This window comes from Kitasatospora cystarginea, assembly GCF_039533515.1.
GTDB classification, from domain to species: domain Bacteria; phylum Actinomycetota; class Actinomycetes; order Streptomycetales; family Streptomycetaceae; genus Kitasatospora; species Kitasatospora cystarginea.
In genome coordinates this window covers 1-56,694 of record NZ_BAAATR010000021.1, presented here as the reverse complement: position 1 = coordinate 56,694, position 56,694 = coordinate 1, and the positions used below count along the sequence as shown (strand labels likewise).

50 protein-coding genes, 1 tRNA gene and 1 riboswitch (1 of these 52 only partly in view) are annotated in these 56,694 nt (G+C 71.4%); of the genes, 23 read left to right on the top strand and 28 right to left on the bottom strand.

What is annotated here, in order from left to right:
- The 3 genes from ABD369_RS22640 to ABD369_RS22630 all read left to right on the top strand — a co-directional run.
- Positions 1–969: the end of a UPF0182 family membrane protein gene (locus tag ABD369_RS22640; protein ID WP_344638400.1), read on the top strand. The gene continues 1,995 nt to the left of window position 1, outside the view; the window shows 969 of its 2,964 coding nt (coding positions 1,996–2,964); its start codon lies beyond the left edge, outside the window; its stop codon occupies positions 967–969.
- A gap of 67 nt (positions 970–1,036) precedes the next feature.
- Positions 1,037–1,110 (top strand) — tRNA-Met (locus tag ABD369_RS22635).
- Between the two features lie 335 nt (positions 1,111–1,445).
- The gene (locus ABD369_RS22630) at positions 1,446–3,443 is read left to right on the top strand and encodes a tetratricopeptide repeat protein (RefSeq protein ID WP_344638327.1); all 1,998 of its coding nucleotides are present in this window, start codon (positions 1,446–1,448) and stop codon (positions 3,441–3,443) included.
- 137 nt (positions 3,444–3,580) lie between these two features.
- On the opposite strand, the gene ABD369_RS22625 is transcribed toward ABD369_RS22630, so the two are convergent.
- Positions 3,581–3,997 carry a Fur family transcriptional regulator gene (locus ABD369_RS22625; protein ID WP_344638326.1) on the bottom strand — a complete coding sequence of 139 codons (417 nt, stop codon included), beginning with the start codon at positions 3,995–3,997 and terminating at the stop codon, positions 3,581–3,583.
- A 106-nt stretch (positions 3,998–4,103) separates the two neighbouring features.
- On the opposite strand from ABD369_RS22625, the gene ABD369_RS22620 reads away from it, so the two are divergent.
- Positions 4,104–5,582 carry a catalase gene (locus ABD369_RS22620; protein ID WP_344638325.1) on the top strand — a complete coding sequence of 493 codons (1,479 nt, stop codon included), beginning with the start codon at positions 4,104–4,106 and terminating at the stop codon, positions 5,580–5,582.
- Positions 5,583–5,661: 79 nt separating this feature from the next.
- Here the strand turns inward: ABD369_RS22620 and hisN are convergent, their stop codons facing one another.
- The 5 genes from hisN to ABD369_RS22595 form a co-directional block, all read right to left on the bottom strand.
- A complete protein-coding gene (hisN, locus tag ABD369_RS22615) occupies positions 5,662–6,459 on the bottom strand; it encodes a histidinol-phosphatase (RefSeq protein WP_344638324.1) in 798 nt (265 codons plus the stop codon).
- 58 nt (positions 6,460–6,517) lie between these two features.
- A complete protein-coding gene (locus ABD369_RS22610) occupies positions 6,518–6,841 on the bottom strand; it encodes a DMT family transporter (protein ID WP_344638323.1) in 324 nt (107 codons plus the stop codon).
- A gap of 145 nt (positions 6,842–6,986) precedes the next feature.
- A complete protein-coding gene (gene rsgA / locus ABD369_RS22605) occupies positions 6,987–8,042 on the bottom strand; it encodes a ribosome small subunit-dependent GTPase A (RefSeq protein WP_344638322.1) in 1,056 nt (351 codons plus the stop codon).
- A 14-nt stretch (positions 8,043–8,056) separates the two neighbouring features.
- Positions 8,057–9,376, bottom strand: a complete 1,320-nt coding sequence (gene aroA / locus ABD369_RS22600; protein WP_344638321.1) for a 3-phosphoshikimate 1-carboxyvinyltransferase — start codon at positions 9,374–9,376, stop codon at positions 8,057–8,059.
- A 157-nt stretch (positions 9,377–9,533) separates the two neighbouring features.
- A complete protein-coding gene (locus ABD369_RS22595; protein ID WP_344638320.1) occupies positions 9,534–10,238 on the bottom strand; it encodes a M50 family metallopeptidase in 705 nt (234 codons plus the stop codon).
- Positions 10,239–10,380: 142 nt separating this feature from the next.
- On the opposite strand from ABD369_RS22595, the gene ABD369_RS22590 reads away from it, so the two are divergent.
- The 8 genes from ABD369_RS22590 (at position 10,381) to def (ending at position 18,515) form a co-directional block, all read left to right on the top strand.
- A complete protein-coding gene (locus tag ABD369_RS22590) occupies positions 10,381–11,136 on the top strand; it encodes an SOS response-associated peptidase (RefSeq protein ID WP_344638319.1) in 756 nt (251 codons plus the stop codon).
- Between the two features lie 54 nt (positions 11,137–11,190).
- Positions 11,191–11,826 carry an alpha/beta hydrolase family protein gene (locus tag ABD369_RS22585; RefSeq protein WP_344638318.1) on the top strand — a complete coding sequence of 212 codons (636 nt, stop codon included), beginning with the start codon at positions 11,191–11,193 and terminating at the stop codon, positions 11,824–11,826.
- Positions 11,827–12,231: 405 nt separating this feature from the next.
- The gene (locus ABD369_RS22580) at positions 12,232–12,882 is read left to right on the top strand and encodes a sigma-70 family RNA polymerase sigma factor (RefSeq protein ID WP_425557734.1); all 651 of its coding nucleotides are present in this window, start codon (positions 12,232–12,234) and stop codon (positions 12,880–12,882) included.
- Complete coding sequence (rsrA, locus tag ABD369_RS22575; protein WP_344638317.1) at positions 12,879–13,238, top strand: mycothiol system anti-sigma-R factor; 360 nt, start codon at positions 12,879–12,881, stop codon at positions 13,236–13,238. Before ABD369_RS22580 ends, rsrA begins: the two co-directional genes overlap by 4 nt.
- Before the next feature lie 322 nt (positions 13,239–13,560).
- Positions 13,561–15,000: an HD-GYP domain-containing protein gene (locus tag ABD369_RS22570; RefSeq protein ID WP_344638316.1), complete on the top strand. Its 1,440-nt coding sequence runs from the start codon at positions 13,561–13,563 to the stop codon at positions 14,998–15,000.
- A gap of 190 nt (positions 15,001–15,190) precedes the next feature.
- Complete coding sequence (locus ABD369_RS22565) at positions 15,191–16,474, top strand: HD-GYP domain-containing protein (protein WP_344638315.1); 1,284 nt, start codon at positions 15,191–15,193, stop codon at positions 16,472–16,474.
- Positions 16,475–16,803: 329 nt separating this feature from the next.
- The gene (locus ABD369_RS22560; protein ID WP_344638314.1) at positions 16,804–17,784 is read left to right on the top strand and encodes a tetratricopeptide repeat protein; all 981 of its coding nucleotides are present in this window, start codon (positions 16,804–16,806) and stop codon (positions 17,782–17,784) included.
- 101 nt (positions 17,785–17,885) lie between these two features.
- Positions 17,886–18,515, top strand: a complete 630-nt coding sequence (gene def / locus ABD369_RS22555) for a peptide deformylase (protein WP_344638313.1) — start codon at positions 17,886–17,888, stop codon at positions 18,513–18,515.
- 72 nt (positions 18,516–18,587) lie between these two features.
- Here the strand turns inward: def and ABD369_RS22550 are convergent, their stop codons facing one another.
- The 3 genes from ABD369_RS22550 to ABD369_RS22540 form a co-directional block, all read right to left on the bottom strand.
- Positions 18,588–19,583 (bottom strand): ribonucleotide-diphosphate reductase subunit beta, encoded by a 996-nt coding sequence (locus ABD369_RS22550; RefSeq protein WP_344638398.1) that lies wholly within the window; start codon positions 19,581–19,583, stop codon positions 18,588–18,590.
- A gap of 71 nt (positions 19,584–19,654) precedes the next feature.
- Entirely contained in the window at positions 19,655–22,060 is a 2,406-nt protein-coding gene (locus ABD369_RS22545) for a ribonucleoside-diphosphate reductase subunit alpha (protein WP_344638312.1), read from the bottom strand.
- A gap of 157 nt (positions 22,061–22,217) precedes the next feature.
- A riboswitch (cobalamin riboswitch) is annotated at positions 22,218–22,375 on the bottom strand.
- A gap of 53 nt (positions 22,376–22,428) precedes the next feature.
- Positions 22,429–22,923 (bottom strand): GNAT family N-acetyltransferase, encoded by a 495-nt coding sequence (locus ABD369_RS22540; protein ID WP_344638311.1) that lies wholly within the window; start codon positions 22,921–22,923, stop codon positions 22,429–22,431.
- Between the two features lie 643 nt (positions 22,924–23,566).
- Here ABD369_RS22540 and ABD369_RS22535 point away from each other — a divergent pair.
- Entirely contained in the window at positions 23,567–24,538 is a 972-nt protein-coding gene (locus ABD369_RS22535; protein ID WP_344638310.1) for a helix-turn-helix domain-containing protein, read from the top strand.
- A gap of 93 nt (positions 24,539–24,631) precedes the next feature.
- On the opposite strand, the gene ABD369_RS22530 is transcribed toward ABD369_RS22535, so the two are convergent.
- The 4 genes from ABD369_RS22530 to ABD369_RS22515 all read right to left on the bottom strand — a co-directional run bounded on the left by ABD369_RS22530 (position 24,632) and on the right by ABD369_RS22515 (position 28,569).
- Positions 24,632–25,375 (bottom strand): histidine phosphatase family protein, encoded by a 744-nt coding sequence (locus ABD369_RS22530; protein ID WP_344638309.1) that lies wholly within the window; start codon positions 25,373–25,375, stop codon positions 24,632–24,634.
- Positions 25,376–25,610: 235 nt separating this feature from the next.
- Positions 25,611–27,242: a monocarboxylate uptake permease MctP gene (mctP, locus tag ABD369_RS22525; RefSeq protein ID WP_344638308.1), complete on the bottom strand. Its 1,632-nt coding sequence runs from the start codon at positions 27,240–27,242 to the stop codon at positions 25,611–25,613.
- Positions 27,239–27,526: a DUF3311 domain-containing protein gene (locus ABD369_RS22520; RefSeq protein ID WP_344638307.1), complete on the bottom strand. Its 288-nt coding sequence runs from the start codon at positions 27,524–27,526 to the stop codon at positions 27,239–27,241. The genes mctP and ABD369_RS22520 overlap by 4 nt, the downstream gene beginning before the upstream one ends.
- A 251-nt stretch (positions 27,527–27,777) precedes the next feature.
- Entirely contained in the window at positions 27,778–28,569 is a 792-nt protein-coding gene (locus ABD369_RS22515) for a GntR family transcriptional regulator (RefSeq protein ID WP_344638306.1), read from the bottom strand.
- A 334-nt stretch (positions 28,570–28,903) separates the two neighbouring features.
- On the opposite strand from ABD369_RS22515, the gene ABD369_RS22510 reads away from it, so the two are divergent.
- The 6 genes from ABD369_RS22510 to ABD369_RS22485 all read left to right on the top strand — a co-directional run bounded on the left by ABD369_RS22510 (position 28,904) and on the right by ABD369_RS22485 (position 37,038).
- The gene (locus tag ABD369_RS22510; RefSeq protein ID WP_344638305.1) at positions 28,904–30,187 is read left to right on the top strand and encodes an extracellular solute-binding protein; all 1,284 of its coding nucleotides are present in this window, start codon (positions 28,904–28,906) and stop codon (positions 30,185–30,187) included.
- 104 nt (positions 30,188–30,291) lie between these two features.
- Positions 30,292–31,281 carry a carbohydrate ABC transporter permease gene (locus tag ABD369_RS22505; protein WP_344638304.1) on the top strand — a complete coding sequence of 330 codons (990 nt, stop codon included), beginning with the start codon at positions 30,292–30,294 and terminating at the stop codon, positions 31,279–31,281.
- A 74-nt stretch (positions 31,282–31,355) separates the two neighbouring features.
- The gene (locus ABD369_RS22500; RefSeq protein WP_344638397.1) at positions 31,356–32,120 is read left to right on the top strand and encodes a carbohydrate ABC transporter permease; all 765 of its coding nucleotides are present in this window, start codon (positions 31,356–31,358) and stop codon (positions 32,118–32,120) included.
- 7 nt (positions 32,121–32,127) lie between these two features.
- On the top strand, positions 32,128–33,645 hold the full coding sequence (locus ABD369_RS22495) for a glycoside hydrolase family 3 protein (protein WP_344638303.1): 1,518 nt from the start codon (positions 32,128–32,130) through the stop codon (positions 33,643–33,645).
- Between the two features lie 319 nt (positions 33,646–33,964).
- Complete coding sequence (locus ABD369_RS22490; protein ID WP_344638302.1) at positions 33,965–35,023, top strand: SIS domain-containing protein; 1,059 nt, start codon at positions 33,965–33,967, stop codon at positions 35,021–35,023.
- A gap of 497 nt (positions 35,024–35,520) precedes the next feature.
- On the top strand, positions 35,521–37,038 hold the full coding sequence (locus tag ABD369_RS22485) for a histidine kinase N-terminal domain-containing protein (RefSeq protein ID WP_344638301.1): 1,518 nt from the start codon (positions 35,521–35,523) through the stop codon (positions 37,036–37,038).
- Between the two features lie 380 nt (positions 37,039–37,418).
- Here the strand turns inward: ABD369_RS22485 and ABD369_RS22480 are convergent, their stop codons facing one another.
- Positions 37,419–37,670, bottom strand: a complete 252-nt coding sequence (locus ABD369_RS22480) for a WhiB family transcriptional regulator (protein ID WP_014138019.1) — start codon at positions 37,668–37,670, stop codon at positions 37,419–37,421.
- 361 nt (positions 37,671–38,031) lie between these two features.
- The gene (locus ABD369_RS22475; protein WP_344638300.1) at positions 38,032–39,003 is read right to left on the bottom strand and encodes a diacylglycerol/lipid kinase family protein; all 972 of its coding nucleotides are present in this window, start codon (positions 39,001–39,003) and stop codon (positions 38,032–38,034) included.
- A gap of 51 nt (positions 39,004–39,054) precedes the next feature.
- Here ABD369_RS22475 and ABD369_RS22470 point away from each other — a divergent pair, with 51 nt between their 5' ends.
- On the top strand, positions 39,055–39,483 hold the full coding sequence (locus ABD369_RS22470; RefSeq protein ID WP_344638299.1) for a hypothetical protein: 429 nt from the start codon (positions 39,055–39,057) through the stop codon (positions 39,481–39,483).
- Positions 39,484–39,537: 54 nt separating this feature from the next.
- Here ABD369_RS22470 and ABD369_RS22465 read toward each other — a convergent pair whose 3' ends face one another.
- From ABD369_RS22465 to sodN, 4 genes are all read right to left on the bottom strand, one after another.
- Positions 39,538–40,650: an RNA polymerase sigma factor SigF gene (locus ABD369_RS22465; protein WP_344638298.1), complete on the bottom strand. Its 1,113-nt coding sequence runs from the start codon at positions 40,648–40,650 to the stop codon at positions 39,538–39,540.
- 147 nt (positions 40,651–40,797) lie between these two features.
- A complete protein-coding gene (locus tag ABD369_RS22460; RefSeq protein ID WP_344638297.1) occupies positions 40,798–41,211 on the bottom strand; it encodes an ATP-binding protein in 414 nt (137 codons plus the stop codon).
- A 231-nt stretch (positions 41,212–41,442) separates the two neighbouring features.
- The gene (locus ABD369_RS22455; protein ID WP_344638296.1) at positions 41,443–41,916 is read right to left on the bottom strand and encodes a GNAT family N-acetyltransferase; all 474 of its coding nucleotides are present in this window, start codon (positions 41,914–41,916) and stop codon (positions 41,443–41,445) included.
- A 129-nt stretch (positions 41,917–42,045) separates the two neighbouring features.
- Positions 42,046–42,444 carry a superoxide dismutase, Ni gene (sodN, locus tag ABD369_RS22450; protein ID WP_344638295.1) on the bottom strand — a complete coding sequence of 133 codons (399 nt, stop codon included), beginning with the start codon at positions 42,442–42,444 and terminating at the stop codon, positions 42,046–42,048.
- Between the two features lie 193 nt (positions 42,445–42,637).
- Here sodN and sodX point away from each other — a divergent pair, with 193 nt between their 5' ends.
- On the top strand, positions 42,638–43,081 hold the full coding sequence (sodX, locus tag ABD369_RS22445) for a nickel-type superoxide dismutase maturation protease (protein ID WP_344638294.1): 444 nt from the start codon (positions 42,638–42,640) through the stop codon (positions 43,079–43,081).
- Here sodX and ABD369_RS22440 read toward each other — a convergent pair.
- The 5 genes from ABD369_RS22440 to ABD369_RS22420 all read right to left on the bottom strand — a co-directional run bounded on the left by ABD369_RS22440 (position 43,065) and on the right by ABD369_RS22420 (position 47,781).
- Positions 43,065–43,661: a CGNR zinc finger domain-containing protein gene (locus ABD369_RS22440; protein WP_344638293.1), complete on the bottom strand. Its 597-nt coding sequence runs from the start codon at positions 43,659–43,661 to the stop codon at positions 43,065–43,067. The genes sodX and ABD369_RS22440 overlap by 17 nt on opposite strands.
- A gap of 115 nt (positions 43,662–43,776) precedes the next feature.
- Entirely contained in the window at positions 43,777–44,568 is a 792-nt protein-coding gene (locus ABD369_RS22435; RefSeq protein WP_344638292.1) for an amino acid ABC transporter ATP-binding protein, read from the bottom strand.
- Positions 44,565–45,551, bottom strand: a complete 987-nt coding sequence (locus ABD369_RS22430) for an amino acid ABC transporter permease (protein ID WP_344638291.1) — start codon at positions 45,549–45,551, stop codon at positions 44,565–44,567. The genes ABD369_RS22435 and ABD369_RS22430 overlap by 4 nt, the downstream gene beginning before the upstream one ends.
- Positions 45,552–45,583: 32 nt before the next feature.
- Positions 45,584–46,513: an ABC transporter substrate-binding protein gene (locus ABD369_RS22425; protein ID WP_344638290.1), complete on the bottom strand. Its 930-nt coding sequence runs from the start codon at positions 46,511–46,513 to the stop codon at positions 45,584–45,586.
- Between the two features lie 356 nt (positions 46,514–46,869).
- A complete protein-coding gene (locus ABD369_RS22420; RefSeq protein WP_344638289.1) occupies positions 46,870–47,781 on the bottom strand; it encodes an ABC transporter substrate-binding protein in 912 nt (303 codons plus the stop codon).
- A 682-nt stretch (positions 47,782–48,463) separates the two neighbouring features.
- Here ABD369_RS22420 and ABD369_RS22415 point away from each other — a divergent pair.
- Both ABD369_RS22415 and ABD369_RS22410 read left to right on the top strand, forming a co-directional pair.
- Entirely contained in the window at positions 48,464–49,684 is a 1,221-nt protein-coding gene (locus tag ABD369_RS22415) for an NAD(P)-dependent malic enzyme (RefSeq protein ID WP_425557727.1), read from the top strand.
- A 125-nt stretch (positions 49,685–49,809) separates the two neighbouring features.
- Positions 49,810–50,772, top strand: a complete 963-nt coding sequence (locus ABD369_RS22410) for a zinc-binding dehydrogenase (RefSeq protein ID WP_344638288.1) — start codon at positions 49,810–49,812, stop codon at positions 50,770–50,772.
- Between the two features lie 62 nt (positions 50,773–50,834).
- On the opposite strand, the gene ABD369_RS22405 is transcribed toward ABD369_RS22410, so the two are convergent.
- From ABD369_RS22405 to ABD369_RS22390, 4 genes are all read right to left on the bottom strand, one after another.
- On the bottom strand, positions 50,835–51,857 hold the full coding sequence (locus ABD369_RS22405; protein WP_344638287.1) for a PadR family transcriptional regulator: 1,023 nt from the start codon (positions 51,855–51,857) through the stop codon (positions 50,835–50,837).
- A 1-nt stretch (position 51,858) separates the two neighbouring features.
- Complete coding sequence (locus ABD369_RS22400; protein WP_344638286.1) at positions 51,859–52,749, bottom strand: DUF4097 family beta strand repeat-containing protein; 891 nt, start codon at positions 52,747–52,749, stop codon at positions 51,859–51,861.
- A 204-nt stretch (positions 52,750–52,953) separates the two neighbouring features.
- Positions 52,954–53,133 carry a DUF6104 family protein gene (locus ABD369_RS22395; RefSeq protein WP_344638285.1) on the bottom strand — a complete coding sequence of 60 codons (180 nt, stop codon included), beginning with the start codon at positions 53,131–53,133 and terminating at the stop codon, positions 52,954–52,956.
- 107 nt (positions 53,134–53,240) lie between these two features.
- Positions 53,241–56,694: multifunctional oxoglutarate decarboxylase/oxoglutarate dehydrogenase thiamine pyrophosphate-binding subunit/dihydrolipoyllysine-residue succinyltransferase subunit (locus ABD369_RS22390; protein ID WP_344638284.1), on the bottom strand; the 3,454-nt coding region annotated here is incomplete at its 5' end.

Genomic DNA, 56,694 nt, shown 5'->3' with positions numbered 1-56,694 from the left:
CGGTCCGACATCCCGAGTGCGCTGCTGCCGCACCTGCGCTACCCGCAGGACATGTTCAAGGTGCAGCGCGACATGCTCGGCATGTACCACATGACCGACGCCACCGCGTTCTTCAACGGCACCGACATCTGGCAGGTGCCGGCCGACCCGACCACCAACACCGGCGAGGTCCAGCCGCCGTACTACCTGACGGTGCGGATGCCCGACCAGCAGAGTGCGAGCTTCTCGCTCACCAGCAGCTTCGTGCCCGGCGGCCGGGACAACCTGGCCGCCTTCATGGCCGTCGACGCGGATCCCGGGCCGGACTACGGGAAGATCAGGATCCTCAAGGTGCCGACCGGCGCCGGGGCGCTCGGGCCGAAGCTGACCCAGGCGAGGTTCAACTCCGACCAGGCGGTCGCCAACAAGCTCACCCTGCTGAAGACCGGCAGCGACTCCGACATCGAGTACGGCAACCTGCTGACGCTTCCGGTCGGCGGCGACTTCCTCAACATCGAGCCGGTCTACCTGGTGGGCCGGAGCGCCAAGGTTCCGGTGCTGCAGAAGGTGCTGGCGGTGTACGGCAACGGCACCAGCAACGTCGCGTTGGAGAACAGCCTGGCCGAGGCCCTGGCGAAGGTGCTGGGCAGCGCGGCGGGCGGCACGCCGGCCACCCCGACCGCGCCCACCAGCCCGACGACTCCGGGCACCACCCCGACCGCCCCGCCGAGCAACGGCACCGGGGCCAATCCGGAGCTGGACAAGGCGCTGCAGGACGCTCAGAAGGCGTTCAGCGACGGCCAGGACGCGCTGAAGAACGGCGACTGGACCAGGTACGGCCAGGACCAGAAGGCCCTTCAGGACGCGCTCAACGCGGCCGCCGCCGCCCAGCAGGGGCGCGCCGGGGCCACCCCGGCCCCGGCGACGCCCGCCCCGGCGCCGCCGGCGTCCACGCCGACGCCGTCGACCTCGCCCACCGCCAGTCCCTGAGCTGCAGCCTTCCCGCGGCAAGCGATTTCTGGGCTGTCCCGCCACCGTGCTATGGTTTAACCACCGACGCGGGGTGGAGCAGCTCGGTAGCTCGCTGGGCTCATAACCCAGAGGTCGCAGGTTCAAATCCTGTCCCCGCTACTCAGTAGCAAGCAGGCCCGGCAGATTCGTCTGCCGGGCCTGCTGCATGTTCGCCCGGCGCGTCGAGCCGCTCCGGTACTATGCGTGACCGGGGTTTGTGGGGCTCAAGTGTCGGGAAATCGACAAAGCGCCGAAGCAATCTCGCCGGGCTTCGGCCCCGCTCCGCCAAAACGGCCGGAGCAGGTGTACGCGGGTTGCGGGTGATGCGACGATGGACCACATGGGGGAAGTGGGGGGACGGTTGACGAACCGTCCGGTCCGGTGCACCCCCGGGGGTCCCCCCGGCCGAAGGCTGGGGGAGGATGCCGCAGCACTCTGGGGGAGCGGGAGTGGGCATGAAGCTGATCGGCAGGAACGATTCGGGAGCGCGGCCCACCCCGGCCAAGGGTGCCGCCCCGGCACCCGGCGCCGGAGCGGGCATGCCGCCCGCTGACGCCGACACCGAGGCGTGGGCGATCGGCCCCGAGGACACCCAGCGGGCCCTGCCCACCCAGCGCACCAGCAGCCTGACCGGCGGCCCGGAACAGGCCACCGGCTCGGGGCCGGAGCGGCTGGTGCACGTCTCCGCCCGGCAGCTCCTCGACGCCATCGGTCCCTACCCCGCCGCATCCGACGCCGAGCCGGACGACACGGAGGAGACCAGCTTCGAGTCCGCGCTGGCCGCCCGCGAGCAGGCCGCACTGGAGTCCAGGCACCGCCAGGCCGCCGACGACGGCGACGCCAACGCGGCCAGTCAGCTCGGCGCGCTGCTGCTGCGCCGGGGCGACCTGGAGGACGCCGAGCCGTACCTGCGCAGTGCCGCGGCCGCCGGGCTGCGTGCCGCCGCCAACAACCTCGGCGTGCTGCTGCACCAGCGCGGCCACCGTGCCGAGGCCGCCCAGTGGTGGCGGCAGGCCGCGGTCGCCGGCAGCGCGCCGGCCGCGCACGCGCTCGGCCTGCAACTGCGCGACCAGGGCGAGGAGGAGGCGGCCGAGTACTGGCTGCACTTCGCCGCCGAGCAGGGACACCCGCTCGGCGCTTACGCGCTGGGCGACCTGATGGAGCATCGGCGGGACGTCCGGGCCGAGCGCTGGTTCCGCGTCGCCGCCGACGCTGGCCACCGCGAGGCCGCGTACCGGCTGGCCCGGATGCGCGAGGCGGCCGGGGACAAGGAGACCGCCGAGACCTGGTACCGCACCGCCGCCGCCCGCAGCCACGCCCGCGCCGCGCTGCGGCTGGGCGTGCTGCTGGAGGAGCGGGCCCACCAGGACCCGTCCTGCGCCGACGAGGCCGCCCGCTGGTACCGGCAGGGCGCGCAGAACGGCGAGGCCAGGGCGGCCTGTGCGCTGGGCTTCCTGCTGCGCGACGCCGGGGACACGAGCGCCGCCGCCGAGTGGTGGCAGCAGGCCGCCGAGGCGGGCGACGGCATGGCCGCCAACGCGCTCGGCGCGCTGCACGCGAGCCGGGGCGAGGCCGCCGAGGCCGAGCGCTGGTACCGGGTCGCGATGGACGCGGGCGACCACAACGGCGCCTTCAACCTCGGGCTGCTCTGCACGAGTGGCGGCCGCGAGGCGCAGGCCGAGCAGTGGTACCGGCGGGCCGCGTACGCCGGACACCGGGAGGCGTGCAACGCGCTGGCCGTGGTGCTGCTCCAGCGCGGCGACGAGTCCGGAGCCGAGCCCTGGTTCTCCAAGGCCGCCGAGGCGGGCAGTGTGGACGGCGCCTTCAACCTGGGCGTCCTGCACGCCGGGCGCGGGGAGCAGCAGCAGGCGCAGGAGTGGTACGCGCGCGCTGCCGCGGAGGGGCACGGCGAGGCCGCGCTGCAGCTGGCGGTGGCCCAGGAGCAGCGGGGCAACCTGGCCGCCGCGCTGGAGCGCTACCGGCAGGCGGCGACGGGCGGCTCGGCCGAGGGCGCCTTCCGGCTGGCGTCGCTGCTGGACCGGCGCGGCGACGCGGACGCGGAGGCCGAGCACTGGTACGCGGTGGCCGCCGACGCCGGGCACCGGCGGGCGCAGGTGCGGATGGGCGTACGGGCCGCGGAGCGCGGCGCGCTGGAGATCGCCGAGAGCTGGTACCGACGGGCTGCGGAGGCGGGCAGCCGGAGTGCGGCCTTCAACCTGGGGCTGCTGCTGGCCCGGCAGGACAGCGAGGCCGAGGCGATGATCTGGTACACCCGGGCCGCCGACGCCGGGCACGGGCGGGCGGCGCTGCGGCTGGCGCTGCTCGCGCTGCGACGGGGCGAGCCGCTGCAGGCGGAGAGCTACTGCCGCCGGGCGACGGAGTACGGGCCGGCGGAGGTCGCGGAGCGGGCGGCCAGGCTGCTCGGCGCGCTGCACTCGGAGCTCAGCGCTTGAGTGGCTTAGCGGCACGGGAGGGCCGACGGGGGCGCGGACAGGCGTGCGCACCGTGGGGTGACTGCGTCCGGTCGTGGCGCCTTCGGCGACGCGGTGCGGTAGGGGGGTGCTCCGCCGTGCGCACGCGGTGGGAGGAACTAGCGTCTCGCGCAGTCCGGGCAGAGGCCCCGGTAGGTGACCTCGGCGCCCGAGATGAGGAAGCCGAAGCGCTCGGCGTCGGGCAGGGCGGCGATCGGATCGCCCTGGGGGTGGACGTCGCGGATCGCACCGCAGCCGGAGCAGATCAGGTGCTGGTGGGGGTGGTGCGCGTTGGGGTCGTACCGCTTGGCGCGCCCGTCGGTGCTGACCTCGAGCACTTCGCCGAGGATCACCAGCTCGCCGAGGGTGTTGTAGACGGTGGCGCGGCTGATCTCGGGGAGCCGTTCCGCCGCACGCGCGTGCACCTCGTCAGCGGTCAGGTGCACATGGTCACCATCGAGGACCTCGGCCACGACGCGCCGCTGCGAGGTCAGGCGCCACCCACGTCCGCGAAGTCGTTCCAGCAGGTCACTCATGGACACAGGGTAAGCCACGTTCCGGAGTTGGTTCCAGTGTTGACTTAGACAGAGTCCAAGCTAGGATCGAGTCCTGTCACGACCGGATGACTTCGGAGGCACTGACATGACGACCCAGGACGAGCTGCGGCCCACCCTCACCACGGAGGCCGGTGCCCCCGTCGCGGACAACCAGAACACGGAGACCGCCGGCATAGGCGGCCCGGCGCTGATCCAGGACCAGCTGCTGTTCGAGAAGCTCGCGCACTTCAACCGGGAGCGCATTCCGGAGCGTGTGGTGCACGCCCGCGGCGCCGCCGCCTACGGCACCTTCACCGTGACCGCCGACGTCACCGCCTACACCCGGGCCAGGTTCCTGTCCGAGGTCGGCAAGCAGACCGAGACCTTCCTGCGCTTCTCCACCGTGGCCGGCAACCTCGGCTCAGCCGACGCGGTCCGCGACCCACGCGGTTTCGCGCTGAAGTTCTACACCGAGGACGGCAACTACGACCTCGTCGGCAACAACACCCCGGTGTTCTTCATCAAGGACGCCATCAAGTTCCCCGACTTCATCCACACCCAGAAGCGCGATCCGTACACCGGCTCGCAGGAGGCGGACAACGTCTGGGACTTCTGGGGTCTGTCGCCCGAGTCGACCCACCAGGTGACCTGGCTCTTCGGTGACCGCGGCATCCCGGCCTCCTACCGCCACATGAACGGCTACGGCTCGCACACCTACCAGTGGCAGAACGAGGCCGGCGAGTACTTCTGGGTGAAGTACCACTTCAAGACCGACCAGGGCATCAGGAACCTCGCCCAGGACGAGGCAAACGAGCTCGCCGGCGAGGACCCGGACAGTCACCAGCGCGACCTGCGCGAGGCGATCGAGCGCGGCGAGTTCCCGACCTGGACGGTCCAGGTGCAGATCATGCCGGCCGCCGACGCCGCCGCCTACCGCTTCAACCCGTTCGACCTGACCAAGGTCTGGCCGCACGCGGACTACCCGCCGATCGAGATCGGCAAGCTGGAGCTCAACCGCAACCCGGAGAACATCTTCGCCGAGGTCGAGCAGTCGATCTTCTCCCCGGCGCACTTCGTGCCCGGCATCGGGCCGTCCCCCGACAAGATGCTCCAGGGTCGCCTGTTCGCCTACGCGGACGCCCACCGCTACCGCGTCGGCATCAACGCCGACCACCTGCCGGTGAACCGCCCGCACGCCACCGAGGCGCGCACCAACAGCCGCGACGGCTACCTCTACGACGGCCGCCACGGCCGCCAGAAGAACTACGAGCCGAACAGCTTCGGCGGCCCGGTCGAGACCGGCCGGCCGCTCTGGTCCGCCATCCCGGTCACCGGTGCCACCGGCAACCACGTGGCTCCCTCGCACGCCGAGGACAACGACTTCGTCCAGGCCGGCAACCTCTACCGGCTGTTCTCCGAGGACGAGAAGCAGCGCCTGATCGCCAACCTGGCCGGCTTCATCGCCAAGGTCTCGGCCGACCGCGACGACATCGTCGAGCGGGCGATCGACAACTTCCGCAAGGCCGATGCCGACTACGGCCGGCGCCTGGAGGACGCGGTGCGCGAGCTGCGCAAGCAGAAGTAACCGGCCACCACCCAGGCCGCGGGCCCTGGAACCGGTTTCGTACCGGTTCCAGGGCCCGCGTCCATCCGTGCGCCGTGCCTCAGACACTCAGTCGGCGCAGCGTCTCCTCGTGCAGCAGTCCGTTGGAGGCCACCGCGTCGGCGCCGTTCGGGCCGTCCACCCCGTCCAGGCCGGTGAACCGGCCGCCCGCCTCCTGGACGATCACGCACGGTGCCGCCATGTCCCACAGGCTCAGCTCCGGTTCGGCCGCCAGGTCCACCGCACCCTCGGCGACCATCATGTACGACCAGAAGTCACCGAACGCGCGGGTCCGCCAGCAGGAGCGGGAGAGGCCGAGGAAGGCGTCCAGCCGGCCGCGGTCCTCCCAGCCGGTGAGGGAGGAGTAGGAGAGCGAGGAGTCCTCGATCCGGGACACCTTGGAGACCTGGATCCGGGTCGCCTTCGCCAGGCTGCGTCCGGAGTAGGCGCCCAGGCCCTTCGCCGCCCACCAGCGGCGGCCCAGCGCCGGGGCGGAGACCAGGCCGACCACCGGCTGCTGCTCGCCGTCCGGGTCCTCCTCGAGCAGTGCGATCAGGGTGGCCCAGACCGGCACGCCGCGGACGTAGTTCTTGGTGCCGTCGATCGGGTCGACCACCCAGCGGCGCGGGCCCGAGCCCTGCAGGCCGAACTCCTCGCCGAGCACCGCGTCGCGCGGCCGGGCCCGCTGCAGGACACCGCGGATCAGGTCCTCGGCGGCCTTGTCGGCGTCGCTCACCGGGGTGAGGTCGGGCTTGGTCTCGATCTTGAGGTCCAGCGCCTTGAAGCGCTCCATGGTGACGGAGTCGGCCGAGTCGGCGAGGACGTGGGCAAGGCGGAGGTCATCGTGGTAGTCGGCCATGCTCGAACACTACCGAGGCCGTGGCGGTGGCGCCGGAGCGGCTCGCTGAGCGGAGCGGTCAGTGCCCGGTGCCGCTGAGCTGGAGGCCGACCACGCCCGCGATGACCATGGTGATCGAGAGCAGCCTGAGCCCGGTGGTGGCCTCGTTCAGCCAGATCATGCCGTAGACCGCGGTGCCGGCCGCGCCGATGCCGGTCCAGACCGCGTAGGCGCTGCCCACCGGGAGGGACTTGAGGGAGAGGGTCAGCAGGCCGAAGCTGCCGAGGGCGAAGCAGGCGAAGCCGATGGTGGGCCAGAGCTTGGTGAAGCCGTCGCTCAGCTTGAGGTTGACCGCGAACCCGGTCTCCAGCAGACCGGCGATGATCACCAAGGCCCATGCCATCGAGCTGACTCCCTGCCGCGTCGAGGACTGACCTCCCTATGATCGCCACGCCTGGGCCGTCCGACACCTCCGAAGCCGCACCGGGGGGCGCGGGGAAGGCCCCCGCGCCCCCGGTCCGCCCTGATCCGGGCCGGCCGGACGGGCCCTAGTCTCCCTCGCGGGTCTCCCGGGTGGCGAGCAGGCGGCGCAGGGAGTAGAGCCGGGCGGGCTCGGCGTGGCCGTCGGCGACCCAGGCGTCGAGGGCGCAGTCGGGTTCGTCGTGGCTGCAGGCCCGCGGGCACTCGACGGTACCGGGCTCCAGGTCGGGGAAGGCGTGGATCACCCGGGACGGATCGATGTGCGAGAGGCCGAAGGAGCGGAAGCCCGGAGTGTCGATAACCCATCCGGGGTCGAGCGCCTTCTTGGAGCCCGGCTTGGCACCGGGCGGCGGGGGCAGCCGCAGGGCGAGCGCGGAGACGGTGGTGTGCCGGCCGCGCCCGGTCACCGCGTTGACCTGGCCGGTGGTCCGCTGGCGCTCCGGGACCAGTGCGTTGACCAGGGTGGTCTTGCCGACGCCGGAATGTCCGATGAACACGGTGGACCGCCCGCGCAGGTGCTCCCGGACGGCCTCCGCGCCGGTGCTGGCCAGTTCATCCCGCCGGGTGACCACGTAGCGGATGCCCAGCGGTGCGTACGACTCCAGCAGCGGTTCGGGCGAGGCCAGGTCGGACTTGGTGAGGACCAGCAGCGGTTCCATGCCGGAGTCGTACGCGGCCACCAGGCAGCGGTCGATCAGCCGGGGCCGGGGCTCGGGGTCGGCCAGGGCGGTGACGATGGCCAGCTGCTCGGCGTTGGCGACGACGATCCGCTCGAACGGGTCGTCGTCGTCCGCCGTGCGCCGCAGGACCGAGGTGCGCTCCTCGACCCGGACGATCCGGGCCAGGGTGTCCGGCTCACCCGAGAGGTCGCCGACCACGCTGACGGTGTCGCCGACGACCACACCCTTGCGGCCCAGTTCGCGGGCCTTCATGGCGACGACCTCGCGCTCGTGCTTGGTCCCGGCGTCCACCAGGCAGGTGAGCCGACCCCGGTCCACGGTGAGGATCATCGCCTCGGCGGCGTCCTCGTGCTTGGGCCGGATCCGGGTCCGCGGCCGGGATCCCCGGCGGGCCGGGCGGTTGCGGATGTCGTCCTCGTCGGCGTCCTTGCCGTAGCGGCGCATAGTGCAGTACTCCCTCAGCCCTGGCCCAGGAGATCGGCCCACATCTGCGGGAAGTCGGGCAGGGTCTTGGCGGTGGTGGCCACGTTCTCGACCTGGACGCCCTCGACCGCGAGGCCGAGCACCGCGGCGGCGGTGGCCAGCCGGTGGTCCTCGTAGGTGTGGAAGACGCCGCCGTGCAGCGGGCGCGGACGGATCCGCAGGCCGTCCTCGGTCTCGGTGACGTCGCCGCCGAGGTCGTTGATCTCCTTGGCCAGCGCGGCCAGGCGGTCGGTCTCGTGCATCCGCAGGTGGGCGATGCCGTAAAGGTGGGACTCGGAGTCGGCCAGCGCGGCCACCGCCGCGATCACCGGGGTGAGCTCGCCGACGTCGTGGAGGTCCGCCTCGATGCCGCGGATCCGGCCGGTGCCGGAGAACTCCAGGCCGTCGTCGGTGAAGCGGCAGCTGCCGCCCATCTCGGTGTAGATCCCGCGCAGCTGGTCGCCCGGCTGGTAGGTGTGCCTGGGCCAGTCGCGGACCGTCACCCGGCCGCCGGTGACCAGCGCGGCGGCGAAGAACGGCGCGGCGTTGGAGAGGTCCGGCTCGACCACCAGGTCGCGGCCGATCAGCGCGCCCGGGGTGACCCGCCAGACGTCCTTCTCGCCGCCGTCCTCGGGCGCGTCCACCTGGGCACCGGCCTTGCGGACCATGTCCACGGTCATCCGGATGTGCGGCAGCGAGGGGACGCTGCCGCCGATGTTCCGGATCTCCACGCCGTTGTTGTAGCGGGCGCCGGAGAGCAGCAGGGCGCTGATGAACTGGGAGGAGGACGAGGCGTCGAGCTCGACCGGGCCGCCGTCCAGCGCACCGGAGCCGTGCACGGTGAGCGGGAAGCCGCCGCGTCCGCCGTCGTCGATCCGGGCACCGAGCGCGCGCAGGGCGTTGATCACGCCGTGCTGCGGCCGCTCGTAGCAGCGCGGGTCGCCGTCGAAGTGCACCGGGCCGTCGGCGAGCACCGCGAGCGGCGGCAGGAAGCGCATCACGGTGCCGGCGTTGCCGACGTCCACCTGGGCCGGGCCGCGGAGCTGGCCGGCCGGGATGACCCGCCAGGCCTCACCGCCGCCGAATCCGCCGCTGGCGGTGTTGACCGTCTCCTCGACGGTGACGCCGAGTGCCCGCAGGCCGTCGGCCATCAGCTGGGAGTCACGGCTGCGCAGTGGACGGCGCACCCAGCCTGGGCTGTCCGCGAGGGCGGCCAGCACCAGGGCGCGGTTGGTCGCCGACTTGGAGCCGGGGATGGTGACGGTCGCGTCGACGGCGCCGGTCGCAAGGGGGGCGGGCCACAGGGCTTCGGTCATGTGGACAAGTCTAGGGGCCCGGGAATTCAGGGCTTCGTTCCTATTCGAATGGCGGACGCGCGTTCTGCGAAGACACGCCGGAGGCGGGGTGAGCCCGCCGGCGCCCTCGGTCGTGCGTGCGCGGCCGGTCCGGGCGGGGTCCGCGCCCCCGGTCGGGTCAGCTGGACATCAGCCAGGTGCCGCCGGCGAGGAGGCAGGACAGGGCGATCACCAGGAAGAGGGTGACCCAGAGGATGCCGGCGACGCCGGTGAGCCGGGCGAGCTGGTCGGCGTCGGAGTCCGGGGCCTCGCCGCGGCGGCGCTTGGCCTGGAGCTCGACCACCGGGCGGACCCCGGCGAACAGCAGGAACCAGACGCCCAGATAGGCGAAGACCGCCTGCAGCTCGCCGCCGCCGTACCAGGAGATCAGTACGAAGGCCGCGCCGGTGAGCACCACGGAGAGCAGGCCGAAGGCGTTCCGCACCATGATCAGGACGGCCGCCAGCAGCACGATCCCGATCCACAGCAACTGGGCGATGTGCTGCCCGGCGAGCAGCGCGGCGCCGCCGAGCCCGAGCAGCGGCGGTGCGCTGTACCCGGCGGCCGCGGTGAGGATCATGCCGGGGCCGGTGGGCGGCCCGGAGGAGATGGTCAGGCCGGAGGTGTCCGAGTGCAGCCGGATCCCGGCCAGCCGGCGCCGGGTGAGCACCGCGGCCAGGCCGTGCCCGCCCTCGTGCGCGATGGTCACCACGTTGCGGCTGAACCGCCAGAGGGGTCGCAGCAGTACGGCGAGCAGCGCCGCCGCCGCCGTGGCCGGGGCCACCCAGCTCGGCGGCCCGGGCTGCGAGCCGACCACCAGGTGCCATACGTACGCGCTGTCCATGCCCTGCCCTCCGTGGTCGGTCCCGGCCCGGCCGCTCTGAGTCCGAGTGGCAGCCTCCCACGGTAGGACGGCCGGGCGGTACTTCCCGGTTCTCCTCGCGGGACGGGGTACGGCGGAGCGGGGCGCATGGCAAGCTGGCCGCATGTGCGGACGCTTCGCCTCCACCACCAAGCCAGAGGACCTGGTCGAGACCTTCGAAGTCCGGCAGTGGGACCCGGCCGAGACCATCGTGCCGAGCTGGAACGTGGCGCCGACCGACTCGGTGTACGCGGTGCTGGACCGCGCTCCCAAGGGGGAGCGCGAGGCGGTGCGCCAGCTGCGGGTGCTGCGCTGGGGCCTGGTGCCGTCCTGGTCGAGGTCGGCCGAGACGGCGGTGAAGATGATCAACGCCCGCTCCGACACCGTGCACGAGAAGCCCGCCTACCGCCAGGCCTTCGCCTCCCGGCGCTGTCTGCTGCCGGTCGACGGCTACTACGAGTGGCAGACCATGCCCGGCGAGCGGGGCAAGCCCCGCAAGCAGCCGTTCTTCGTCAGCCGGGTGGACGGCCAGGTGCTGGCCCTGGCCGGGCTGTACGAGTTCTGGCGGGACCGCGGAGTGCCGGCCGACGATCCGGCGGCCTGGCGGGTGACCTGCACCATCGTGACGACGGATGCCGAACCGGCGCTGGCCCCGATCCACGAACGGATGCCGCTCTTCCTGGACCCGTCCGCCTTCGACGCCTGGCTGGACCCGGCCCTGGACAACGCCGAGGAGTTGCGGCCGCTGCTCGTTCCGCCCGCCCCCGGCGCGCTGCAGGCCGTCCCGGTCTCCCCGGCGGTCGGAAGCATCCGCAACAACGGGCCCGAACTGCTCGAGCCGCTCGACGAGAACGGCAACGACGGCACGATGCTCTTCTGAGCCCGCCCCATCTGACACAGTCGAGGCCGATCCGCCGAAGATCCAGGAGCCGCCGTGCAGACCCTCGTGACCACGCCCGTCGGTGAGGCCAGGATCACCCGGTACCCGGCCGCCGGCCGCCCCAGGGCGCTGCTCGCGCTCGGACACGGCGCGGGTGGCGGGGTCGAGGCGATCGACCTGCAGGCGCTGGCCGCCGGACTGCCGGCGCGCGGCATCACGGTCGCGCTGGTCGAGCAGCCCTGGCGGGTCGCGGGCAGGAAGGTCGCCCCCGCGCCGGGGACACTGGACGCGGGCTGGCTTCCGGTGATGGCCCAACTCGCCGGTGAGGGACTGCCGTTGGTGGCCGGCGGTCGCAGTGCCGGGGCCCGGGTGGCCTGCCGGACGGCCGCCGGTGCCGGTGCCGCCGCGGTGCTGGCGCTGGCTTTCCCGCTCCATCCGCCGGGCAAGCCGGAGAAGAGTCGGGCCGAGGAGCTGCTGGGCTCCGGCCGTCCGACCCTGGTGCTGCAGGGGGAGAAGGACACCTTCGGGACGCCGGAGGAGTTCCCGGAGCTGCCCGAGGGGCACCGCCTGGTCGCCGTCCCGTACGGGAGCCACGGCTTCGCCGTGCCCAAGCGGGCGCCGTACGGTCAGGACGAGGCGCTGGAGCTGATCACCGGGGCGGTCGGCGACTGGATCCTCGAGGTCTGCTGAGCGGACTTCGGGAGGAAGTGCGCCGGTAGGACCGACCGGCGCACGACGCTGCGGGCCCCATTTCCGGTCGGCCCAAGTCCGAGGGGGCGGGCGGGAATGCCGGGCGGGGCGCTCTGGTTAACACCACCGTCAGCAGGTGAGCCGCGTGGAAAGGCAGCACACATGGGTTCGATCGCGTGCCACGAGCGGCCGAACGAACGGGCGGCGATGGACGCCGCACTGCCGGTCTGGTCCGAGTGGCTGGCCACGAGCGAGAAGCCGGTGAGCCCGATATCCTCGCTGTCGGGTGGGCCCGCGGTGGGTCGTGCCCGCAAAGCCGAGGAGGTGGGTCCGGTCGTCGGGACCGAGGACGAGGCCGAGTCGGGCGAGGTGCTGCCGGTGAGCGAGGCTCTCACGGGCGACGAGCTGGCCGACGCGATCGGCGAGGACACCTTCCGGGCGTCGGAGAACGAGACCGAGGCGGCCCGGCGGGAGCGCTTCGAGCGCGACGCCCTGGGCTACCTCGACCCGATGTACTCCGCCGCGCTGCGGATGACCCGCAACCCTGCCGACGCCGAGGATCTGCTGCAGGAGGCGTTCGCCAAGGCGTACGCGTCGTTCCACCAGTTCCGTGAGGGCACCAACCTCAAGGCGTGGCTGTACCGGATCCTCACCAACACGTTCATCAACTCGTACCGCAAGAAGCAGCGCGAGCCCCAGCGCACCGCCGCCGAGGAGATCGAGGACTGGCAGCTGGCCCGGGCCGAGTCCCACATGTCGACCGGTCTGCGCTCGGCCGAGGCCCAGGCGCTCGACCATCTTCCGGACAGCGATGTGAAGGACGCCCTCCAGGCCATTCCGGAGGAGTTCCGCATCGCGGTCTACCTCGCGGACGTCGAGGGGTTTGCGTACAAGGAGATCGCGGACATCATGGGTACACCCATCGGTACGGTGATGTCCCGACTGCACCGGGGCCGCCGCCAGTTGCGCGGCATGCTGGAGGACTACGCCCGTGAGCGCGGGCTCGTTCCGGCAGGTAGCGGAGCAGGGCAGGAAGCGAAGGGCGCGGGCTCATGAGCTGCGGCGATCCGCACGACACCGAGTGTGGCGAGGTCCTCGACCACCTCTATGAATTCCTCGACAACGAGATGGCCGAGGGTGATTGCGCCAAGCTGAGGGTGCACTTCGAGGAGTGCTCGCCCTGCCTGGAGAAGTACGGCCTCGAACAGGCCATCAAGGCGCTGATCAAGCGCTCCTGCGGCTGTGACGACACGCCTGCCGACCTGCGCGGCAAGGTTCTGGCCCGGATCGACAGCATCCGCGCCGGGCAGCGCTCCGGTGAGTCGACGCCCACCGTCGAGGTCTCGGCCGAGGAGAGGGCGGGCCACGGCGCGCAGAGCAACGCGCAGAGCTCCCTCGCGACGTCCGAGTAGGCCTCACACCCGGCCGCCCGGTGCGGTCGTACCGTCCCGGTGTGGTCGCGCCATGACCATCGGGCGGTCGAATCACTCGTTCGGGTGAGCTGACAGTGCGTCGACCCGGGCAATGCGTTTTCGCGCCTCCGCACGCCCCGATAGGGCCCTATCCTCCTCTGACGGACCCTCAAGCCGGTGCGGTCCGGCGGGGAACTGCGGCCATGGCGGGGAGGCGGAGATCGCTGGTGAGGACCGAGACGCCGCCGTGGCGGGCGGGGCGGCGCCCGGACTTCGGGAGGCCCGGCGTCCGTGCCGGCGCGCCGTCGGCTGCCTGGCGGCGGTGCCGGTCGCTGCGGCCGGCTGTCTGCTGACCCTGGCACTGCCCGCCGACGGCCCACTGGGCTGGCTGGGCAGCCCGGTCGACTGGTCGGGGGTGGCGCTGCTGGCCTTCCTGCACTGCTGCTGGGACGGTCTGGCTCAGGGCCTGCCCACCCCCTGCCACCGGTTCTGGAGCCTTCTGCTGCGCCGGTCCGACCGTCCGGTGCGGGCGAGCCACGCCGGCAGCCCGGCGTTCTTCCCGGTGCTGTTCGCAGGGGTCCTGATGCTGCCTCCGGCCGCCGCGGCCCTGGTCGCCCTCCCCGCCGCACTGGTGGGGTGCACCGACCGGCGCCGTGCGCTGCGGCGGCTCTGGAACGGCGCGCAGCTCGCCGTCTCGGCCCAGGCCGCCGGGGTGGTCTTCCACCTGACGGACGGCCCACGGCTGTTGCTCGGCTCCGAGGTTCCGGCGGCACTGCTTCCCTCGCTGGCCGCGGTGGCGGCGTTCTGCCTGGTCAACGGCGCCTTGGTGACAGTGATGCGACGGCTCGTCGGACCGCGGCCACCCGGCCGGCCCCGGCCGGGGGCAGCGCTGCGCGGTCCGCTCGCGGTGGTGCTGCCGGCGCTGGTGCACGGGGCCGGCGGTCTGATGGTGGCGCTCCTCTGGCGGGGCCCGTACGGCGCCTTCGCGGCGGTGCTCGCGCTGCTGCCGTTCACCATCTCCGCCTGGGTCTTCGCCCAGGGGCACCGGGAGCGGGTGGCCCAGCAGACCGCCGTCCAGGCGTTGGTGCAGGCCGTGGAGATCAAGGACGCGTACACCAGGGGGCACAGCGAACGGGTCGGCCGGGCGGCCGTGCTGATCGCCGGCCAACTCGGCATGGTGGAGGAGCGGTTGCGCACCCTGCACTTCGCCGGCACGCTGCACGACGTCGGAAAGCTGGGCGTGGCGACCGAACTGCTCCGCAGAAACGGTCCGCTGAGCGAGGAGGAGCGGCGGGCGGTCGAGGTGCACCCGGTCTTCGGGCACGAGCTGATCCGGGACATCGCCTTCCTCGGAGAGGAGGGCCGGGCCGGGATCCTGCACCACCACGAGCGGTTGGACGGGCGAGGCTACCCGGACGGACTGACCGGGGACCGGATCCCCGAGTTCGCCCGGATCATCTCGGTCGCGGACGCCTTCGACTCGATGACCTCCACCCGGTCCTACCGACGCGGCCGGCCGGTCGCCGAGGCGGTCGCCGAGCTGGAGCGGTGTGCGGGCAGCCAGTTCGACCCGGCGATGGTGCGGGCGCTGATCGCGGCGGTCGCGGAGCACGGCTGGGAGCCCGTCCTGCCGCCGCCGGGCGGCTGGGCCGGAGAGGTGCCGGACATCCCGCTGGGTGTGCCGGAGCCCGCCAGGGCGCTCGCCCCGCAGGGGCGCGCGGCGCGTGCGGGTCGCTCGGAGCGCGCGGGTGGCGCGAGGTGAGGCGGGCGCGCGCGGGCGGCGGTGACCGGAGGGCGGCTGCCCGGGCCGGAGAAGGCCGCGCGGCGGTGCGGCGCACCGCGGTACGGCGCCCGGGAGTGCGGTGCGCAGCGGTACGTCGGCCGGCGGCACCGCGCGCAGCAGTACGGGAGGCCGCGGTGCGGTCCGCGGCCGGTCCGGGAGGGTGGTCGGTGTGGTGAGCACCGAGGCGGTCTGGGTACGGGCGGTCCGGCTGACCGCCGCCGCGCTGCTGGCGGCCGGGCTCGGCGAGCTGGTGTGCGACGGACCCGCCGATCCGGTCACCGCGGCCGCCTTCGCCGCCGTGATCGCGATCGGCGAGCGGGTGCGGATCACCCTGCCGGGAGACCGCGAGCAGACGCCGATCGGCACCGCCGCCGCGCTGGCGTACGCGCTGCTCGGCCCGCTGCGCGGGCTGCCGACCTCGCACGGGGTGCTGCAGGTGATCGCGGTCGCCGGTCTCGGGATGGTCAGCGGCGCCGTACCGCCGTTCCGGACGCCGGACCCGGCGAGGGTGGACGCGGTCGCCCGCCGCCTGCTCACGGTCGCCTTCGCGGCCGCCCTGTTCCAGCCGCTGTACGAGAGCGGCGCCCTCGACCGGGCCGACTGCACCGGTCCGGCGTACGGGTTGTTCGTCAGCGGGATCGCCCTGCTCGCCGCGCTCTGCGACGCCGTGCTGGCCGCCGGGCTGCACCGGGCCAGGACCGGCCTGCGGTTCGCCGCCGCGCTGGGGGACGAGCTGCGCTCGCTGCTCGGCATCGGCTCGGCGATCGTCGCCACCGGCATGCTGATCAGCCTGCTGGCGGCCGAGATGGGGCTGTGGGCGCTGCCGCTGTTCTGTACCCCGCTGCTGCTCGCCCAGGCGTCCTTCCGGCGGGCGGCGGCGGTCCGGGCGACCACCGGGCAGACCATCGAGACCCTCGCCCGTGCCACCGAGGTGGCCGGCTACACCCCGCCGGGCCACGCCCGCCGGGTCGCCGACACCGCCTGCGCGCTCGGCCGGGTGCTCGGCCTCGGCACCCGGGACCTGGCCCTGCTGGAGTACGCCGCGCTGATGCACGACATCGGGCAGCTCTCGCTGGTCGAGCCGGTGCCCTGCGGCGCCACCGCCCGGCTGCCGCAGGACGAGCAGCAGCGGATCGCCCGGCTGGGCAGCGAGGTGATCCGGCAGACCGGGGTCCCGCGGCAGGTCGCCCAGCAGGTTGCCCGGCTGGCCGATCCATGCCGCCGCCCCGACGGGTCGGAGGATCCGACCCTGCCGCTGGCCGCCCGGATCATCCGGGTCGCCAACGCGCACGACGAACTGGTCACCCTCGCCCGGCAGCGGGGCCTGCCGGCGCCGGCCGGGCGGCTGGAGGCGCTGGAACTGTTGCGCCTGGAGTGCGGTGACCGGTACGACCCGAGGGTGCTGGCGGTGCTGTCCGGGCTGGGCCGCGGGGACGGCCGGCCGAGGGCGTGACACCGGGGCCGGGGGCGCGTGAGCCCGGCGGTGACGGGGCGGTGAACCCGCTGTGCCGGACCCGCGATTATGACGTAGCGGGGTGGCGAAGCTGACTGAATGGACCTGCGGGGAGCGCAGTCGAAGCCTGCCGTGGTTGGATGCGGTCGTAGCGTGGAACACCGGATCCGGGACCGCCCGGTTCCCGGGGGCGTTCCGGCTGCGGCCACCGGTCCGGTCCACCGGTGCGGTGGCGGATATCGGACTCCGTGCAGGCTCCGTCCGGTGGCGGCCCGGCTCCTCGGGCGGGCACCGGCGGTACTGACGGATGACAACGGCAGGGACGGAACGTGAGGATCTTCCACCGCGCACGGCACCGGCCGTCGGCCACTTGGCGGCAGACGACCGACCGGGCCTTCACCCTGATCGGTGACGGCCGCTACGAGGACGCGGGGGCGCTGCTGGTGATGGCGGCAGACCTGGAGCCGTGGCTCTCCGACTCCTGGTTCAACCTCGCACTGCTGCACAAGTTCCGCCGGGACTGGGACCAGGCGCGCAGCGCCGGTCTGCGCGCCGTGGCCCTGCTCGACCGCGAGCAGGGTGCCCCCGACTGGTGGAACCTCGGCATCACCGCGACCGCCCTGCAGGACTGGCCGCTCGCCCGGCGCGCCTGGCAGGCGTACGGCCTGCGGCTGCCCGCCGGCGACGCGCTGGACAGCCCGGTGTCACTGGACCTCGGCACCACACCCGTCCGGCTCTCCCCGGAGGGCGAGTCCGAGGTGGTCTGGGGCAGACGCCTGGACCCGGCCCGGATCGAGGTGCTCTCCATCCCGCTGCCGTCCTCCGGCCGCCGCTGGGGCGAGGTGGTGCTGCACGACGGCGCGCCGCACGGCGAGCGGGTGGCCGCCGGAGTGGCGTACCCCGTGTTCGACGAGATCGAGCTCTGGGCGCCCTCGCCGGTGCCGACCTTCGTGGTGCTGCTTCAGGCGGCCACCGCCGGTGACCGGGACGCGCTGGAGCGGCTGGTCGCCGACGCCGGCTACGCCGCCGAGGACTGGACCTCCTCGGTGCGGCTGCTCTGCCGGGCCTGTTCGGAGAGCCGGATGGCCGCCGACGACGGCCACACCCATCACCACGACCCGCACGACGACGGCGACTTCGACCACCCCGGCCACCTCAGCCACCTCAGTGGCAGCGGCGGGATGTCCTGGCTGGCCGAGCGCGAGTGCGGGATCGCCGCGCCCGCCGGGCTGGTCCGCCGGCTGCTCGACCGCTGGGTCGCCGCCTCGCCGGGCACCAGGGCCTACCGCGATCTCGAAGAGGTCTGCTGAGCCAAGGACGGTGCCGGGCAAGGACGGTAAGGCCCCGGGTGGGTTTCGGGGCCGTACTCTTGAGCGGTAAACCCAAGTGATCCACGGAAGCGGAAGCGACGATGGCGGACCAGCACAACCACGAGCACGACCATGAGCACGAGGAGCCCGAGGTCACCAAGGTGATCGGCGAGGTGCCCGACCTCTCCAACGCCGAGGCCCGTCCGATCACCGTGGTCGGCAACCCCGTCCTGCACCGCGAGTGCCAGGACGTCACCGCCTTCGACGCCGAACTGTCCACGCTGATCGACGACATGTTCGCCTCGATGTACGCGGCCGAGGGCGTCGGCCTGGCGGCCAACCAGATCGGCGTCGACCTCAAGGTCTTCGTGTACGACTGCCCGGACGACGAGGGCGTCCGCCACATCGGCCACGTCATCAACCCGGTGCTGGAGGAGTTCCCGGCCGACCGCCGCCGGGTCCTGGACGACGGCCACGAGGGCTGCCTCTCGGTCCCCACCGCCTACGCCGAACTCCCGCGTCCCGCCTACGCCGCGGTGCGGGGCCAGGACAAGGACGGCAACCCGGTCCGGGTCGAGGGCACCGGCTTCTTCGCCCGCTGCCTGCAGCACGAGACCGACCACCTGTACGGCTTCCTGTACATCGACAAGCTCTCCAAGCGCGACCGCAAGGACGCCCTGAAGCAGATGGCCGAGGGCACACCCAAGTACGCGACGGTGCCGAACAACTGACGGCAGCGCGAAGGCCGGTACGGGGACTCCCGTACCGCCCTTCGCGCTTGGCGCCCTGGAGGGCGCCGACTCCTAGAAGTCGTCGTCGAAGGAGACCGTGCCCTCGACCGCGACCTGGTAGGCGGAGACCCGGCGCTCGAAGAAGTTGGTCAGCTCCTGGACGTTCTGCAGCTCCATGAACCCGAAGGGGTTGGTGGAGCCGTAGCGGATCGGCAGGCCGAGGCGGGCCAGGCGCTGGTCGGCGACGGCCTCCAGGTACTGGCGCATCGACTCGGTGTTCATGCCGGGCAGGCCGTCACCGCACAGGTCCTGGGCGAACTGGAGCTCGGCCTCCACGGCCTCCTCAAGCATCTCGGTGACCTGCTTGGCCATCTCGTCGTCGAAGAGGTCGGGCTCCTCCTCACGGACGGTGTCGACCACCGAGAAGGCGAAGTCCATGTGCATGGACTCGTCGCGGAACACCCAGTTGGTGCCGGTGGCCAGGCCGTGCAGCAGGCCGCGGCTGCGGAACCAGTACACGTAGGCGAAGGCGCCGTAGAAGAACAGGCCCTCGACGCAGGCGGCGAAGCAGATCAGGTTGAGCAGGAAGGCGCGGCGGTCCTCCTTGCTCTGCAGCGAGTCGATGTGGTCGACCGCGTTCATGTACTTGAAGCAGAACTGCGCCTTCTGGTGGATGGAGGGGATGTTCTCCACCGCCGCGAAGGCGGCCGCGCGGTCGTCCGGGTCGGGCAGGTAGGTGTCGAGCAGCGTCAGGTAGAACTGGACGTGCACGGCCTCCTCGAACAGCTGCCGGGACAGGTAGAGCCGGGCCTCGGGGGAGTTGATGTGCTTGTAGAGGCTCAGCACCACGTTGTTGGCGACGATCGAGTCGCCGGTCGCGAAGAAGGCGACCAGGCGGCCGATCAGGTGCCGCTCGCCCTCGCTCAGCTTGGCGAGGTCGGCGACGTCGGAGTGCAGGTCCACCTCCTCGACGGTCCAGGTGTTCTTGATGGCGTCCCGGTACCGGTCGTAGAACGACGGGTAGCGCATCGGGCGCAGGGTCAGCTCGAAGCCGGGGTCGAGCAGCATCTTGCGGTCCACGTGGTTGTCGGCGCTCTGCGCCGTCGACGAGGGGCGGTGGTCGGGCGACGGGTGGGAGGTCACTGGCAAGCCTCGCAGGACTCGGGGTTCTCCAGGGAGCAGGCGATGGCGGCGGCCTGCTCCTCAGCGGTCATGGTGGGGGAGGGCACGCTCACGGCGGTGGAGCGGGTCGCGGCCTGGGCGATCCGGGTGGCCGGGCGGGAGCGCAGGTAGTAGGTGGTCTTCAGGCCGACCTTCCAGGCGTACGCGTACATCGAGCTGAGCTTGCCGATGGTGGGCGCGGCCATGAAGAGGTTCAGCGACTGGCTCTGGTCCAGGTAGGGCATCCGGGCGGCGGCCAGGTCGATCAGCGCACGCTGCGGCAGCTCCCACGCGGTGCGGTAGAGCGAACGGACCTCGGCGGGCAGCCAGTTGAACTCCTGGACCGAGCCGTTGGAGTCGCGCAGCGCGTCCCGGGTCTGCTGGTCCCAGACGCCCAGCTCCTTCAGCTCCCGCACCAGGTACGGGTTGACCTGGAGGAACTCACCGGACAGGGTCTCGCGCTTGAACAGGTTCGAGACCTGCGGCTCGATGCACTCGTACACACCGGCGATGGACGCGATGGTCGCGGTCGGCGCGATGGCGAGCAGCAGGGAGTTGCGCAGACCGGTCTCGGCGATCTTGGCACGCAGGGCGTCCCAGCGCTCGGTCCACTGCGGGGTCACGTCGAAGTGGTCGATGTGCAGCTGGCCGCGGGCGGCGCGGGTCTCCTCGTACGCCTCGTGGCGGCCGAACTTCTCGGCCAGCTCGCTGGAGCGCTCGTAGGCGGTGAGCATGATGCGCTCGGCGATCAGCGTGGAGAGGTGCTTGGCCTCGGTGGAGTCGAAGTCCAGGCGGAGCTTGAAGAAGACGTCCTGCAGGCCCATCACGCCCAGACCCACCGGCCGCCAGCGGGAGTTGGACGCGCCGGCCTCGGTGGTCGGGTAGAAGTTGATGTCGATGACCCGGTCGAGGAAGGTCACGGCGGTGCGCACGGTGGCGTCCAGCCGCTCCCAGTCCATCGCGCTCACGAGGTCGTCGGCACTGGCGCCGTCGGCCACGTGGGCACCGAGGTTGACCGAGCCGAGGTTGCAGACCGCGGTCTCGGAGTCGTCGGTGACCTCCAGGATCTCGGTGCAGAGGTTGGAGGAGTGCACGGTGCGGCCGGGCAGCGCGGTCTGGTTGGCGGCGCGGTTGGAGGCGTCCTTGAAGGTCATCCAGCCGTTGCCGGTCTGCGCCAGGGTGCGCATCATCCGGGCGTACAGGGTCTGCGCCGGGATGGTGCGGACGGCCTTGCCCTCGGCCTCGGCCTTGCAGTAGGCGGCGTCGAACTCGTCGCCCCACAGGTCGACCAGCTCGGGGACGTCGGCCGGGGAGAACAGCGACCAGTCCTCGTTGGCGTTGACCCGGCGCATGAACTCGTCCGGGATCCAGTGCGCCAGGTTGAGGTTGTGGGTCCGGCGGGCCTCCTCGCCGGTGTTGTCGCGGAGCTCCAGGAACTCCTCGATGTCAGCGTGCCAGGTCTCCAGGTAGACGCAGGCCGCGCCCTTGCGACGGCCGCCCTGGTTGACCGCGGCGACCGAGGAGTCCAGGGTGCGCAGGAACGGGACGATGCCGTTGGACTTGCCGTTGGTGCCCCGGATCAGGCTGCCGCGCGAGCGGATCCGGGAGTAGGACAGGCCGATGCCGCCGGCGTGCTTGGACAGCCGGGCGATCTGCGCGTAGCGGTTGTAGATCGAGTCCAGGTTGTCCAGCGGCGAGTCCAGCAGGTAGCAGCTGGACATCTGCGGGTGCTTGGTGCCGGAGTTGAAGAGCGTCGGGGAGGAGGTCAGGTACTCCAGGCGGCTCATCAGCCGGTAGAGCTCGGCCACCTCGGCCACCGACTGCTCGCTGTCGCCCACCGCGAGGCCCGCCGCCACGCGGAGCAGGAAGTGCTGCGGGGTCTCGATCACCATGCGGGTGATCGGGTGGCGCAGCAGGTAGCGGGACTGCACGGTGCGCAGGCCGAAGTACTCGAAGCGGTCGTCGCCCGACAGGTCGATCAGGGCGTCGAAGGCCTCGGCGTGCTTGGCGACCAGGGCGGCGGTGGCGTCGCCGATCAGCCCCTCGGCGTGGCCGACGGCGATCGAGGCGGAGAACGACACGGCACCCTGGCTCATCGCCTCGTCGGCGATCTCCATGGCGAGCAGGCGGGCGGCCAGCTTCGAGTACTGGGGGTCCTCGGCGATCATCGACGCGGCGGCCTCCACAGCCAGCCCGCGCAGCTCGGCGAAGTCCGAGCCGGCGTGGCGGCCGCGCAGCGCGGCGGCGGCGACGTGGCCGGGGTCCACCTGGGGGAGGTCCACGCTGCGGTCGGTGAGGAGCCGAAGCAGTGCCGCACCGGGGTCGGTCTGGGTGGTGGCGGCGGAACCCTGGGAAGGCAGGGCAACTGAGGCAGCGATGGTCAAGGCGCTTCTCTCCTGGCGGCGGCGTCGGATGAGGATCGTCCGGACCGACATGAGCGCAGGGAGGTGCAGCACGACCGGAGACCGGCGCGCTCTCTACCCCCTGGCCCACCCGCGAGGCCCGGACGTACTGCGGTGCTGCAAGGCATCTGCGGGGAAGCCGTGTGGCACACCGTCGGCAGGTAGCCGGACTTGCGGGGGCCTGGAGAGCCGCCCGCTCACCGCTGCGGGGCAGTCCCGGATTCACACCGGGTTCCCCTGCTTCGACAGCGAGAGCGAGCATACATGTTGTGGCGGTCCGACGATGCGGCACCACATGTAGTGCCGTGTGTCGCAGGCGGACCAACCGCATGGTTGTGCGGGAGGGGTGTTCAGAAGGTGATCGAGTACACCATCAGGTCGATCCCGGGAGCGGCCGTCCAGTCCCGGTCGGGGGTTCGGACGAAGCCCAGGCGCTCGTAGATCCGGTGCGCCGCCTTCATCGCCGGGCGGGTCGAGAAGGCCATCCCGGCCAGCCGGAGCTCCCGACAGCGGGCCATCGCGGCGCGGACCAGGGCCTCTCCGGCGCCGCGTCCGCGGGCCGCCGCGCCGACCGCCAGCATCCGGAGCTCGCCCTCGTGCGGCTCGGCGATGTCGGCCCACTCGGTGCCGCCGACCGCGAGGGTCACACAGCCGAGGACCTGCCGGGTGTGCGGGTCGAGCGCGACGAGGAGTTCGGCCTCCTCGTTGCGGCGCCCGGCGTCCCGGAGGAGCTGGACGTAGCCGCTGTCCGGCGAGGTGTGACCGTCGCCCACGAACGCCTCGACCGTGACTTCACCTGCGGCTTCGAGGTCCTCTTCGAGGGCGCGGCGGATGAGGATGCCCATCCGGACAGTGTGCCCGACGGGAGGGTGCACACGGCAGTCAGGGTGGCGGGCGGGCGGGTGCCGGCGAGGGGTGTGGCGCCGGACGGAGGGCTCGCCGGGCGGGCGCCGGTGGGGAGCAGGGACGCGCTGGCGGGGAAGGCGGAGGCGGCTGGCACGGTGCCGTACGGGCGGTCGGGAAGAACCGGGGCCGAAGGGTGGTTGGGGTCGTCGTGACCGTCATCAGGACCGCCGTAGCCGCCGCCCGGGTCGGGCCCGCCGCCGCGGCCGGTCAGCTCACGGCCGATCAGGAAGCCCAGCAGTCCGAAGCCGCTGATGGCGCCGATCAGGCCGAGCGAGGTCGCGAGGGTCTCGGGAGTCATGTCCTCCACCCTCGTCCGCGCGGGCCGCTGTCACGAGTGGCGGAAACGACCGATTGCGTCGAAATCCTGCCAGCCTCTCGCGGGGTGGGGCGTGCCGATGCCGCGGTGGCCGGCGGCCCGGCCGGCCACGGGGGCGGAAGTCACCGGACGGCGGGCAGGGGAGGGGCGACGGACGAGGGAGGGGCGCGGGGATGCGGAGCGGTGCGCACGGCCCGGCGGTCGACGGCCGCCGCCGTGGGGCCGGGGGCCCGGAGGCGGACGAGGGCGTACGGCATCCTGGGCGGATGCTGAAGAACGTCGCCGCGGTGGTGCTGGAGCCGGTCCACCCGTTCGAACTCGGCGTCGCCTCCGAGGTGTTCGGGCTCGACCGTAGCGACGACGGGCTGCCGGTGTACGACTTCGCCCTCGCTGCCGACCGTCCCGGGCGGCATGCCACCCATGCCGGCTTCGGCCTGGACGTCCCGTACGGGCCGGAGCGGCTGGCCGAGGCGGACCTGATCGTGGTCACCGCGGTCGGACGGCGCGCCGAGTATCCGGAGGCGCTCGTCGAAGCACTGCGCGCGGCAGTCGAGCGCGGGGCGCGCGCGTTGTCCATCTGCAGCGGCAGTTTTCTGCTGGGCGCCGCCGGGCTGCTGGACGGGCGCCGCTCCACCACGCACTGGAAGCACGTCGACGAGATGGCCCGGCGCTTCCCGCGCACCACTGTCGAACCCGACGTGCTCTACGTGGACGACGATCCGGTGATCACCTCCGCCGGGACGGCCGCCGGGATCGACGCCTGCCTGCACCTGGTCCGCAAGCTGCAGGGCGCGGAGGTGGCCCGGGGGATCGCCCGGCGGATGGTGGTCGCCCCGCACCGTGACGGCGGGCAGGCGCAGTTCGTCGACCGGCCGATGCCGGTGTGTGACGCGGACTCGCTCGGCGGGCTGCTGGACTGGCTGCGCCAGCACCTGCACCGTGACCTGACGGTTGATCAACTGGCCGCCCGTGCCCACATGTCGCCCCGCACCTTCGCCCGCCGCTTCCAGCAGGAGACCGGCACCACCCCGCACCGCTGGATCACCAACCAGCGCCTGCTGCTGGCCCAGCGCCTGCTGGAGGGCACCAGTCAGCCCGTGGACGCGGTCGCCGCCCGCTGCGGCTTCGGCAACGCGGCCACCCTCCGGCACCACTTCGGCCGCTGGCTCGGGACGACGCCGCAGGCGTATCGCCGCGCCTTCGCGGGGAGTTGGCCGGATGCGCGGAGCCGGGGTTGACCGGCGGACGGCACCCGGGTGCGGCGAGGCGCGTGAGCGACCCGGCGGCCCGGTGCGGCGTCGGGTGCGCAACTGCCCGGCGGCCCTGGGCGGTCAGGTCAGGTGGGCGACCGAGTTCCAGTGCTCGGGGTTGAGCCGGCCGGCCTGGGAGCGCCACAGGCTGGTCGAGCAGTTGCTCACCGCCCGCAGGTCCAGCAACTCGGGCTCGGTGAGCCGGTCCAGGACGTAGCGCAGCATCAGCACCGTGCAGTCGTGCGCCACCACCAGCACCGCCCGCCCGTCCTCCTCCTCGCAGAGGTCGCGCAGGAAGCTGCGCACCCGCAGGGCCACGTCCAGGAACGATTCGCCACCGGGTGGCCGGTAGTAGAGCTCGCCCATCTTGCGGCGGCGGGCGGCCTCGACGGGGTGCTCCTTCTCGATCGCGGCGGCGGTCAGCATCTCCAGGACGCCGAGTTCTCTGTCCCGCAGCCGCTCGTCGTACCTGACCGCGAGGGAGTCCGGCACCGCGCCGAGGCCACGGGCCCGGTCTAGCGCGATCCGGGCGGTCTCGGCGGTGCGTACGTAGGGGGAGCACCAGACGGCGCGGGGACGGTCGGCGACGGGCAGGCCGGCCCACCAGCGCCCGAGGTCGCGTGCCTGGCGCCGGCCGTGCGGGGAGAGCGGTATGTCGGCGTCCCGGCTGGTGATCGGGACGGTCAGCGCGCCGGTCTCGGCGGCGATCCTGAACTCGACGTTGGCGGTGCTCTCGCCGTGCCGGGTGGCGATCAGGACGGAGGGCAGCGGCCGCAGGGATGCTGCGAGGCGGTGTCCGTTGATGACGCTGGTGAGTTCTGCCATGGCCGGTTCTCCCCGTTGGTGTCCGTGACTCGGTGAGCAGGCGCGAGCCACGCGCACTCCATGGTCGCGCCTAAGACCGACCGGCAATAGGGCCCGCGGCGCCCACGCCCCCCCATCGCCGGCCGGTCCAAGGACGGTTCGCGCCGCGAAAAGATCGCACCGCCACCCCAGTGTTGACGGAGGTGACGGCGCGATCACAGGGCGCACGATTCGGCGCCGAGTGCGCCTGCCCGGATCAGTGCGCCGCTGCGGGCACCGGGGCGTCCTCCAGAGCCCTGTCCCCGGCCTCGGCGCCGTAGTCCGCCGGGCTGGTCTCGTCGGCGCCCTCGGGGGCCTTGACGGCCCGCAGAACGAGGGTGAGCGCGACGGCGACGATCAGGTTGAGCACGAAGGCGGTGAACCCGATGTAGCCGATCTCGCCGATCCCCGGGATCGCCGCGGAGTTGCCGCCGAAGTGCTTGGTGGCCGGCGAGGCGATGCCGTACGCCTTCCAGGTGCCGTACACCATGCCGGCCGCCCAGCCCGCGAGCAGCGCCCAGCGGTGGAACCAACGGGTGAACAGTCCGCCGACGATCGAGACGAAGGTCTGCAGGATCCACAGGCCGCCGAGCAGCTGGAGGTTGATCGCGAGCTGCTTGTCCATGCCCAGCACGAAGACCAGCGCGCCCACCTTCACCAGCAGTGAGGCGATCTTGGCGATCCTGGTCTCCTGCTCGGGCGTGGCGTCCGGCCGGAGGAAGTCCTTGTAGATGTTGCGGGTGAACAGGTTGGCCGCCGCGATCGACATGATCGCCGCCGGCACCAGCGCACCGATGCCGATCGCGGCGAAGGCCACGCCGGTGAACCAGCTCGGGAACAGGTTGTCGAACAGCTGCGGCACGGCCAGCTGGGCGTTGTAGCCCTTGACGCCCTTGCCCACCCCGGCCGCGATGGCCATGAAGCCGAGCAGTGCCAGCAGGCCGAGCATCAGCGAGTAGGCCGGCAGGATCGCCATGTTGCGGCGCACGGTGTTGCGCGACTTGGCGGCCAGCACACCGGTGACGGTGTGCGGGTACATGAAGAGCGCGAGGGACGAGCCGAGCGCCAGGGTCGCGTACGCCCACTGGGCGTCCGGGCCGCTCACCATCGAGCCGACCGGCTTGTGGGTGGCCGGGTTGACCGCGTCGAACTTGGCGGCGGCCGCGTCGAAGATGTGGCCGTACCCGCCGAGGCGCATCGGGATGTAGATCACCGCGACGATGATCACGATGTACACCAGGGCGTCCTTGACGAAGGCGATCAGCGCCGGCGCCCGTAGGCCCGAGGAGTAGGTGTACGCGGCCAGGACCGCGAAGGCCAGGAACAGCGGCAGGTCCTTCATGAACCAGTTGCCGCTGGTGCCGCCCCCGATCCCGAGGGTGTCCAACACGGCCTGGATGCCGACCAGTTGCAGCGCGATGTACGGCATGGTGGCCAGGATTCCGGTCAGCGCGACGGCCGCCGACAGCGCCCTGGAGCCGTACCGCCCGCGCACGAAGTCCGCCGGGGTCACATAGCCGTGCACCCGGGCCACCGACCACAGCCGGGGCAGGAAGAGGAAGACCAGCGGGTACGCGATGATCGTGTACGGCACCGCGAAGAAGCCCGCCGCGCCCGCGCCGTAGACCGCGGCGGGAACGGCGATGAAGGTGTACGCGGTGTACAGGTCGCCGCCGAGCAGGAACCAGGTGATCCAGGTCCCGAAGGACCGGCCGCCCAGCCCCCACTCGTCCAGGTGCAGCGCGTTGTCGGCCTTCCGCCAGCGGGCGGCCAGGAAGCCCAGCACCGTCACCAGCGCGAAGAAGAGCACGAACACCACGAGCGCCGGGACGTTCACTCCGCTCCTCATCGCGGCTCACCGCCCCGGGCGGCCCTGCGCCGCTGCTCGTCGCGGTTCAGCAGCAGGTAGGCGGTCCCGGTGAACAGCGCGGAGACCGGGATCCAGGCGATCTGGTACCAGTAGAAGAACGGCATTCCGCCGAGCGCGGGTGTCAGCTTCGCGTACGACGAGACCCAGAGCAGTGCGACGACCGGTACGGCCAGACTGATTCCGGCGAGCACCCGTTCCGGGGTGACCTGGGGGAGCGCGCCTTCGGGCGCGCCGGCATCGGATTCGGGTACTTCGGACGACATGTGCGGCTCCCGCTGATGAGGGCTCACCTCGTCGGCGCCGCAACGCACGTGGCCGTGCGACCGCCGAGCGGCACCGCCGGTGATCGGCAGTCAGTACGGCAGCGAAATGTAGCCCCAGCAGTGACCTGTGTCACTACCCCGGACCGAAGATCCCGGATGGCGGACGCAGGAGGGGAGCCTTCGGGGCGCGGGAACGGGTACGGGGGCGCCCCAGAGGTCCGCCCCCGTACCGTGCCGCCTCGCCCGGAGGACTACTCCGGGCGCTTGAGGCGGGTGGTGAACTTGTACCGGTCGCCCCGGTAGATGGAGCGGACCCACTCGACCGGAGCGCCGTCGGCGTCGAAGGAGTGCCGGGAGAGCTGGAGCATCGGCAGACCGAGGTCGGAGCCGAGCAGCCCGGCCTCGCGCGGGGTGGCCAGCGTGGTCTCGATGGTTTCTTCGGCCTCGGCCACCGTGACCCCGTACACCTCGCGCAGCGCGGCGTACAGGGAGTCGTGCTTGGCCAGGTTGCGCCGCAGCGCGGGGAAGCGCTTGGCGGAGAGGTGGGCGACCTCGATCGCCATCGGGTCGCCGTTGGCCAGCCGCAGGCGCTCGATCCGCAGCACCCGGCTGCCGGGCTTGATGTCCAGCAGCGGGGCCAGGTGCTCGTCCGCGCCGATGTAGCCGATCTCGATCAGCCGGGAGGTCGGCTCCAGGCCCTGGGCCCGCATGTCCTCGGTGTAGGAGGTGAGCTGCAGTGCCTGGGCGACCTTCGGCTTGGCGACGAAGGTGCCCTTGCCCTGGATGCGCTCCAGGCGGCCTTCGACCACCAGTTCCTGGAGGGCCTGGCGCACGGTGGTGCGGGAGGTGTCGAACTGGGCGGCGAGCGCCCGCTCGGGCGGGACCGGGGTGCCGGCCGGCTGGGTCTCGGTCAGCTGCAGCAGATGGCGCTTGAGACCGTAGTACTTCGGGACGCGGGCGGTCGGGTCGGCCGCTACTTGCGTCGGCAGGCTCTTCGCCTGGGCGTCGTTCACCTGGGCAGTGCTGCCCCCGTCGCTGGTCATCGGCCGTATCTCCTGCTACTTGCGGGGTCGTCCCTGACTCCGCTGCCTCGTTAACGGCACACATCGTTGCACGTATGTCCGGCTGACGGGGAGCTCATCGTGCGATGAACGATGGGCGGTGTCGGCTTGGTAACGGGTGGTCCCGATCGCTCCGGCCACCGTTGACACACCCATTGGTCTAGGCCAAGCTCCAGGCAGCTGGTCTACACCATTGCAGACCGCTCAGAGAACTCCCCACCCCTTCCCATGGGTTGCGACACCAGTACCGCCGTTGTGCTCCGGTATGTCGTCCCCCCGTGGGGGCATCCCGGGCATCCCTCAGGAGGATGGCGTAATGAAGCGTCAGCTCATCGCGGCGGTAGGCGTCGCAGCCATGGTCATCGGCCTCGCGGCCTGTGGTTCGGGCGCCGAGAAGGGCGGCGGCGACAGCGCCGCCCCCAGCAGCCTCACCGTCTGGCTGACCGTGGACGCCCAGCAGAACTGGCCGGACCTGGTGAAGTCCGCCGACGACCAGCTGGCCGCCAAGTACCCGGGCATCAAGATCAATCACGAGTACTACTCGTGGAAGGACAAGAGCCCGAAGCTGGACTCGGTGCTCGCCACCGACCAGGTGCCGGACGTGGTCGAGATGGGCAACACCGAGATGCTGCCCTACATGATCAAGGGGGCGCTGGCCGAGCTGGACACCTCGAAGTTCGAGAACAGCGGTGACTGGCTGGACGGCCTCAAGGCCTCCGCCACCTACAACGGCAAGACCTACGGCGTCCCCTACTACTCGGCCGCCCGCGTCGCCACCTGGCGCAAGGACGTCGCCGCCGACGCCGGGGTGGCCGACACCCCGAAGACCTACCCCGAGCTGACCGCCGACCTGGACAGGATCCAGGCCAAGCAGGGCGACAAGTTCTCGGCCTGGTACCAGCCCTCGCGCGACTGGTACACCGCGATGTCCTTCGTCTACGACGCCGGCGGCGCGATCGCCAAGCAGGACGGCGGCAGGTGGAAGGCCACCCTGGAGAGCCCGGAGGCGATCAAGGGCCTGACCGCCTGGAAGGACGCCCTCGGCAAGTACATGCACGGCGACCTGACCAAGGACGACGCCGACCGCTACATCGTCTACGGCCTGGGCCAGTCCGCCATGATCTACGGCGCCGGCTGGGAGGGCGGTTCCGCCGCCGACCCGAAGTTCGACAAGACCGGCGGCAAGCTCAAGGACAACCTGGCCTCCTTCGTGATGCCCGGCCCGTCCGGCAAGTCGCTGAGCAGCTTCATCGGCGGCTCCGACCTGGCCGTCCCGGTCAAGTCCAAGGCCAGGACCGCCGCCTCGGAGTGGATCGACTTCCTCACCGACGCCAAGGCGCAGGAGGCCCTGATCAAGGCCGGCAACCTGCCGAACAACAAGACGCAGCTGGCCCCGCTGAAGACCGACCCCAAGGTCGGCCCCTCGGCCCAGTCGGCCGAGAACAACTGGTTCGTGCCGACCGCGCCGGGCTGGCTGCAGGTGGAGAAGGCGAACATCCTGCAGAACGCCCTGCAGGACATCGCCCAGGGCAAGAAGACCGTCGAGGCGGCGGTGAAGGACATGGACGGCCAGATCGACGCCGTGATCAACAACGCCTGACAGCCGATCCCCGGCCCGCCGGCCCCACCGAGGGGTCGGCGGGCCCCGGCCGTGAGAGCCACTCGAGAAATCCGCAAGCGCCGGGCGCAGCTGAGGAGCACGTGATGAGTGCCGAGACATCCACCGTGAAGGTGCCGCCGCAACGGCCCTCATCAACCAGTACCGAATCCGGAGCGGCCCGCCCGGCGGAGCGGGGCGGCCGCTTCCGGGGCCAGGCCGCGCCCTGGCTGCTGCTCGCCCCGACCCTGGCCGTGCTGGCCGTGGTCCTCGGTTACCCCCTGGTGCGGCTGGCCGCCCTGTCCTTCCAGAAGTTCGGCCAGTCCCAGCTCTGGGGCTTCCAACCCACCGAGTGGGTCGGCTTCCGGAACTTCACCACCGTGCTCGGCGACGGTGCCTTCTGGGACGTCGTCCTGCGCACCGTCCTGTTCGCCGCGGGCGCGGTGGTGTTCACGATGGTGCTCGGCATGGCGCTGGCGATGCTGCTGATGCGGGTCTCCGGCTGGGTGAAGACGCTGATCAACATCGCGCTGGTGGCGAGCTGGGCGATGCCGATCGTGGTCGCGGTCACCGTCTTCAAGTGGATGTTCGACACCGACTACGGTGTCGCCAACTGGCTGCTGAGCCGGATCCCCGGCCTGGACCTCGACCACCACAACTGGTTCGTCGACTCCACCCAGGGCTTCGTCATCATCATGGCGCTGGTGGTCTGGGGCGCCGTGCCGTTCGTCGCGATCACCCTGCACGCCGGGCTCACCCAGGTGCCCAAGGAACTGGAGGAGGCCGCGCGGATGGACGGCGCCGGAGCCGTCAAGGTCTTCCGCTACGTCACCCTGCCGGTGCTCAGGCCGATCATCGTCATGCTGGCCACCCTGTCGGTCATCTGGGACATGGGCGTCTTCCCCCAGGTCTTCCTGATGCGCGGGGGCCACCCCGAGCCCGAGTACCAGCTGCTCACCACGTACTCGTACGACAGGGCCTTCGTGGTCAACGACTACTCCATGGGTTCGGCCATCGCCCTGCTCACCGTGCTGTTGCTGCTCGGCGTGATCGCCGTGTACATGCGGCAGATGCTGAAGATCGGAGAGGTCGAGTGACGACCGAAGCCAAGCGGCCGCGCCCCAGGGGCCGTGCGCCGTACAACCTGATCGGCCTGCTGGTCGCCGCGGTGATGGGCTTCCCGGTGTACTGGATGGTCAACACCGCGCTGAAGCCGGCCAGGGACTCCATCTCACCGGCCCCGAAGTTCCTGCCCTTCCCGCTGTCGTTGGAGAACTTCCACCGGGCGCTGCAGATCTCCGACTTCTGGGGACCGGTCACCCGCAGCCTGATCATCGCGGGCTCCACCGTGGGCATCGGCCTGGTGGTCGGCCTGTTGGCGGCACTGGCGATCTCGCGGTTCGCCTTCCGCGGCCGCAAGGTGGTCATCGTGGGCATCCTGACGGTGCAGATGGTGCCGCTGGTCGCGATGATCATCCCGGTCTTCCTGCTGCTCAACGACCTCGGCCAGTACAACAAGCTGACCGGGATCATCCTGACCTACCTGACCTTCGTGCTCCCCTTCACGGTCTGGACCCTGCGCGGTTTCATCGTGAACATCCCCAAGGAGCTGGAGGAGTCCGCGATGGTGGACGGCTGCACCCGCACGGGCGCCTTCCTCAGGGTGGTCTTCCCGCTGCTCGCCCCCGGCCTGGTCGCCACCGCCGTCTACGGCTTCATCCAGGCGTGGAACGAGTACCTGTACGCGCTTCAGCTGCTCAGCCAGCAGAACACCACCGCCACCGTCTGGCTCGGCAACTTCACCACCACCCGCGGCACCGAGTACGCGCCGATGATGGCCGGTTCGACCATGATGGCCATCCCAGTGGTGATCTTCTTCCTGCTGGTCCAGCGCCGTATCGCCTCCGGCCTCACGGCCGGCGCCGTGAAGGGGTGACACAAGGATGAGCGTTCTCGTCCCCGCCGCCGCGGACAGCGACCAGCTGCACCGCGACGCCCTGACGGTCCTGCAGCCAGGCTTCGTCGGCACCGCCCCGCCCGACTGGCTGCGCCGCCACCTGGCGGCCGGCCTCGGCTCGGTCGCCCTGTTCGGGCGGAACGTCACCGATCCCGGGCAGCTGGCCGCGCTGACCGCTGCGCTGCGCTCGGAGAACCCGGACGTGCTGGTCGCCATCGACGAGGAGGGCGGCGACGTCACCCGGCTGGAGGCCGGTTCCGGCTCCTCCTGGCCGGGCAACCTGGCCCTCGGCGCGATCGACGATCCCGCACTCACCCGGGACGTCGCCCGCGAACTGGGCCGGGCGCTGGCCGCCTGCGGCATCAACTACAACTGGGCGCCGTCGGCCGACGTCAACTCCAACCCGCGCAACCCGGTGATCGGGGTGCGCTCCTTCGGCGCCGATCCGAAGCTGTGTGCCCGGCACACCGCCGCCTGGGTGGAGGGCCTGCAGTCGGTCGGCGTGGCCGCCTGCGCCAAGCACTTCCCCGGCCACGGCGACACCGCCGTCGACTCCCACCTCGGCCTGCCCGTGGTGGACGTGGACGTGGACCTGCTGAGCTCGCGCGACCTGGTCCCGTTCAGGGCCGCGATCGAGGCCGGTGCCAAGGCCGTGATGACCGCGCACATCATGATCCCGGCGCTGGACCCGAAGCTGCCCGCCACCCTCAGCCGGGCCGTGCTCGGTGACCTGCTGCGCGGCTCGCTGGGCTACCAGGGCCTGATCGTCACCGACGGCATCGAGATGGGCGCCATCGCCGACACCTACGGCACCGCCGAGGGCACCGTCCTCGCGCTGACCGCCGGGGCCGACGCGATCTGCGTCGGCGGCGGTCTGGCCGACGAGGAGACGGTGCTGCACCTGCGCGACGCCATCGTGGCGGCGGTCCGCACCGGCCGCCTGGCCGAGGAGCGCCTGGCGGACGCGGCCGAGCGGGTCAGGCACCTGGGCGGCTGGGCCCGGACCGAGGCCCAGGGCGAACTGGCCGGGCCCGACCTGGCGATCGGTCTGCGGGCCGCCCGCCGGGCCCTGCGGGTGGTCCGGGCTCCGGGCGCGCCCGGAGCCCCGGTGACCGAGCGCCCGTACGTGGCGTCCTTCTCCCCTCAGGCCAACATCGCGGTGGGCGGCGAGACCCCGTGGGGCGTGGCCGGCATGCTGGCGGCCCGCTTCCCGGGCACCCGTACCGCCCGGTTCGGCCCGGACGCCGAGCCGGACGGGATGGCGGCCCGGGTGCTCGCCGAGGCGGCCGGCCGCAGGCTGGTCCTGGTGGTCCGGGACGCGCACCGCCACCCCTGGATGTCCGCGGCCCTGGAGCGGCTGGTGGCGGCCCGCCCGGACGCGCTGGTGGTGGAGATGGGCGTGCCGCAGGCCGTACCGGTGGGGGCACTGCACATCTCCACCCATGGCGCGGCGCGGGTCTGCGGGCTGGCCGCCGTCGAGGTGCTGACCGGGCAGGCGGTCTGATCCGCGGTGACGGCCCGGGGCCCGCCGGATGCTGCACTCCGGCCGGCCCCGGGCCATGACCGTTCCGTGCCGGCCGCGCGGCCGCCGCGGACCCTCGCGAGCCGCAGTACCGCCGGCGCCGCAGGACGCCGGCGGGGGTCCTTCCGAAGCGTCCAGCGGCGGGGGAGGGGCGGCACACCGAGTGTGCTGGGGGCGGGCCCTCCCGTAGGATCGCCGGAGGAATCATTCGCAGCGAGTGTGCGGACTCGCCGCCGAAAAGTGGGTCCCCGTCAGGCGTCCGTCCGACGGGGTTCAACCATCTCATCGGAGGCACATCCAGATGTCCGACCCGCAGACCGCTTCCGTCCCCGGCCGGATCATGGCGGCGGAGATGGCCGAGCAGCCGGCCGTCCTGCAGCGCATCCTCGACGAGGGCGCACCGGGAATCCGCGAGATCGCGGCCCAGATCGCCGCCCGCAACCCGCGCTTCGTCCTGCTGACCGCACGCGGCACGTCCGACAACGCGGCGCTGTACGCGAAGTACCTGATCGAGGTCCTGCTGGGCAAGCCGGCCGGTCTGACCTCGATGTCCACCACCACGGCCTACGGCGCCAAGCCGGACCTCACCGATGTGCTGGTGATCACCGTCAGCCAGTCCGGCGGCTCGCCCGACCTGGTGGCCTCCACCAAGGCGGCCCGGGAGGCCGGCGCCATCACCCTGGCGGTCACCAACAACGCCGCGTCGCCGCTGGCCGAGGTCTCCGAGTTCCACATCGACGTGCTGGCGGGCCCGGAGCAGGCGCTGCCGGCCACCAAGACCTACACCGCCGAGCTGCTCGCGCTGTACCTGCTCGTCGAGGGACTGCGCGGGAGCGACGGCGCGGCGGCCAAGGTGCTGCCCGAGCTGGCCGCCCAGGTCCTGGCCCGCCGGAGCGAGGTCAGGAAGCTGGCCGAGCGGTACCGCTTCGCCCAGCGCCTGGTCATCACCTCGCGCGGCTACGGCTACCCGACCGCCCGTGAGGCGGCCCTGAAGCTGATGGAGACCACGTACATCCCGGCCTCCCCGTTCTCCGGCGCCGACCTGCTGCACGGTCCGCTGGCGATGGTGGACAACGTCTCCCCGGTGATCGCGATCGTGCCGGACGGCAAGGGCGGCGAGGCGCTGCAGCCGGTCCTCGACAGGCTGCGCGGCCGGGGCGCCGACCTGGTCGTCATCGGCCAGCAGGACCAGGTGGACGCCGCCTCCGCCGGCTTCGCGCTCCCGGCCGGCGTCCCCGAGGAGGTCCAGCCGATCCTGGAGATCCTCCCGCTCCAGCAGTTGGCCTACGAGGTCACCATCGCCCGAGGTCAGGACCCGGACGCCCCCCGCGCCCTCGCCAAGGTCACCGAGACCCACTGACCCGCGGACCCGCTGACCCGGAAGCCCCCGGCCGTCGACGGCCGGGGGCTTCCGGGTCTGTGTGGGGGCTCGGAGCAGGGTGGTGACGCGGCCCGGTACCCGTCCGCGGAGTGCCGCGGTTCGAGGCGGGAAGCACTACGGGCCACGGCGCCGGCACAGGACCCTCAACCCGTGCGGCACCGCAGCCCGGAGCTGTCGTCGGGCGCCTCGACCGGCCGATGGCTGTGCGGGGCCTTCGGACGGTGGGCGACCGACCGAGGAGCTGCCTCGCGCGGTCAGGGCAGTTGCGCGGTGGGCCGCTCCTTGGTGCACTTTCATTGTGGACTAGACCAATTCTGATGTCCAGGCGATCCGCAAATTGGTCTGGACAACTTGCCCGAGTGGTCCCCCGACCGGCTCCCGGGCGGCTGGCCGTGCAGCCGCCGGCAGCCCGCGCGCGGCGGAAACCGGCGCCTGGCCACGGGCCCGGTACTCCCGCCTCCGGTTACGCTCGCACTGTGCCCTCGCTGAACGAACTCGTCCGCCGCCACACCACGCTGACCGGTGCCGATGTGGAGTGGCTCCACATGCTGGTCTCGGAGTGGCAGCTGCTCTCGGACCTCTCCTTCGCCGACCTGGTGCTCTGGATCCCCACCTGGGACGGCATCCGGTACGTCTCGGTCGCCCAGATGCGCCCCAACACCGGCCCGACCTCCTACCAGGACGACATGGTGGGGCACCTGGTCCCGCGTGGCCGCCGCCCGCTGCTGGACGCCGCCTTCGACGAGGGCCGGATCGTCCGCGAGGGGGACCCGGAGTGGCGCGAGGAGGTCCCGGTGCGGGTCGAGTCGATCCCGGTCCGGCGCGAGGGCCGGGTGCTCGGGGTGATCGCCCGCAACACCAACCTGCTGACCGTGCGCACCCCCAGTCGACTGGAGCTCACCTATCTGCAGAGCGCCTCCGACCTGGCCCAGATGATCGCGGCAGGAACGTTTCCCTACCCGGCCGAGCAGACCGACATGGACGCCGCTCCCCGGGTCGGCGACGGCCTGATCCGGCTGGACGCCGAGGGCATCGTCACCTATGCCAGCCCCAACGCGCTCTCCGCTTACCACCGCCTCGGCCTCACCACCGACCTGGTCGGGAGTCATCTCGGCACCACCACGGCAGAGTTGGTGCCGCCGTCGCGCGGCGCGGTGCACGAGGCGCTGGTCAAGCTGGCCAGTGGCTGGGCCCCCCGGCAGACCGAGGTCGAGGTCCAGGGGGGAGTGGTCACCCTGCGGGCCATCCCGCTCAAGCCGAAGGGCACGCTCACCGGCTCGCTGGTGCTCTGCCGGGACGTCACCGAACTGCGCCGGCGCGACCGGGAGCTGATGACCAAGGACGCCACTATCCGGGAGATCCACCACCGGGTGAAGAACAATCTGCAGACGGTCGCCGCACTGCTGCGCCTCCAGGCCCGCCGGATGGACTCCGAGGCCGGGCGGGCCGCGCTGGACGAGGCCGTCCGGCGAGTGGGCTCGATCGCGATCGTGCACGAGACGCTCTCCCAGGCCCTGGACGAGAGGGTGGCCTTCGACGAGATCGCCGACCGGGTGCTGATGATGGTCAAGGAGCTGTCCCAGGACGGCCGCGTGGTGACCAGGCGCACCGGCAGCTTCGGCATCCTCCCCGCCGAGATCGCCACCCCGCTGGCGATGGTGCTCACCGAACTGCTGCAGAACGCGCTGGAGCACGCCTTCGGCACCAAGGCCGAGGGGAACCTGGAGGTCAGCGCACTGCGCGGCCGGGCCCCGGCGAGCGGCAAGGGCTGGTCGGACAGCTGGAACGCCGGTGGTCGACCCGCCGAGTACCTGCTGATCACAGTGCAGGACGACGGCAGGGGCATGCCCGAGGGCTTCGATCCCCAGCAGGAGGGCAACCTCGGTCTGCAGATCGTCCGCACCCTGTGCACCAACGAACTGGGCGGCAGCTTCGACATGGTCGCGGCACCGGACGGTGGCACCAAGGTGGTCCTGGAGATCCCCGTTCCGTAGCCGCCGCGGGCGCCGGACCGAGCGGAGTGCCGAGGCCGCACGGCGCACCCTCGGGCGGGTGGGCGGTGACACCAACGAGGCCCTGTCGACCGGGGGGGTGGGTCGACAGGGCCTCTCAACCCGTTCCGGCCGTCGGGGGGAGTCGGCCGGAACGGGGGCTCTTTGGTGGTGCGACGCCGGGCCCGTGTGTTGCACACGGTGAGCGTCTCAGGTCCACAGTATTGCTCTAAGTGAACGGTATCAAGTGGCCTGGCCGCTCGGCGTGGTCCGGACCTCGCCGAGGCGTGGTCCGTTCTGCGGAAGGCTCGGCCGAGCGCGCGACCACGGTCGCGGCGGCGGAGCCCTTGATCATGGGTTGATCAGGTCGAGCTGATGGTGCGTCAGGCGGTGCGGGCGCGGTTGCGGGCAGCGCGGCGCTTCATGGCACGACGCTCGTCCTCGCTCATGCCGCCCCAGACGCCGGCGTCCTGGCCGGTCTCCAGCGCCCACTGCAGGCACTGCTCCATGACGGGGCAGCGGCGGCACACGGCCTTGGCTTCCTCGATCTGCAGCAGAGCGGGACCGGTGTTCCCGATCGGGAAGAAGAGCTCCGGGTCCTCTTCGCGGCAGACAGCGCGGTGGCGCCAGTCCATGTCCAACTCCTCCGGTCGGCGGGCGGTGGCCCGGCCGACACACTCGATGGGCTTGTGAATGTGAACGCTTTCACGAATCCCACAACAGCTAAAGAGACCAAGGGCCCGCCCGGGCCTGGGTGGTCTGTGCTTGGGGTGGGGTTCGGGCGGATCAAGGGAGCCGTCGCCTGTGACGCCCGTCCAGCGGGGCCGCTGGGACGTGTCCCGATCGCCATGTAGAGGTTCGCAAACCTCGGGCCGGGATACAACCCCCTTCGGGTAGGAATTTTTGATTCTTCGGTGTCGCCTAGCTCACAGCCCGTACTTCTATGGGGTGAAGGGGGCTTGCGCGTTCGACAAGAAGGAGGAAACCGCCTTCTGGTCACACAATCACACGCAGTGCCCGCCGAACGCCTGTGAAACTGACGCGACTCCTGTCTCCAAGGTGGTCCCCATCGACCTGAAATGGGGCCGGTTCCTGTGAAACCAAGGTGAAGTGCCTGACGTCGTGATAGGAGACAACGTGCTTTCCGTGTGGGCCAACCGGCTTCGCGGAGCCATTAGCAGGACTGTGCGAGCACAGAATCTGACGGACCGTTCGAGCCGTGCCGAACGCCGTCATTCGAGTGATGCCGAAGACATCAAGATCGGTATCGAAGGATGCGAGGGGGGAGGGGACCACCGGGCGATTGCCCAGAAAAGTCCATGGCGAGGTGTTGGACACTATCGCCATCACCAACCCCGGCACCGGTTCCCGGCCATTGATCTCCAGGTGAATCGGGCCCTTCCGGCGATGCTCACGCTCAGTGATGTAGTGCCGGAGTGCCTGGTTGACGTACAGCGTGTGCGTGGACCGACGGCCCGACCTGCGCTGCTCCTCGACCCGGCCGACCACCCCGGCGTCGAAGCCGAGCCCTGCGGTGAAGGTGAACCAGCGGTCCGGCAGGCCCTCGGTCATCGCCTTGCCCAGGCCGATCGCCCGTTCCCGCCCGTGCTCCACCGCGTCCAGCAGGGCGCCGGTCGCCTCCACCGGGTCGTTCGGCAGGCCCAGCGCGCGGGCGAAGACGTTGGTGCTGCCCCCGGGCACCACCGCCAGGCGCGGCAGCCGGTCGGACGGGCCGTTCGACAGCAGACCGTTCACCACTTCGTTGACGGTGCCGTCGCCACCGAGCGCCACCACCAGGTCCACCCCGTCCTCGACGGCCGCCTGGCGGGCCAGGTCCCGGGCGTGGCCCCGGTACTCGGTCTCCGCGACATCCAGCTTCAGATCGCTGCGCAGCGCGTGGATCAGCACATCACGGGTGCGTCCGCTGGTGGTGGTGGCCTTGGGGTTCACGACCAGGAGTGCGCGCATGTCGATCAGCCTACGGGGCCGTACGGGCAAGGCTGCGGTTACCCTGCTGGAGTGACCGCAGAAACTACGCAGGCCCCGGGCGGGCCGACCCCGGACCGGCCGGCCCCGCTGCTCCGGGGCGCCGTCATCACCGCGCTCGAAGGGGCCGTCCTGACCGGCTGGGGCATCTACGACATGGTCTCGGGACTGCTCGGCGACTCGGCGGCGCTCGGCCGCAGTGAGTTCGGCGGCGTGATCCTGCTGGTGATGGGCCTGCTGCCGCTGGCGGCCGCGCGCGCCCTGTTCGGGCTCCGGCGCTGGGGCCGCAGTCCGGCCGTACTGACCAACACCATCTGTCTGCCGGTCGCGTACTACATGTGGCAGGGCGACGGCGTGATGCCCGCGCTGGCGGTCGTGATCGCGGTCCTCGGCCTGTTCGGTGTGGTCAGCCTGCTCAGCCCGCGCGCCACCGAGGCCCTCTACGGCCCGAAGGCCGCCTGAGCGGCACCGTACGCGTACGGCCGGAGGCATCAGCGCTCCGGCCGTACGTCAGTGTCACTCCTCGACCAGCAGCTTCTCCCGCAGCTGCGCCAGGGTCCGGGCCAGCAGCCGGGAGACGTGCATCTGAGAGATGCCCACCTCGGCGGCGATCTGAGACTGCGTCATGTTCCGGAAGAACCGCAGCACCAGGATCTTCTGTTCGCGCGGTGGGAGTTGGGCGAGCAGCGGTTTGAGCGACTCGCGGTACTCGACGCCCTCCAGCGCCTCGTCGGTCGCCCCCAGGGTGTCCGCCACGGCCGGCGACTCGTCGTCGCTGTCCGGAACGTCCAGTGAGAGCGTGGAGTACGCGTTGGCGGACTCCAGACCCTCCAGCACGTCCTCCTCGGAGATGCCGAGGTGCTCGGCCAGCTCGTGCACCGTGGGGGAGCGGCCGTGCCGCTGGGAGAGCTCGCTGGTCGCGGTGGTGAGCGAGAGCCGCAGCTCCTGCAGCCGGCGCGGGACCCGCACCGCCCACCCCTTGTCCCGGAAGTGCCGCTTGATCTCGCCGACGATCGTCGGAGTGGCGTAGGTGGAGAACTCCACCCCGCGCGCGTGGTCGAAGCGGTCCACCGACTTGATCAGGCCGATGGTGGCGACCTGGGTGAGGTCGTCCAGCGGCTCGCCGCGGTTGCGGAAGCGCCGGGCCAGGTGCTCCACCAGCGGGATGTGCATCCGGACCAGCTGGTTGCGCAGCTCGACCCGCTCGGGCGACCCCTCGGGCAGCGCCGCGAGCCGGATGAAGAGCGCCCGGGCAGCCTCCCGGTCGGGCGCGCCGGACCGGTGCCGGTCCTGGGCGGGGACCGCGCTGCGGACCGCCTCGGCGGCGGCCCTCAGCTCCTCGGCCGTCAGCTCCTCGGCGAGGTCGTCCTCGGCCCCGAACTCGTCCCGGGCGAGCCCTTCGTCCTGGGCGCGGCCCGGCTGCTGGGCCTCCGGCTGCTGGTCCGGCGTCGGGCCGGTCGGCTGGCTCATCCGATGGGTGTCCTTCGGGTGCACGTCGGCTGCCGCGGTTCGGTCTTCCGCGGAGTCTCGGGAGAGGTACGGGGCGGCGTCGCTCGCCTGGGGCGGCACGGCCACGTCGGCGGGGGCGGCCGGGCTGCCGGCCACACCTGTGCGGTCCAGATCACTCACGGCGATCACCCGTTCCGTTCCGGGAGCACTTCACATTGGTTGTACCGCACTGCGGTACGGGGGAGCCGTACGCGCGGGGAAACGCGCGTACGGCTGTACGGCCGGCTCCTGCTCGCCGGCGCGCTCGGCGCGCCCTTCGACCTGCTCTCACGCCGGGGCGGTCGCCCCGCCGCGCTTCTTGTGCAGGCTGATCGACACCGTGTTGTCCGGGCCGACCGAGGAGTCCACCTCGCCGGCCAGCGCGGAGAGCACCGTCCAGGCGAAGGTGTCCCGCTCGGGCGCCTTGCCGTCGGTGGTCGGCGCGGCGACGGTGACCCTGAGCGAGTCCCCGACCAGCCGGAACTCGCAGCTGAGGATCGAGCCCGGCACCGCCTGCTGGAGCAGGATGGCGCAGGCCTCGTCCACCGCGATCCGGAGATCCTCGATCTCGTCCAGGGTGAAGTCCAGCCGGGCCGCGAGTCCGGCGGTGGCCGTTCGCAGCACCGAGAGGTAGGCCCCCGCTGCGGGCAGCCGGACCTCCACGAAGTCCTTCACTCCGGGCTCGCCGTCGATCTGGGACACCCTCACCTCCTGGGTGACGCGCGGTGCTTGCGGCGCTGCGGCCGCGGCACTTCCTGTTGCTTGGCTCAACTGCTTCGCCCCAACTGTCCAGAGGGGTGGTGCGGTACGTACCGGTCATACCCACCCGGGAGAGGCCGGAACGCCGCGCATCCGCCCGAGACGTTACCGCGAGAGGCGGCCCGGTGTCGCGATCCGGGCGTGCCGTCACGGGAACGAGCGAACGGGCCCGGATCAGCTGCCCAGCTCCGCGAGAGCGTCGTCGGTCAGCCGGAAAACCGTCCACTCGTCCATGGGCACGGCGCCCAGTGACTTGTAGAACCCGATCGAGGGTTCGTTCCAGTCCAGTACGGACCACTCCAGGCGGGAGTAGCCGCGTTCCACGCAGATCCGCGCCAGCTCGGTCAGCAGCGCCTTGCCGTGGCCGCCGCCGCGGGCGCTCGGGCGGACGTACAGGTCCTCCAGGTAGACGCCGTGGGTGCCGCGCCAGGTGGAGAAGTTGCGGAACCACAGTGCGAAGCCCACCGGCTGGCCGCTGGCGTCGTCCTCGGCGATCAGGCCGAAGACGGCCGGGTGCTCCCCGAACAGGGCGTCGCGCAGCTGCTCCTCGGTGGCCCGCGCCTCGTGCGGGGCCCGCTCGTAGTCGGCCAGCTCGCGGATCATGGCGTGGATGACGGGGACGTCGCTGATGTCGACGGTGCGGATCATACGGTGAGGGTACTCGCGGACCCACCGCCGCCGGGAGGCCGTTTTCACGGTCCGTTGCCGGCCGGTCCAGAACGCCGGAGGGCCCGGCCGCGCGGTCGGCGGACGGGCCCTGTCAGCTGCCGGTGGTGATCAGGCGGCCTTCTTGGTCTCCCAGAAGATGGCGTCGATCTCGGCGATCAGGTCGAGCAGCGCCTGGCCGGTGGCCGGGTCCGTGGACGCCTTGGTGGCCGAGGCGGCCTTGCCGGCGCGGTTGAACAGGTCGTGCAGCTGCGGGTACTTCTCGAAGTGCGGGGCCTTGAAGTAGTCGGTGTGCAGCACCGAGAGGTGGTGCTTGACCAGCTCGGCGCGCTCCTCCTTGATGACCAGGGCGCGGGTGCGGAACTGCGGGTCCTCGTTGGCCTGGTACTTCTCCTGAGTCGCCTTCACCGACTCGGCCTCGATGCGGGCCTGGGCCGGGTCGTAGACGCCGCAGGGCAGGTCGCAGTGGGCGTGCGCGGTGGCGCGCGGTGCAAACAGACGAGAGAACATGGGAGTCCTTCCTTAGATCGTCTTCCCGCGCCTGAGACTACCGCTCCGCCTGCCCTGTTTCGTGGCTGGGCCGGGGGCCTAGGGCCAAAGGAGGAGGGCCAATCGGGCGATTTCGGGCGGCCTTCGAATCCCGCCCGAAGCTGGGGGAAGCTGAACCCGGCACACCGGGACACCAGAGAGCGGGAGATGGCGGATGACGGTCGGTCGGGCGGAGAGGGGCGGCGGGCCGCTGCCGTTCGGGGTGGTCGACGTGGCCGGTCCGTCGATGCGCCCCATCCTGCGGGACGGGGACCAGGTGCTGGTCCACTACGGTGCGCGGATCCGCCCGGGCGCGGTGGTGCTGTTCCGGCATCCGCTGCGGCAGGACCTGCTGGTGGTCAAGCGCGCGGCCGGACGGCGCCGGGGCGGCTGGTGGCTGATGTCGGACAACCCGCTGGTGGTGACCGACAGCCGGGAGTACGGCGCGGTGCCGGACGAGCTGGTGCTCGGACGGGTACTGCTGCGGATGCGCCCGCGACCGGCCTGGTTGGCCCCGGCCCCGGCGCTGGAGCGGGCCCTGACGTACGGTCCGCTGGCCCGGTTGGGCGCGCTGGCGGACCGCCTCGGGGTCCACCGCCCGGTCAGTTCCGAGCTGTGACGGCCTGTGCGGCCCGCTGGGCCTCCTCGCGCTTGCGGGCCCGGTAGGCGGCCACGTTGGCGCGGGTGGCGCAGCGGTCCGAGCAGTAGCGGCGCGAGCGGTTGGTCGAGGTGTCCAGGTAGGCGTTGCGGCAGGGCGCGGCCTGGCAGATGCCGAGCCGGTCGACGCCCAGCTCGGTGAGGTGGATGGCCAGGCCCATGCAGGCGACGGCGGTGAAGTTGGCGGCGGCGGTGGGCGCGTTGTCGGCCAGGTGCAGGTGCCAGTGCGGCTGCCCCTCCGGGTTCAGGTCGTCGTGGCCGGAGATCAGAGGGCTGACCGGGTACTCGACCAGCAGGCTGTTCAGCAGGTCCACCGCGCGGACCTGGTCGCCCTCGGCCGCGGACTCGAAGACCCCGCGAAGCCGGACCCGGACGGCCCGCAGCCGGGGCAGGTCGCTCTCGTCGGTGAGCGCGGAGGCCCGCGAGGGGGTGCCGAAGAGCGCGCGTACGGCGTCCACGGAGGTGAGAGTGTCGGTGCCGCGGTCCGGCTCCTCACTGTTCACCAGCCGGACGGCATAGTCGGCGTACGAGGCGAGCTCCACGGTGGTCCTTCCCTGGGCCGTAACAGGCGATCTGGGTCCAGGGTATTACCTGCGGCGGGAACGCGTCGGCGCCCGGCGGGAACCGCTCCCGCCGGGCGCCGCGGCGGCGCTCGGTTCAGAGCACCTTGGAGAGGAAGGCCCTGGTGCGTTCGTGCCGCGGGTCGGTGAGGACGTCGCGCGGGTGGCCGGACTCCACCACCACACCGCCGTCCATGAACACCAGCGCGTCGCCGACCTCGCGGGCGAAGCCCATCTCATGGGTGACGACGATCATCGTCATGCCCTCCTCGGCGAGGCCGCGCATGACGTCCAGGACGTCGCCGACCAGCTCGGGGTCGAGCGCGGAGGTGGGCTCGTCGAAGAGCATCAGCTTGGGCTTCATCGCCAGCGCGCGGGCGATGGCGACGCGCTGCTGCTGGCCGCCGGAGAGCTGGGTCGGGTAGTTCCCGGCCTTGTCGGCCAGCCCGACCCGCTCCAGCAGGGCCATCGCGCGCTCCTTGGCGTCGGCCCGGCTCTCCTTCTTGACCTGCACCGGCGCCTCGATGACGTTCTCCAGCGCGGTCATGTGCGGGAAGAGGTTGAACCGCTGGAAGACCATGCCGATGTCGCGCCGCTGCAGGGCGACCTCGCGGTCCTTCAGCTCGTGGAGCTTGCCGCCCTTCATCCGGTAGCCGACCAGCTCGCCGTCGACCGAGAGCAGACCGCCGTTGATCTTCTCCAGGTGGTTGATGCACCGCAGGAAGGTCGACTTGCCGGAGCCGGACGGCCCGATCAGGCAGAACACCTCGCCCTGCTTCACCTCCAGGTCGATGCCCTTGAGCACCTCGACCGTGCCGTAGGACTTGCGCACGCCCTCGGCCATGACCATGGGCCGGCCGGAGGTTCGGGGCTTTTCCAGGTCGGTCATGACGGACCACCTCCCGGTCCACTGTGCGGCGAGCCCGAGACGACCGTCGGCGGGGCCGGGGGCAGCGGGCTGCCGCGGAAGAAGCTGCGGATCCGCTGCAGCGGGGTCGGCGGCAGGGTGCGGGTGGTGCCGCGGGCGTAGTACCGCTCGATGTAGTACTGCCCGATGGTCAGCACCGAGGTCAGGAAGAGGTACCAGAGGCTGACGGTGATCAGTAGCGGAACGGTCTGGAAGTTGCGCGAGTAGATGTTCTGGCCGGCCCGGAAGAGTTCCTCCAGGGCGATCACGCTGACCAGCGAGGTGGTCTTGAGCATCGAGATGGTCTCGTTGCCGGTCGGCGGGATGATCACCCGCATGGCCTGCGGCAGGATGATCCTGCGCATGGTCTGGAACCGGCTCATGCCGAGCGCGTGCGCCGCCTCGCTCTGGCCCTCGTCCACCGACTGGATGCCGCCGCGGACGATCTCGGCCATGTAGGCGGCCTCGTTGAGGCCGAGGCCCAGCAGGGCCGCGGTGAACACCGGGATCAGCGAGTTGGTCGATTCCGACCAGAACGAGGGGCCGAACGGGATACCGAGCGACAGCTTCGGCCAGAGTGCGCCGAGGAAGTTCCAGAAGACCAGCTGGACCAGCACGGGGGTGCCGCGGAAGACCCAGATGTAGCACCAGGCGGTGCCGGCGAGCAGCGGGTTCGGCGACAGTCGCATCACCGCGAGGACGATCCCGCCGACCACGCCCATGACCATGGAGAGCGCGGTCAGCTCGAGGGTGACCCCGAGCCCGTGCACGATGCCGGAGTCGAACAGGTACTTGCCGACGACGTCCCACTGGAACGCCGGGTTGAAGATGAGGGCGTGGAGCAGCATCGCCGCGAGTACGGCGATGACGACGGCTCCGGCCCAGCGTCCGGGGTGGCGGACGGGGACGGCCTTGATGGTCCGGTGCCGTTCCGGTGCCGCCGCCCCCTGGTCGGGAGAATTCACGTTGGTGGCCTCAGGGATGCGTGTCGGCGGGGTCAGCTCTTGGCGGCGTTGATCTCGGACTTGCCGATCGCCCCGGCCTCGACGTTCCACTTCTGCAGGATCTGCTTGTAGGTGCCGTCGTCCATCAGCGACTGGACGGCACCCTGGACCGCCTTGGTCAGCGGGGAGCCCTTGGCCAGCGCGATCCCGTACGGGGCGCTGTCGCGGGTCTCGCCGAGCTTCTCCAGCTGGCCGTTGGTCTGCTTGATGGCGTAGTCGATGACCTGCGAGTCGGCGCTCATGACCTGGTCGCGACCGGACACCAGGGCGTTGGTGACATCGGTCTGCAGGTCGAACTTGTCGCCGTCGTTCGGGACGGCCGGCTTGCCGGCCTTGGTGCAGGCGGGGTTGATGTTGCCCTTGATGTCGTCGACCTCGGTGGTGCCGGTCTGGACGGCGATCTTCTTGCCGCACAGGTCATCGGTGGCGATCTTGTCCGGGTTGCCCTTCTTGACCGCGAACGCGATGCCCGAGGTGAAGTAGCTGACCATGTCGACGGTCTGCTCGCGCTCCTTGGTGTCGGTGAAGGAGCTCATGCCGAGCTGGTACTTCTTCGCGTCGATGCCCGGGATGATCGAGGTGAAGTCGGAGTTCTGGACCTCGGCGGTCAGGCCGAGCTTCTGCGCGATCGCGTCGGCCAGGTCGACGTCCATGCCTACGATGTTGCCCTTGTCGTCCTTGAACTCGTCCGGCGCGTAGGAGGCGTCGGCGCCGACCACCAGCTTGCCGGCGGCCTTGACGTCGGCGGGGACGAGTGAGGCCAGCGCCGGGTCGGCGGTGACCGCCTTGACGCTGGCGCTCGGGTTGGCCGCGCCGCCGCCGGAGGAGCCGCCGCTGCTGCCGCAGGCGGTCAGTGCGAGGGCGGCGCCGGTGAGGGCGGCGCCGGTCGCCAGGAGACGGGGGCGCGAGGTGCGGGCGGTCATCGGGGAACTCCTCCGTGGGAGAGGTCGGGTGGAAGCTGTGCCGTGGTCCTTTTTCGCCACCCTCCGCCGAGGTGGACGATCTGATCGCGCGGGCTCGACGAACGGCACTCCCCCCAGCCGTCGACCGGGGGCTACCCCCACCCGGCCGGCGGGCCGAAGGAGGCGCTTTTCGAACCGAGTTGGGGGGAATCCTGCCACTCGGTGTCGGGGCGCGGGCCCATATTCAGATCAAAATCGGATAACGGGGGCTCGGTATGTCCGCTATCCGAACAAATACTATACACATGTTTTCCAATGCATAGATATGCAGTCCTGTGCGGCGCTCGTGGGGGGATCCCCGAATTGCTGACGTGACGTCAGAAGCCCCCGTTGATCACCGCGTTCTGGGCGGCGCCCGCCGAAACGTTCCACTTGGCGAGGATCTTGTCGTACTCGCCGCCGCGGATCACCCGGTCCAGCGCCTTGGCCATCAGGTCCCGCAGCACGGTGTCGGACTTCCGCAGCGCGATGCCGTACGGACCTGGCTGCAGCTGCGCGCTGGCGACCTGGTACTTGTCGGAGTCGATCGCCGAGACATGGGCTGCGACCGGGAAGTCGTTCAGGTCGGCCACCGCCTTGCCCGAGCCGAGTTCGGCCAGCGCCTCGTCGTCGGTGTCCAGCTGGTGCACGGTCAGCGGCTTCTTCAGCTTGTCGCAGGAGTTGATCTGCCGCTCGGCTATCGCGGCCTGGGTGGTGCCGCGCTGGAGTGTGACGGTGTGGCCGCACAGGTCGTCCAGGTTCCTGATGGCCTTCGGATTGCCCTTCTGCACCAGGATCGACGTCCCGGCGATGAAGTAGTCGACGAAGTCCACCCCGGGGCCCGTCCGCTTGCCGCTGTCGTCGGTGCCGTCCCGGCGCTGGCGGGTGTCGCTCAGCGCGGACATCGCGACATCGATGTCCTTGGCCTGCAGCGCGGGCAGCAGTTTGTCGAACCCGGTGTCCACGAACTGGATCTTCAGTCCGAGCTCCTTGCCGATCGCCTCGGCGATGTCCGGGTCGAGTCCGGTCGCGTCGCCGTTCTGGCCCTTGAACTCCACCGGGGCGTAGTTGAGGTCCGAGCCGATCTTCAGCACCCCGGCCGACTTCACCGCCGCGGGCAGCTTGCCGTGCAGGTCCTCGCTGTCCGCGTTCTTGGGGGACGAGCCGCCGCTGCAGGCGGTGAGCAGCAAGGCGCCGGCCACCAGGGTCACCCCGGCGCGGCTCGCGGTCAGTGGTGACGTTCGATGCATGTGTGGCTCCTCCGGTTGGGCAAAGAGTGCTGGGCCGCCGGGGCACCCGGGTACGCCGATCGACCGGGTCCCGCGGCATCCTGACGACCCGCAGCCCCGGGATGACCGGTGGCTTAAAACGGGGATCCTGCCATCCCCATCTGCCCGACGCACGGGGGGTGTGCCAGAATCTGCTAGCGGGTGACCCCCGAACAGAACTCGGACCGCCGGGCCGTCTCCGTCGATAGGGCGGGGGAAGGCCCGGGGTGCGCAGGACCGGAAGTCGACGACGCCGACTCTGGATCCCAAGCGCCGACTTTCCTTCGTGCCCGGGTTCACTCCTGCGAGTGCGCGCGCTCGGTCGCCGTGTCGCCGCCGGCCGTCCGGTACTTGAGAAACCCCCGGTCGTCAAGTGGTGATCAAGCGATGACCAGTGCGTGAAGAGGACAGAAAGGCGTAGGTAGGACGCCTTTGTCCGACTTAGGCTCAAGGGTCCGGCCCCGGCCGGATGACGCTCTGGCAGAGCGGAAGCACAGCGCAGAAAACCAACCCTCACCAGAGGGCGCGCCCGACGGCCGCGCTCCGACCCGGTTCCGGGTACGCCTCGCGTACCCGGTTTCCGCTTCTCCCGGACCCCGGGAGGCGGACCGGGCGGGCCGGCCGCCGGCCGAGCGCCCTCGCCGATCATGACGAAGAGGTCATAGTGGCAGCGGAGATCATCCACCCGAACACCCAGGCCCAGCCGACCAGCGGCTTCGCCGCGGGCGACGACCTCGTCGACGCGGTCTTCGCACTGCACCGCGGCGGCAAGATGGAGGTGCGCGCCACGGTGCCGGTGCGTGACGCGGACGATCTGTCCCTCGCCTACACCCCCGGCGTGGCCCGGGTCTGCACGGCCATCGCCGAGCAGCCCGAGCTGGTGGACGACTACACCTGGAAGTCCAACGTGGTCGCGGTGGTCACCGACGGCACCGCGGTGCTCGGCCTCGGCGACATCGGGCCGGAGGCCTCGTTGCCGGTGATGGAGGGGAAGGCGATCCTCTTCAAGCAGTTCGGCGGCGTGGACGCGGTCCCGATCGCGCTGGCCTGCACCGAGGTCGACGAGATCGTGGAGACCGTGGTCCGGCTCGCCCCGTCCTTCGGCGGCGTCAACCTGGAGGACATCTCCGCCCCGCGCTGCTTCGAGATCGAGCGCCGGCTCCAGGACGCCCTGGACATCCCGGTCTTCCACGACGACCAGCACGGCACCGCGATCGTCACCACCGCCGCGCTGCGGAACGCCGCCAAGGTGACCGGCCGCCGGATCGGTGACCTGCGGGCCGTCATCTCCGGTGCGGGCGCGGCCGGTATCGCGATCGCCAAGATGCTGGTCGCGGCCGGCATCGGCGACGTGGCGGTCTGCGACCGGCGCGGTGTGGTGCACCAGGGCCGGGAGGACCTCACCGACGTCAAGGCCGAGATCGCCGCACAGACCAACAAGGCCGGGCTCAAGGGCTCGCTGGCCGAGGCGCTCGCGGGCGCGGACGTCTTCATCGGGGTCTCCGGCGGCACGGTGCCCGAGGAGGTCGTCGCCACCATGGCCGATGGCTGCTTCGTCTTCGCGATGGCCAACCCCAACCCGGAGATCCACCCCGAGGTCGCGCACAAGTACGCGGCCGTGGTGGCCACCGGGCGCAGCGACTTCCCGAACCAGATCAACAACGTGCTGGCCTTCCCCGGCATCTTCGCCGGCGCCCTCCAGGTCCGGGCCCGCCGGATCACCGAGGGCATGAAGCTGGCCGCCGCCGAGGCACTGGCCGCCGTCGTCGCCGACGAGCTGACGCCGCAGAAGGTCATCCCCTCGCCGTTCGACGAGCGGGTCGCCCCGGCGGTCGCCAAGGCCGTGGCCGAGGCCGCCCGTGCCGAGGGCGTCGCCCGGCGGTAGCGCCCGCGGGAGGCGGCCCGGGACCTGTGGGAGCGCCCCGGCCAATCGGCTGGGCCGGGACACGCGGTGGAGGTCACACCTCCGCGTGGTTCCGGCCCACGGCCGGCGCGGCTATCGTCCGGGGCATGTTCGCTGCCTATGCCGCACGTATCGACGCCGACGATCCGCTCAGCGCACTGGAGTTGGGGGACCTCCCCGAACCGCAGGCCCGACCCGGCTGGAGTGTGGTGACGGTGAAGGCCGCCACCCTCAACCACCACGACCTGTGGTCACTGCGTGGCGTGGGACTGCCCGCGGAGCGGCTGCCGATGATCCTCGGCTGCGATGCCGCCGGGGTGGACGAGCACGGCAACGAGGTGGTCATCCACTCCGTGATCGGCCAGAGCGGCCACGGGGTCGGCCCCGACGAACCGCGCTCCCTGCTGACCGAGCGCTACCAGGGCACCTTCGCCCAGCGGGTCGCCGTGCCGACGTGGAACCTGCTGCCCAAGCCGGCCGAACTCACCTTCGAGCAGGCCGCCTGCCTGCCCACCGCCTGGCTGACGGCCTACCGGATGCTCTTCACCAAAGCGGGCGTCAAGCCCGGTGACACCGTGCTGGTCCAGGGCGCGGGCGGCGGGGTGGCCACCGCACTGGTGGTCCTCGCCAAGGCGGCCGGGCTGCGGGTCTGGGTGACCGGACGGGACGAGGTCAAGCGGGCCCGGGCGGTCGAGCTCGGCGCGGACGCCGCGTTCGAGAGCGGGGCCCGGCTGCCGGAGCGGGTGGACGCGGTGATGGAGACCGTCGGCGCCGCCACCTGGGCGCACTCGGTCAAGGCCCTCAAGCCCGGTGGCACCATCGTCATCTCCGGCGCTACCTCCGGCTACAACCCGCCGGCGACCGAGCTGAACCGGATCTTCTTCCTGGAGCTCAACGTGGCGGGCTCCACCATGGGCACCAAGGACGAACTCGCCGGGTTGCTCTCGCTATGCGTCAACACCGGCATCCGGCCGGTGATCGACAGCGTGTTCCCGCTCACCGGGGCCCGGGACGCCTTCGCCCGCCTCGCCAAGGGCGACGTCTTCGGCAAGCTGGTCCTGACGCCGTAACCCGCCGAGGGAACGCGGCAGTTCCGCAGGGGCGCGGGGAAACCGCGCCCCTGGGAAGGCGCTCAGTGGAGCAGGTCGCGCAGGCGCTGTGCCGCCGCCGCCAATACGACCCGGGAGTCGGCGAGTTGGGTCGCGGTCACGCCGGTGTCCCGGGCGGTGTCCCTGACCTGGTCGCGGAAGCGGTCGAGCAGGCGCTCCAACTCCCGGGAGGGGTCGGCCGAAGGGTCGGCCACGGTCCACGGGGGAAGGTCCGCGGGGGCCTCGCCGCCGGCGTTCTCCTTGTCCAGGTCGATCCGGGTGATCCGGATCTCCTCCTCGGGCGCCGCGGAATGGCCCCACTTGGCGGCGTCCGCCAACCCGGCCAGGCCGCGGGTCAGTTCGGAGAGCCCCTCGGCCAGCCCGGTGGACCAGTCGCCGCGGGCGGTGGCCTCGCGGACCTGCTGCTCCACCCGGCGCTTGATCCGCAGCGCCTCCTGCTGTGCGGCGGACCTGGCCGCCCTGGCCTGCTCGCGCAGCCTGCGGGCCTCGTCCTCGGCTGCCTTGGCCTTCGCCTTGGCGGCCCGCTCCTGCTCCCTGGCCCGCTTGGCCTGTTCCTTGGCCTGCGCCTTGAACTGGGCGAACTCCTCCTTGGCCCGCTGCCAGGACTCCTTGTCGCCCCACGCGCCGTCCCACGGGCCCCCGCCCTCGGCCTGCGGCCTGGGTGCCTGCCGGGCCGCGCCCCAGAGCTCCTCGCGCAGGTCCTTGGCACTGTCCCGGACGTCCTCGCGGATCGCTCCGGCCAGCTGGGCCACCGACTCCCGGATCTCCACCTCCAGCTCGGCCAATTCGTCCTGGCGGAGGCCCAGTTCGGCGCGCCCGGCGTCGGTGAGCCGGAAGACCTTCCGGCCGCCCTCGGTGCTGTGGGTGACCAGGCCCTCCTTCTCCAGCTTCGCCAGCCGGGGGTACACGGTGCCGGCCGAGGGGGCGTACAGCCCCTGGAAGCGCTCCTCCAGCAGGCGGATCACCTCGTAGCCGTGGCGTGGGGCCTCGTCCAGGAGCTTCAGCAGGTACAGCCGGAGTCGGCCGTGGCCGAAGACGGGGGTCATGTCATGCCTCCTGAGTGCCGGCGGAGGGGAGTTCCTTCACCAGGTTGGGGCGGTCGTCCGGCTCGGGGCGGCGGAGCACCGTCACCGCGCCGGAGACGGTGGTGACCTGGAGCCTGCCGCTGCCGCTGCCGAGCTGGCCGGAGAGCTTCTTGGCGCCCCAGGTGCCGCCGAGCTTGAGTTCGTCGAAGGTGCTGGTCAGGTCGCCGCTGGTGGTGCCGGCCTCGACCTGGGTGTCGGCGAGCGAGGGCAGCCGGACGCCGACCGCGCCGCTGACGGTGGTGACGCGGATGTCGGCGGCGGTCTCGACGTCCAGGTCGAGGGTGACGTCGCCGCTGACGGAGTTGGCCTGGACCTTCTCGGCCTCGCCGGCGACCAGTGTGACCCGGCCGGAGACGGTGTTGACCCGCAACTCGCCGGCCACCGACTGGGCGTCCACGTCGCCGGAGACGGTGTTGGCGTCGGTCCGGCCGGTGAGGCCGACGAGGGTGGTCTCACCGCTGGCGCCGTTCACCGAGACCTTGCCGGTGAACCCGGAGACGGTGGCGTCGGCCGAGACGGTGCCGACCTTGACCTCGGCGCCGGCCGGGACGGCCAGCGAGACGACGGCCCGGCGCTTGCGGCGCAGCGAGGCGAAGAAGTACTTGACCGACTGCACCGATTTCACGGCCTCGCCGAACTCGCTCCAGCTGAGGTCCTTGTAGGTCACGGTGAGGACGCCGTCCTCCAGGCTGACCAGCAGCGGCTCACCCTCCAGCTCGGTGACCTCCAGGCGGGCCGGGCCCTCGGTGGCGACGACGTTGACCGCGCCGCCGATGGTACGCACGTGCAGGGTGTCGACCTGCTGTCCGTCGAAGCCGATGCGCTGCGGCTCGCTGACCGTCCACTGGTTCATGGTGCTGTCGCCTCCCGTTGAGCGTTTCGCGATGTATCGCGTCTACCTGCCTAAGACGATATATCGCGTAACGGCCAAGTCAAGGTCGCCCCGACCCTGGTCTCTCCCGCAGGGGCGGCGGTCTCTCCCGTAGGGGCAGCCCCGACCGCACGCACGCCGAGGGCCCGGCAGGCGGTTGCCTCCGGGCCCTCGATGCCGCGCGGATCAGTCCTCGTCCTCGTCGTCCAGCCGGGCCAGCCAGGTGGCCAGCCGCTCGACCGGGATCTCGAAGTCGGGGTTGAGGTCGACGAACTCCCGCAGCCGCTCGGCCAGCCACTCGAAGGTGACCTCCTCCTCGCCGCGCCGGTTCTCCAGTTCCTCGATGCCTCGGTCGGTGAAGTACACGGTTCTGCGCTCCGCTCCGATGGGAATTGACCTGGTCAGGATAGCCGCGGGCCCGGCCCCCGCCGGAGCGGGGACCGGGCCCTTCAGTGCCTTGCGAGGCCGTCGACTCAGAGGCTGAAGACCTCGTCGAGGAGAGCCTGCTGCTCGGCGGCGTGCCGCTTGGCCGAGCCGACCGCGGGGGCCGAGGAGGCCGGGCGGGCGACGCGGAGCAGGCGGGCGCCACCGCCCGCGCTGCGGCCGATGACGACCTGCAGGTGGTCGACCAGGTTCATCGCGATGAACGGCCAGGCACCCTGGTTGGCCGGCTCCTCCTGCGCCCAGATGAACTGGACGTTGTCGCCGTAGCGGGCCAGCTCCTCCTGGAGTTCGGCCACCGGCAGCGGGTAGAGCCGCTCCATCCGGACGATCGCGGTGTCGGTGACGCCGCGCTCGGCGCGGGCCGCCTCCAGGTCGTAGTAGAACTTGCCGGAGGTGATGACCACCTTGCGCACGTTCACCGGGTTCACGGTGGTGTCGCCGATGACCGGGCGGAACGAGCCGGAGAGGAACTCCGAGGTGGCCGACGCCGCCGCCTTCAGGCGCAGCATCGACTTCGGGGTGAAGACGACCAGCGGCTTGTGGTGCGGGTTGTGCGCCTGCCAGCGCAGCAGGTGGAAGTAGTTCGACGGCAGCGTCGGCATCGCGACCGTCATGTTGTTCTGCGCGCACAGCTGGAGGAAGCGCTCCGGGCGGGCGGACGAGTGGTCCGGGCCCTGGCCCTCGTAGCCGTGCGGCAGCAGCAGGGTGACGCCGGAGTGCTGGCCCCACTTCTGCTCGGCGGAGGCGATGTACTCGTCCACCATGGTCTGCGCGCCGTTGACGAAGTCACCGAACTGCGCCTCCCACATGACCAGCGCGTTCGGGCGGGTCAGCGAGTAGCCGTACTCGAAGCCCATCGCCGCGTACTCCGACAGCAGGCTGTCGTAGACGGTGTAACGGGCCTGGTCCTCGGTCAGGTACAGCAGCGGGGTGTAGTCCTCGCCGGTGTTGCGGTCGATCAGGACCGCGTGGCGCTGGCCGAAGGTGCCGCGGCGGCTGTCCTGGCCGGCCAGGCGGACCGGGTGGCCCTCCATCAGCAGCGAGCCGATGGCGAGCGTCTCGCCCATCGCCCAGTCGATGGTGTTGTCCTCGACCGAGGCGGCGCGGCGCTGCAGCTGCGGCAGCAGACGCGGGTGGACGGTCAGCCAGTCCGGCAGGTTGACCTGCGAGGCGGCGATCCGCTTCACCATCTCCTCGGAGATGGCGGTCTGGATGGAGACCGGGAAGTCGGCGACCGGCTTGCCGTTGGCGGCCGGAGCCGGGGCGGTGGCGGCCGCGCGGACCTCGGAGAAGACCTTCTCCAGCTGGCCCTGGAAGTCCTGGAGCGCCTGCTCCGCCTCTTCCATGGTGATGTCGCCACGGCCGATCAGGCCCTCGGTGTACAGCTTGCGCACCGAGCGCTTCTTGTCGATCAGGTCGTACATCAGCGGCTGGGTGAACGACGGGTTGTCGGCCTCGTTGTGACCGCGGCGGCGGTAGCAGATGAGGTCGATCACGACGTCCTTGTGGAACGTCTGGCGGAACTCGAAGGCGAGCCGCGCGACGCGGACCACGGCCTCCGGGTCGTCGCCGTTCACGTGGAAGATCGGGGCCTCGATCATGCGGGCCACGTCGGTGCAGTACATCGAGGAGCGGCTGGACGCCGGGGCGGCGGTGAAGCCGACCTGGTTGTTCACCACGACGTGCACGGTGCCGCCGGTGCGGTAGCCGCGCAGCTGCGACATGTTCAGGGTCTCCGCGACGACGCCCTGGCCGGCGAAGGCCGCGTCACCGTGGATCTGGATCGGCAGCACCGGGAAGGTGGTGCCGCCCTGGTCCAGGATGTCCTGCTTGGCGCGGGCGATGCCCTCGACGACCGGGTCCACGGCCTCCAGGTGGGAGGGGTTCGCAGCGAGCGAGACCTTGATGGTCTCGCCGTCCAGGCCGGTGAAGGTGCCCTCGGCGCCCAGGTGGTACTTCACGTCGCCGGAGCCGTGCATCGACTTCGGGTCGAGGTTGCCCTCGAACTCGCCGAAGATCTTGCCGTACGGCTTGCCGACGATGTTGGCCAGCACGTTCAGGCGTCCGCGGTGGGCCATGCCGATGACGGCCTCGTCCAGGCGGTGCTCGGCGGCGGCGTCGATGGTGGCGTCCAGCAGCGGGATGAGCGACTCGCCGCCCTCCAGCGAGAAACGCTTCTGCCCGACGTACTTGGTCTGCAGGAAGGTCTCGAAGGCCTCGGCGGAGTTCAGCCGGCGCAGGATGCGCAGCTGCTCCTCGCGCTCGGGCTTGGTGTACGGCTTCTCCAGGCGCTCCTGCAGCCACTTGCGCTGCTTCGGGTCCTGGATGTGCATGTACTCGATGCCGACGGTGCGGCAGTAGGTGTTGCGCAGCAGGCCGAGGATGTCGCGAAGCTTCATCATCTTCTGGCCGCCGAAGCCGCCGACCGCGAACTCGCGCTCCAGGTCCCACAGGGTCAGGCCGTGCGAGACCACGTCCAGGTCCGGGTGCCGGCGCTGCTTGTACTCCAGCGGGTCGGTGTCCGCCATCAGGTGGCCGCGCACGCGGTAGGCGTGGATCAGCTCCATCACGCGGGCGGTCTTGTTGACCTCGTCCTCGTGGGTGGCGGCGACGTCGGTCGCCCAGCGGACCGGCTCGTACGGGATCCGAAGGGACTCGAAGACCTCGTCGTAGAAGTTGTGCTCGCCCAGCAGCAGCTGGTGGATCGAGCGCAGGAACTCACCGGAGGCGGCACCCTGGATGACCCGGTGGTCGTAGGTCGAGGTGAGCGTCATGATCTTGGAGACGCCCAGGCGGGCCAGCGTCTCCGGGGAGGAGCCCTGGAACTCGGCCGGGTACTCCATGGCGCCGACACCGACGATGGTGCCCTGGTTCTGCATCAGGCGCGGGACCGAGTGGACGGTGCCGATGCCGCCGGGGTTGGTCAGCGAGACCGTGACGCCGGTGAAGTCGTCCATGGTCAGCTTGTTGGCGCGGGCGCGGCGGACGATGTCCTCGTAGGCCTGCCAGAAGCCGAAGAAGTCCAGCGTCTCGGCCTTCTTGATGGCCGCGACGACCAGCTGGCGGTCACCGTTCGGCTTGACCAGGTCGATGGCCAGGCCCAGGTTCACGTGCTCGGGCTTGACCAGGTAGGCCTTGCCGTCCTTCACCTGGTAGCTGTAGTTCATGCCCGGGTTGGCCTTGACGGCCTGGACCAGGGCGTAGCCGATCAGGTGGGTGAAGGAGACCTTGCCGCCACGGGCGCGCTGCAGGTGGTTGTTGATGACGATGCGGTTGTCGATCAGCAGCTTGGCCGGGACCGCGCGCACCGAGGTCGCGGTCGGCACCTCCAGCGAGGCGTCCATGTTGCTGGCGACGGCCTTGGCCGGACCGCGCAGCTGGATCAGCTCGGGGCCCTCCGCGGCCGGCGCGGGCGCGGCCGGGGCGGCGGCCTTGGGCGCGGGCGGCGCGGTGGGGGCTGCGCCGAGTGGCGCGGGCGCCGGC

Coding starts and splice junctions, on each gene's coding strand:
- ABD369_RS22630 (WP_344638327.1), top strand. CDS start 1,446: ATGAAGCTGATCGGCAGGAACGATTCGGGAGCGCGGCCCACCCCGGCC.
- ABD369_RS22625 (WP_344638326.1), bottom strand. CDS start 3,997: ATGAGTGACCTGCTGGAACGACTTCGCGGACGTGGGTGGCGCCTGACC.
- ABD369_RS22620 (WP_344638325.1), top strand. CDS start 4,104: ATGACGACCCAGGACGAGCTGCGGCCCACCCTCACCACGGAGGCCGGT.
- hisN (WP_344638324.1), bottom strand. CDS start 6,459: ATGGCCGACTACCACGATGACCTCCGCCTTGCCCACGTCCTCGCCGAC.
- ABD369_RS22610 (WP_344638323.1), bottom strand. CDS start 6,841: ATGGCATGGGCCTTGGTGATCATCGCCGGTCTGCTGGAGACCGGGTTC.
- rsgA (WP_344638322.1), bottom strand. CDS start 8,042: ATGCGCCGCTACGGCAAGGACGCCGACGAGGACGACATCCGCAACCGC.
- aroA (WP_344638321.1), bottom strand. CDS start 9,376: ATGACCGAAGCCCTGTGGCCCGCCCCCCTTGCGACCGGCGCCGTCGAC.
- ABD369_RS22595 (WP_344638320.1), bottom strand. CDS start 10,238: ATGGACAGCGCGTACGTATGGCACCTGGTGGTCGGCTCGCAGCCCGGG.
- ABD369_RS22590 (WP_344638319.1), top strand. CDS start 10,381: ATGTGCGGACGCTTCGCCTCCACCACCAAGCCAGAGGACCTGGTCGAG.
- rsrA (WP_344638317.1), top strand. CDS start 12,879: ATGAGCTGCGGCGATCCGCACGACACCGAGTGTGGCGAGGTCCTCGAC.
- def (WP_344638313.1), top strand. CDS start 17,886: ATGGCGGACCAGCACAACCACGAGCACGACCATGAGCACGAGGAGCCC.
- ABD369_RS22550 (WP_344638398.1), bottom strand. CDS start 19,583: ATGCTGCTCGACCCCGGCTTCGAGCTGACCCTGCGCCCGATGCGCTAC.
- ABD369_RS22540 (WP_344638311.1), bottom strand. CDS start 22,923: ATGGGCATCCTCATCCGCCGCGCCCTCGAAGAGGACCTCGAAGCCGCA.
- ABD369_RS22535 (WP_344638310.1), top strand. CDS start 23,567: ATGCTGAAGAACGTCGCCGCGGTGGTGCTGGAGCCGGTCCACCCGTTC.
- ABD369_RS22530 (WP_344638309.1), bottom strand. CDS start 25,375: ATGGCAGAACTCACCAGCGTCATCAACGGACACCGCCTCGCAGCATCC.
- mctP (WP_344638308.1), bottom strand. CDS start 27,242: ATGAGGAGCGGAGTGAACGTCCCGGCGCTCGTGGTGTTCGTGCTCTTC.
- ABD369_RS22520 (WP_344638307.1), bottom strand. CDS start 27,526: ATGTCGTCCGAAGTACCCGAATCCGATGCCGGCGCGCCCGAAGGCGCG.
- ABD369_RS22515 (WP_344638306.1), bottom strand. CDS start 28,569: ATGACCAGCGACGGGGGCAGCACTGCCCAGGTGAACGACGCCCAGGCG.
- ABD369_RS22510 (WP_344638305.1), top strand. CDS start 28,904: ATGAAGCGTCAGCTCATCGCGGCGGTAGGCGTCGCAGCCATGGTCATC.
- ABD369_RS22505 (WP_344638304.1), top strand. CDS start 30,292: ATGAGTGCCGAGACATCCACCGTGAAGGTGCCGCCGCAACGGCCCTCA.
- ABD369_RS22500 (WP_344638397.1), top strand. CDS start 31,356: ATGGGCTTCCCGGTGTACTGGATGGTCAACACCGCGCTGAAGCCGGCC.
- ABD369_RS22495 (WP_344638303.1), top strand. CDS start 32,128: ATGAGCGTTCTCGTCCCCGCCGCCGCGGACAGCGACCAGCTGCACCGC.
- ABD369_RS22490 (WP_344638302.1), top strand. CDS start 33,965: ATGTCCGACCCGCAGACCGCTTCCGTCCCCGGCCGGATCATGGCGGCG.
- ABD369_RS22480 (WP_014138019.1), bottom strand. CDS start 37,670: ATGGACTGGCGCCACCGCGCTGTCTGCCGCGAAGAGGACCCGGAGCTC.
- ABD369_RS22475 (WP_344638300.1), bottom strand. CDS start 39,003: ATGCGCGCACTCCTGGTCGTGAACCCCAAGGCCACCACCACCAGCGGA.
- ABD369_RS22455 (WP_344638296.1), bottom strand. CDS start 41,916: ATGATCCGCACCGTCGACATCAGCGACGTCCCCGTCATCCACGCCATG.
- sodN (WP_344638295.1), bottom strand. CDS start 42,444: ATGTTCTCTCGTCTGTTTGCACCGCGCGCCACCGCGCACGCCCACTGC.
- sodX (WP_344638294.1), top strand. CDS start 42,638: ATGACGGTCGGTCGGGCGGAGAGGGGCGGCGGGCCGCTGCCGTTCGGG.
- ABD369_RS22435 (WP_344638292.1), bottom strand. CDS start 44,568: ATGACCGACCTGGAAAAGCCCCGAACCTCCGGCCGGCCCATGGTCATG.
- ABD369_RS22425 (WP_344638290.1), bottom strand. CDS start 46,513: ATGACCGCCCGCACCTCGCGCCCCCGTCTCCTGGCGACCGGCGCCGCC.
- ABD369_RS22420 (WP_344638289.1), bottom strand. CDS start 47,781: ATGCATCGAACGTCACCACTGACCGCGAGCCGCGCCGGGGTGACCCTG.
- ABD369_RS22410 (WP_344638288.1), top strand. CDS start 49,810: ATGTTCGCTGCCTATGCCGCACGTATCGACGCCGACGATCCGCTCAGC.
- ABD369_RS22405 (WP_344638287.1), bottom strand. CDS start 51,857: ATGACCCCCGTCTTCGGCCACGGCCGACTCCGGCTGTACCTGCTGAAG.
- ABD369_RS22400 (WP_344638286.1), bottom strand. CDS start 52,749: ATGAACCAGTGGACGGTCAGCGAGCCGCAGCGCATCGGCTTCGACGGA.